Source organism: Brachybacterium fresconis, from assembly GCF_017876515.1.
In the GTDB taxonomy this organism is placed as follows: domain Bacteria; phylum Actinomycetota; class Actinomycetes; order Actinomycetales; family Dermabacteraceae; genus Brachybacterium; species Brachybacterium fresconis.
Genome location: NZ_JAGIOC010000001.1, coordinates 3,192,376 through 3,248,163 on the forward strand (window position 1 = coordinate 3,192,376; position 55,788 = coordinate 3,248,163).

At 72.2% G+C, this 55,788-nt stretch carries 50 protein-coding genes (2 of these 50 cut by a window edge); 18 read left to right on the forward strand and 32 right to left on the reverse strand.

What is annotated here, in order from left to right; translation table 11 throughout:
• Window positions 1-80, forward strand: the 3' portion of a protein-coding gene (locus tag JOF44_RS14210) for a hypothetical protein (RefSeq protein ID WP_209892697.1). 1,036 nt of this gene lie to the left of the window's left edge; 80 of the gene's 1,116 nt are visible here — the last part of the coding sequence; its start codon lies beyond the left edge, outside the window; its stop codon occupies window positions 78-80.
• A gap of 21 nt (window positions 81-101) precedes the next feature.
• Here the strand turns inward: JOF44_RS14210 and JOF44_RS14215 are convergent, their stop codons facing one another.
• From JOF44_RS14215 to JOF44_RS14225, 3 genes are read right to left on the reverse strand one after another with little or no spacing between them, the layout of a single operon-like run.
• Window positions 102-1,286 carry a polysaccharide pyruvyl transferase family protein gene (locus tag JOF44_RS14215; protein ID WP_342591792.1) on the reverse strand — a complete coding sequence of 395 codons (1,185 nt, stop codon included), beginning with the start codon at window positions 1,284-1,286 and terminating at the stop codon, window positions 102-104.
• Window positions 1,283-2,461 (reverse strand): glycosyltransferase family 4 protein, encoded by a 1,179-nt coding sequence (locus JOF44_RS14220; RefSeq protein ID WP_245348955.1) that lies wholly within the window; start codon window positions 2,459-2,461, stop codon window positions 1,283-1,285. Before JOF44_RS14220 ends, JOF44_RS14215 begins: the two co-directional genes overlap by 4 nt.
• Before the next feature lie 8 nt (window positions 2,462-2,469).
• Window positions 2,470-3,666, reverse strand: coding sequence for a DUF1972 domain-containing protein (locus tag JOF44_RS14225; protein WP_245348956.1), 1,197 nt, complete (start codon window positions 3,664-3,666; stop codon window positions 2,470-2,472).
• A 99-nt stretch (window positions 3,667-3,765) separates the two neighbouring features.
• Here JOF44_RS14225 and JOF44_RS14230 point away from each other — a divergent pair, with 99 nt between their 5' ends.
• The 3 genes from JOF44_RS14230 to JOF44_RS14240 all read left to right on the forward strand — a co-directional run bounded on the left by JOF44_RS14230 (window position 3,766) and on the right by JOF44_RS14240 (window position 6,750).
• Window positions 3,766-5,361 (forward strand): sensor histidine kinase, encoded by a 1,596-nt coding sequence (locus JOF44_RS14230; RefSeq protein WP_209892703.1) that lies wholly within the window; start codon window positions 3,766-3,768, stop codon window positions 5,359-5,361.
• A complete protein-coding gene (locus JOF44_RS14235) occupies window positions 5,361-6,068 on the forward strand; it encodes a response regulator transcription factor (RefSeq protein ID WP_209892706.1) in 708 nt (235 codons plus the stop codon). Before JOF44_RS14230 ends, JOF44_RS14235 begins: the two co-directional genes overlap by 1 nt.
• Before the next feature lie 106 nt (window positions 6,069-6,174).
• Window positions 6,175-6,750: a hypothetical protein gene (locus tag JOF44_RS14240; RefSeq protein ID WP_209892709.1), complete on the forward strand. Its 576-nt coding sequence runs from the start codon at window positions 6,175-6,177 to the stop codon at window positions 6,748-6,750.
• 210 nt (window positions 6,751-6,960) lie between these two features.
• Here JOF44_RS14240 and JOF44_RS14245 read toward each other — a convergent pair whose 3' ends face one another.
• The 4 genes from JOF44_RS14245 to JOF44_RS14260 all read right to left on the reverse strand — a co-directional run bounded on the left by JOF44_RS14245 (window position 6,961) and on the right by JOF44_RS14260 (window position 11,866).
• Window positions 6,961-8,682 carry an ABC transporter ATP-binding protein gene (locus JOF44_RS14245; protein WP_209892711.1) on the reverse strand — a complete coding sequence of 574 codons (1,722 nt, stop codon included), beginning with the start codon at window positions 8,680-8,682 and terminating at the stop codon, window positions 6,961-6,963.
• Entirely contained in the window at window positions 8,672-9,844 is a 1,173-nt protein-coding gene (locus JOF44_RS14250; protein ID WP_209892714.1) for a DUF1611 domain-containing protein, read from the reverse strand. Before JOF44_RS14250 ends, JOF44_RS14245 begins: the two co-directional genes overlap by 11 nt.
• 227 nt (window positions 9,845-10,071) lie before the next feature.
• On the reverse strand, window positions 10,072-10,860 hold the full coding sequence (locus JOF44_RS14255) for a ferritin-like domain-containing protein (RefSeq protein WP_209892717.1): 789 nt from the start codon (window positions 10,858-10,860) through the stop codon (window positions 10,072-10,074).
• Between the two features lies 1 nt (window position 10,861).
• Window positions 10,862-11,866, reverse strand: a complete 1,005-nt coding sequence (locus JOF44_RS14260; protein ID WP_342591793.1) for a hypothetical protein — start codon at window positions 11,864-11,866, stop codon at window positions 10,862-10,864.
• Window positions 11,867-12,016: 150 nt separating this feature from the next.
• Here JOF44_RS14260 and JOF44_RS14265 point away from each other — a divergent pair, with 150 nt between their 5' ends.
• The 3 genes from JOF44_RS14265 to JOF44_RS14275 all read left to right on the forward strand — a co-directional run bounded on the left by JOF44_RS14265 (window position 12,017) and on the right by JOF44_RS14275 (window position 14,822).
• Window positions 12,017-13,822 carry a hypothetical protein gene (locus JOF44_RS14265; RefSeq protein WP_209892720.1) on the forward strand — a complete coding sequence of 602 codons (1,806 nt, stop codon included), beginning with the start codon at window positions 12,017-12,019 and terminating at the stop codon, window positions 13,820-13,822.
• A 99-nt stretch (window positions 13,823-13,921) separates the two neighbouring features.
• Window positions 13,922-14,251 carry a GNAT family N-acetyltransferase gene (locus tag JOF44_RS14270; protein WP_209892723.1) on the forward strand — a complete coding sequence of 110 codons (330 nt, stop codon included), beginning with the start codon at window positions 13,922-13,924 and terminating at the stop codon, window positions 14,249-14,251.
• A 55-nt stretch (window positions 14,252-14,306) separates the two neighbouring features.
• Window positions 14,307-14,822, forward strand: a complete 516-nt coding sequence (locus JOF44_RS14275; protein WP_209892726.1) for a mycothiol transferase — start codon at window positions 14,307-14,309, stop codon at window positions 14,820-14,822.
• A 13-nt stretch (window positions 14,823-14,835) separates the two neighbouring features.
• Here the strand turns inward: JOF44_RS14275 and JOF44_RS14280 are convergent, their stop codons facing one another.
• From JOF44_RS14280 to JOF44_RS14290, 3 genes are all read right to left on the reverse strand, one after another.
• Window positions 14,836-15,183, reverse strand: a complete 348-nt coding sequence (locus tag JOF44_RS14280; RefSeq protein ID WP_209892728.1) for a PadR family transcriptional regulator — start codon at window positions 15,181-15,183, stop codon at window positions 14,836-14,838.
• Window positions 15,180-15,680 carry a hypothetical protein gene (locus JOF44_RS14285; protein WP_209892731.1) on the reverse strand — a complete coding sequence of 167 codons (501 nt, stop codon included), beginning with the start codon at window positions 15,678-15,680 and terminating at the stop codon, window positions 15,180-15,182. The genes JOF44_RS14280 and JOF44_RS14285 overlap by 4 nt, the downstream gene beginning before the upstream one ends.
• A 149-nt stretch (window positions 15,681-15,829) precedes the next feature.
• Window positions 15,830-16,225: a VOC family protein gene (locus JOF44_RS14290; protein WP_245348957.1), complete on the reverse strand. Its 396-nt coding sequence runs from the start codon at window positions 16,223-16,225 to the stop codon at window positions 15,830-15,832.
• A gap of 199 nt (window positions 16,226-16,424) precedes the next feature.
• Between JOF44_RS14290 and dnaB the strand changes: the two genes are divergently transcribed.
• Window positions 16,425-17,804 (forward strand): replicative DNA helicase, encoded by a 1,380-nt coding sequence (dnaB, locus tag JOF44_RS14295; RefSeq protein ID WP_209892735.1) that lies wholly within the window; start codon window positions 16,425-16,427, stop codon window positions 17,802-17,804.
• Here dnaB and JOF44_RS14300 read toward each other — a convergent pair.
• The 4 genes from JOF44_RS14300 to JOF44_RS14315 all read right to left on the reverse strand — a co-directional run bounded on the left by JOF44_RS14300 (window position 17,794) and on the right by JOF44_RS14315 (window position 23,481).
• Window positions 17,794-20,406: an excinuclease ABC subunit UvrA gene (locus JOF44_RS14300; protein ID WP_209892738.1), complete on the reverse strand. Its 2,613-nt coding sequence runs from the start codon at window positions 20,404-20,406 to the stop codon at window positions 17,794-17,796. The genes dnaB and JOF44_RS14300 overlap by 11 nt on opposite strands.
• A 122-nt stretch (window positions 20,407-20,528) precedes the next feature.
• Window positions 20,529-22,199, reverse strand: a complete 1,671-nt coding sequence (locus JOF44_RS14305; protein ID WP_209892740.1) for an HNH endonuclease signature motif containing protein — start codon at window positions 22,197-22,199, stop codon at window positions 20,529-20,531.
• A 184-nt stretch (window positions 22,200-22,383) separates the two neighbouring features.
• Window positions 22,384-22,821 carry an OsmC family peroxiredoxin gene (locus tag JOF44_RS14310; protein ID WP_209892743.1) on the reverse strand — a complete coding sequence of 146 codons (438 nt, stop codon included), beginning with the start codon at window positions 22,819-22,821 and terminating at the stop codon, window positions 22,384-22,386.
• An 87-nt stretch (window positions 22,822-22,908) separates the two neighbouring features.
• On the reverse strand, window positions 22,909-23,481 hold the full coding sequence (locus JOF44_RS14315) for an NADPH-dependent FMN reductase (RefSeq protein WP_209892746.1): 573 nt from the start codon (window positions 23,479-23,481) through the stop codon (window positions 22,909-22,911).
• A 335-nt stretch (window positions 23,482-23,816) separates the two neighbouring features.
• Here JOF44_RS14315 and JOF44_RS14320 point away from each other — a divergent pair, with 335 nt between their 5' ends.
• Both JOF44_RS14320 and JOF44_RS14325 read left to right on the forward strand, forming a co-directional pair.
• Window positions 23,817-24,248 carry a DUF485 domain-containing protein gene (locus tag JOF44_RS14320; RefSeq protein ID WP_342591794.1) on the forward strand — a complete coding sequence of 144 codons (432 nt, stop codon included), beginning with the start codon at window positions 23,817-23,819 and terminating at the stop codon, window positions 24,246-24,248.
• Window positions 24,248-25,834, forward strand: coding sequence for a solute symporter family protein (locus JOF44_RS14325; RefSeq protein ID WP_209892752.1), 1,587 nt, complete (start codon window positions 24,248-24,250; stop codon window positions 25,832-25,834). The genes JOF44_RS14320 and JOF44_RS14325 overlap by 1 nt, the downstream gene beginning before the upstream one ends.
• Window positions 25,835-25,910: 76 nt before the next feature.
• Here JOF44_RS14325 and JOF44_RS14330 read toward each other — a convergent pair whose 3' ends face one another.
• Together JOF44_RS14330 and JOF44_RS14335 are read right to left on the reverse strand one after the other, a co-directional pair.
• Window positions 25,911-26,840 carry a hypothetical protein gene (locus tag JOF44_RS14330; RefSeq protein ID WP_209892754.1) on the reverse strand — a complete coding sequence of 310 codons (930 nt, stop codon included), beginning with the start codon at window positions 26,838-26,840 and terminating at the stop codon, window positions 25,911-25,913.
• Window positions 26,841-26,927: 87 nt separating this feature from the next.
• Window positions 26,928-28,172: an AI-2E family transporter gene (locus JOF44_RS14335; RefSeq protein WP_209892757.1), complete on the reverse strand. Its 1,245-nt coding sequence runs from the start codon at window positions 28,170-28,172 to the stop codon at window positions 26,928-26,930.
• 22 nt (window positions 28,173-28,194) lie between these two features.
• Between JOF44_RS14335 and JOF44_RS14340 the strand changes: the two genes are divergently transcribed.
• Entirely contained in the window at window positions 28,195-29,337 is a 1,143-nt protein-coding gene (locus tag JOF44_RS14340; RefSeq protein ID WP_209892759.1) for a diacylglycerol/lipid kinase family protein, read from the forward strand.
• Here JOF44_RS14340 and JOF44_RS14345 read toward each other — a convergent pair.
• Complete coding sequence (locus JOF44_RS14345; protein ID WP_209892762.1) at window positions 29,273-31,204, reverse strand: solute carrier family 23 protein; 1,932 nt, start codon at window positions 31,202-31,204, stop codon at window positions 29,273-29,275. The two genes, JOF44_RS14340 and JOF44_RS14345, sit on opposite strands and share 65 nt — an antisense overlap.
• A 216-nt stretch (window positions 31,205-31,420) precedes the next feature.
• Here JOF44_RS14345 and JOF44_RS14350 point away from each other — a divergent pair, with 216 nt between their 5' ends.
• The 4 genes from JOF44_RS14350 to JOF44_RS14365 are packed head-to-tail and all read left to right on the forward strand — an operon-like array spanning window position 31,421 to window position 35,637.
• Window positions 31,421-32,668: an MFS transporter gene (locus tag JOF44_RS14350; protein WP_209892765.1), complete on the forward strand. Its 1,248-nt coding sequence runs from the start codon at window positions 31,421-31,423 to the stop codon at window positions 32,666-32,668.
• A 54-nt stretch (window positions 32,669-32,722) separates the two neighbouring features.
• Window positions 32,723-33,538 (forward strand): alpha/beta hydrolase, encoded by an 816-nt coding sequence (locus JOF44_RS14355; protein ID WP_209892768.1) that lies wholly within the window; start codon window positions 32,723-32,725, stop codon window positions 33,536-33,538.
• 57 nt (window positions 33,539-33,595) lie between these two features.
• Window positions 33,596-34,990, forward strand: a complete 1,395-nt coding sequence (locus tag JOF44_RS14360; protein ID WP_209892771.1) for an MBL fold metallo-hydrolase — start codon at window positions 33,596-33,598, stop codon at window positions 34,988-34,990.
• 53 nt (window positions 34,991-35,043) lie between these two features.
• On the forward strand, window positions 35,044-35,637 hold the full coding sequence (locus tag JOF44_RS14365; RefSeq protein WP_209892773.1) for a hypothetical protein: 594 nt from the start codon (window positions 35,044-35,046) through the stop codon (window positions 35,635-35,637).
• Here the strand turns inward: JOF44_RS14365 and JOF44_RS14370 are convergent.
• Window positions 35,634-36,494 carry a hypothetical protein gene (locus JOF44_RS14370; RefSeq protein ID WP_209892776.1) on the reverse strand — a complete coding sequence of 287 codons (861 nt, stop codon included), beginning with the start codon at window positions 36,492-36,494 and terminating at the stop codon, window positions 35,634-35,636. The genes JOF44_RS14365 and JOF44_RS14370 overlap by 4 nt on opposite strands.
• A complete protein-coding gene (locus JOF44_RS14375) occupies window positions 36,491-36,742 on the reverse strand; it encodes a hypothetical protein (protein WP_245348959.1) in 252 nt (83 codons plus the stop codon). The genes JOF44_RS14370 and JOF44_RS14375 overlap by 4 nt, the downstream gene beginning before the upstream one ends.
• 128 nt (window positions 36,743-36,870) lie before the next feature.
• Here JOF44_RS14375 and JOF44_RS14380 point away from each other — a divergent pair, with 128 nt between their 5' ends.
• A complete protein-coding gene (locus JOF44_RS14380) occupies window positions 36,871-38,358 on the forward strand; it encodes a serine/threonine protein kinase (RefSeq protein WP_209892795.1) in 1,488 nt (495 codons plus the stop codon).
• A 188-nt stretch (window positions 38,359-38,546) separates the two neighbouring features.
• Here JOF44_RS14380 and JOF44_RS14385 read toward each other — a convergent pair whose 3' ends face one another.
• From JOF44_RS14385 to JOF44_RS14405, 5 genes are all read right to left on the reverse strand, one after another.
• Window positions 38,547-40,091: a serine hydrolase domain-containing protein gene (locus JOF44_RS14385; protein ID WP_209892797.1), complete on the reverse strand. Its 1,545-nt coding sequence runs from the start codon at window positions 40,089-40,091 to the stop codon at window positions 38,547-38,549.
• Between the two features lie 105 nt (window positions 40,092-40,196).
• The gene (locus JOF44_RS14390; RefSeq protein WP_209892800.1) at window positions 40,197-40,334 is read right to left on the reverse strand and encodes a hypothetical protein; all 138 of its coding nucleotides are present in this window, start codon (window positions 40,332-40,334) and stop codon (window positions 40,197-40,199) included.
• Between the two features lie 9 nt (window positions 40,335-40,343).
• A complete protein-coding gene (locus JOF44_RS14395) occupies window positions 40,344-41,105 on the reverse strand; it encodes an SWIM zinc finger family protein (RefSeq protein WP_209892803.1) in 762 nt (253 codons plus the stop codon).
• Between the two features lie 19 nt (window positions 41,106-41,124).
• Window positions 41,125-44,226: a DEAD/DEAH box helicase gene (locus JOF44_RS14400; protein ID WP_209892806.1), complete on the reverse strand. Its 3,102-nt coding sequence runs from the start codon at window positions 44,224-44,226 to the stop codon at window positions 41,125-41,127.
• A gap of 72 nt (window positions 44,227-44,298) precedes the next feature.
• The gene (locus JOF44_RS14405) at window positions 44,299-46,095 is read right to left on the reverse strand and encodes a MinD/ParA family ATP-binding protein (protein ID WP_209892809.1); all 1,797 of its coding nucleotides are present in this window, start codon (window positions 46,093-46,095) and stop codon (window positions 44,299-44,301) included.
• 133 nt (window positions 46,096-46,228) lie between these two features.
• Between JOF44_RS14405 and JOF44_RS14410 the strand changes: the two genes are divergently transcribed.
• Complete coding sequence (locus tag JOF44_RS14410; RefSeq protein WP_209892812.1) at window positions 46,229-46,984, forward strand: protein phosphatase 2C domain-containing protein; 756 nt, start codon at window positions 46,229-46,231, stop codon at window positions 46,982-46,984.
• A 791-nt stretch (window positions 46,985-47,775) separates the two neighbouring features.
• Here JOF44_RS14410 and JOF44_RS14415 read toward each other — a convergent pair.
• The 8 genes from JOF44_RS14415 to upp form a co-directional block, all read right to left on the reverse strand.
• Window positions 47,776-48,540, reverse strand: a complete 765-nt coding sequence (locus tag JOF44_RS14415) for a winged helix-turn-helix domain-containing protein (RefSeq protein WP_209892815.1) — start codon at window positions 48,538-48,540, stop codon at window positions 47,776-47,778.
• 628 nt (window positions 48,541-49,168) lie between these two features.
• Window positions 49,169-49,954, reverse strand: a complete 786-nt coding sequence (gene ureG / locus JOF44_RS14420; protein WP_209892818.1) for an urease accessory protein UreG — start codon at window positions 49,952-49,954, stop codon at window positions 49,169-49,171.
• A 114-nt stretch (window positions 49,955-50,068) separates the two neighbouring features.
• Window positions 50,069-50,992 carry an urease accessory protein UreD gene (locus JOF44_RS14425; RefSeq protein WP_209892821.1) on the reverse strand — a complete coding sequence of 308 codons (924 nt, stop codon included), beginning with the start codon at window positions 50,990-50,992 and terminating at the stop codon, window positions 50,069-50,071.
• Window positions 50,967-51,692: an urease accessory protein UreF gene (locus JOF44_RS14430; RefSeq protein ID WP_245348960.1), complete on the reverse strand. Its 726-nt coding sequence runs from the start codon at window positions 51,690-51,692 to the stop codon at window positions 50,967-50,969. The genes JOF44_RS14425 and JOF44_RS14430 overlap by 26 nt, the downstream gene beginning before the upstream one ends.
• A gap of 2 nt (window positions 51,693-51,694) precedes the next feature.
• Window positions 51,695-53,404: an urease subunit alpha gene (locus tag JOF44_RS14435; RefSeq protein ID WP_209892824.1), complete on the reverse strand. Its 1,710-nt coding sequence runs from the start codon at window positions 53,402-53,404 to the stop codon at window positions 51,695-51,697.
• Window positions 53,397-53,975, reverse strand: a complete 579-nt coding sequence (locus JOF44_RS20805) for an urease subunit beta (RefSeq protein ID WP_245348961.1) — start codon at window positions 53,973-53,975, stop codon at window positions 53,397-53,399. The genes JOF44_RS14435 and JOF44_RS20805 overlap by 8 nt, the downstream gene beginning before the upstream one ends.
• 12 nt (window positions 53,976-53,987) lie before the next feature.
• A complete protein-coding gene (locus tag JOF44_RS14445; RefSeq protein WP_209892827.1) occupies window positions 53,988-54,290 on the reverse strand; it encodes an urease subunit gamma in 303 nt (100 codons plus the stop codon).
• Between the two features lie 376 nt (window positions 54,291-54,666).
• On the reverse strand, window positions 54,667-55,305 hold the full coding sequence (upp, locus tag JOF44_RS14450) for a uracil phosphoribosyltransferase (RefSeq protein ID WP_076809881.1): 639 nt from the start codon (window positions 55,303-55,305) through the stop codon (window positions 54,667-54,669).
• A gap of 76 nt (window positions 55,306-55,381) precedes the next feature.
• On the opposite strand from upp, the gene JOF44_RS14455 reads away from it, so the two are divergent.
• Window positions 55,382-55,788, forward strand: partial view of a helix-turn-helix domain-containing protein gene (locus JOF44_RS14455; protein ID WP_209892830.1) — the 5' end (the start) only. Its footprint extends 532 nt past the window's final position; only the first 407 of its 939 coding nucleotides appear in the window; the start codon lies at window positions 55,382-55,384; the stop codon falls past the right edge of the window.

The following is a 55,788-nucleotide window of genomic DNA, read 5'->3' on the forward strand; positions in this document are numbered from 1 at the left end:
GCCGACGATGGGAAGAGGTTCGAGATGCGTTCGACCGTCTCCCGTCCGGATCCTCGAGTCGAGCGACCCCCGGGCCGTAGAGGGCGAGGTGCGCGCATCCGTCATGACGTGACTCGCGGCGAGCTCCGCAGCAGGTCAAGAACGGCATCGAGACTGGCGCGCCCCTTCGCCGCGGCGGCTTCGGCCTCCGCGGGATCCAGGGCCTCTGTCGCGACCACGACCTTCTGGGGCAGAGTCTCGAGATCATCGGTGCGCAGGTCGAATCCGGTGGTCCACCCCACCGAGTGCAGCAGCGGTGCGAACTTGCGCGAATACGCGAGGGGGACGGCGGGGACGCCGACGGAGAGGGCGTTCAGGCACGCGTGCATCCGCGATCCGATCAGGGCGTTGGCCCCGGCGATCGTTGCGCGAACGGAGTCGAGATCCTCGGGCACGATGACCTCGACGTCCCCCTCGACCTCGTCGGCGAGAGCCCGTATGGCGGGCACGTCGTTGTCCGGGTTGGGGGTGTCAAGCACATGGGCCAGCAGAGAGACCTCACGGCCCTCGGCGCGGAGCAGATCCAGAGTCTCGCGGACGACGCGCCGGTACCCCTCGGCAGATACATGAGGATTCTCGTGCCACAGGAGCCCGCTGACGTTGAGCAGCACGTCCCGACGCGGCGCGGGGGAGGGCTGGTCGATCGCGAACACCAGATCGGCGGTGGTCAGATCCGGTGCGCGGCCGAGACCCGCCGCTGCCTGCGCGCTTTCGGGGTCACGAGCCACGACCAGTTCCGAACGCTTCAGTGTTCGCGACGCCAGGAGACGTCCGCGCCGCGTGGCGAATGGTCCGATGGTCTGAGGGGCCATCACCATCCTCGCCCCTGCTTGGCGAGCCATCTCATGCACGGTGCTCATGGTCAGGTGGCGGCCCAGGCCGTAGATGTCCGTAAAGCTGTCGCCGGAGCGCGTGTCCCAGACGAGGTCGAAGCTCCGAAAGTATCCCTGCATCCCGTAACGAGGCAGAACTCGCTCGCGCAGGAGCGAACGAGGCCGCCCCCACGGCACCTGGGGCGGTCGCGCCCCGTAATTCGCGAAGGTGAAGTCGGCGTCTGGAAAGGCACGCAGCAAAAGGTCGCGGGAGCCCCGAGCGAGGACGGCGACCCCGAGGTTCGGGGACGACTCCTCGGCCCACAGCACTAGAATGCGTGGGGACCCGTTCGCGCTCATGGACAAAGTCGCTTCTCTGCCTTGTCCGGTGTTCATTGTTCGGGGCGTGATGCCCTCTGGCCCTCGATCGCTCATCCGATCGCCAGCATCGGTGCTGTGCGGAGTCGCTCTGTCACCGCTGCCGTCACGTCCCGCCGATACACCTCAGGCGCATGACGCCGCAGCGCCACGACACGATTGCTGTGCACCTCGCGGGCGACCTGCGGCCACATCGTGCTGAGGGACTCCAGCTCGGCCGCGATCGCCGCATAATCATCTGGTATGACCAGGCGAGTGGTGTCGTAGCGACTGGCAGCCTCTCGCAACCCGCTGTAGTCGCTCACGATCACGGGTCGCAGCGAGAGAACCCCCTCGACTGCGGTGTTGCCAAAGGACTCGTCGCCCCGCGACGGGACCACCAGCACGTCGGCTTCCGCAAGGAATGGCCAGATATCGCTGTGGAAGCCAGCGAACGCCACCTCGACTCCGCTGGAAGCGGCCTGCTCACGCAGCTGCTCCTCGTACCACTCGTACCCCTCGAACGCGGTGCCCAGCAGGGTGACCGCCACAGACCGACCAGCGTCCTGCAACCGCGACGCGGCGTCGAGCACCAGGTCCGGGCCCTTGCGTGGCGAGAGCCGCCCGAGATACAGGATCCGCAGCGGGCCCGTGAGCTCTGCCCGCGGCGGCTGCGGGTCCTCGGGTGAGGTGACGCCGTTGTAGATCACCTCGGCACGTCGAGCCAGCGGCACCAGGGCGTCGCGGATCGTCGCCAGGCTGAACTCGCTGTTGACCAGGGTCCTTGTCGACGCCAGGTGGGGCAGGTACAGCGCGGCGTTGACGAACCGATTGCCGGCGGCCTCTGCCTCATGCACGTGACTGATCGAGCGGGTCTTGCGCGCCCGCGCGAGCAGCGGCCACTGGGGGATGATGATCGTGGAGACATACACGGCGTCCGGCCGTACCTGTCCCAGCAGCCGCCAGGCGCTCACCAGACCGGTCAGCGACGAGCGCAGCAGCGTCGGCCATCCTCGGGGTCGCAGCAGGGCTTTGCGCAGTACGAGCATGGGCACGATCGTCACCCGGGCGCCGGCGCGCTGCAGCTCGGGGACCAGGGGACCGTCGGAGGGCAGCGCCACGACGACCGCGCACCCTGCCTCCCGAAACCCGATGACGCTCTCCAGCAGCATCCGGTCGGAGCCGAACAGCTCGGCCCCCGGATGGACGACCAGGATGGTCTTCCCCTCGGGGCTCATCTCGGCAGTGCTCATCGCGGTGCTCATCCGACCCATTCCTCCTCACGGCGCCGCAGTCGCGGCGACTCGTGCCGGATCGACTCGCCACGGGCGAGCCGCCGCGCCAGGTCCTCGTACGCGGTCGCGACGTCGTCCCAGCGGAACGCCGAGGCCGCCCGCACACGGTTCGCGTGTCCCTGGGCGGCGACGGACGCCGGCGCGGATTCCGTGAGATGGAACAGGCCGGCGATGTCATCGGCCCCGGAGAAGAACCAGCCCTCGTCGTCCAGCACCTCCCGATTGAATCCGACGTCATAGGCGATCACCGGGGTCCCCGCACCGATCGCACGCAGCAGCGACGGGTTCGTGCCGCCGACGGAGTGGCCGTGCACGTAGGTCAGGGCGTGGAAGTACAGGGCGTCGAGCAGTCCCTGGTCGTACACGCCGCCCAGCAGGCGGATGCGGGGGTCCCCGTCGGCCGCGCTGCGGATCGCGTGCGTGTACTCGGCGCTGTACGGCGCGGAGCCGACCACCACGAGCGGCAGGCAGGCGGAGCTGCGGCGGTAGCCCTCCACGATCTCCAGCACGTGGTTCTCCGGCTCGAACCGGGCGACGGCGAGGTGGTATCCCTCGGGCTCCAGGCCGAGCTCGCGCACCCCGAGGTCGGGGGCCTGCTCGAGGATCGGGGCGCCGTAGCGGATCAGCTCCGTGCGGACCCCGAACTGGTCGCGGTAGTAATCGGAGATGCCGGGAGCGTCGGCGATCAGCGCGTCCCCGTGGCACACGCCGAACTCCTCCGCCCAGCGGTAGTACGCCTTGCCGCGTCGGCCCCATTTCGAGCGGCGCCACTCCAGGCCGTCCATGTGCAGTGCGGTGGGGATGCCGCGCCCGCGCAGCAGCGGCAGGAACGGCGAGTTGGCCGCGTTGAACACGAATGCCGCATCCGTGCGCCGCCGAGTGATCAGGTGGAGGGCCGAGACTCCGGTGTGGCTGAGGGTCTCGAGCTGCTTCTGCGGGATCGCCGGCAGGGTCACGACGCGCATGCCGAGATGCTCGCGCATGCGCTGACCGGATCTGCGCGTATACACCGAGACGTCGTGACCGCGCTCGACCAGCCGCCGTCCGACCTCCTCGACGGCGGTCTCGAACCCCCCGTAGGCGGCGGGTACACCTCTCGTCCCCACCATGGCGATCGAGAGCCGACCGCCACGGGACCCCTGAATGTCCGAATTGTGTGGCATTGCCCCAATATAGTGCGTGAACCCTCCCCGGTCCAGGCCACTCGCTCCGGCCCCGTCCCTGGATCGGGCTTTCCCCGCCTGTCCGCCTACGATGCCCTCATGAGAGCACGGGAGAGCAGGCGGGAGGCGACGCGCCGGGCGGGACGCAGCTGGACCGTCCGCACGCGCGTGCTGACGACGATGCTCGCCTTCATGGTCGTCGGGCTCGCCGTCACCGGCGTCCTCACCTATGCGGTGCAGTTCCGGGCGCTGGAGGACCGCGTCCACGGTGAGCTGCTGCAGGAGTACCAGGAGCTGAAGCTGATCGCGGAGTCCACGGAGGACGACGGCAGCTTCACGCACACCACGGTCGACGCGGTGCTGAAGGCCGCGACGGAGTCCGCCGCCCCCTCGGACAACGAGTCCGTCATCGCACTGATCGACGGGCGGCCGGCGCACAAGCCCCGTAGCCAGGACTTCGAGCTGGTGCCCGATGACTCCGCCCGGTCCCAGGAGGTCCTGGAGCAGATCATGGCGGTGCACGAGCCGGGCAGGACGGTGACCACCACGATGACCCTCGGCGACCGGGAGCTGCGGGTGCTGGTGGCCTCGGTGCAGGTCGCCGGGGACGATGCCGAGGGCGTCTTCGTGATCGGCAACGACATCGGCGTCGAGAAGCAGGAGCTGTGGCAGTCCGTGGCCACCTTCGCCGGCCTCTCCGTCGTCACCCTGCTGATCGCCGGTTGGGTGGGGTACGTGGTCACCGGGCGGCTGCTCAAGCCGTTGGGGGCGCTGCGCTCGGCCACCGAACAGGTCACCGTCGACGACCTCGCGCACCGCATCCCGGTGCCCGCCGCCAACGACGACATCTCCGCCCTGGCCACCAACTTCAACCGCATGCTGGAGCGGATCCAGATCGGCTTCGCCGAGCAGCGCCGCTTCATGAGCGACGTCGGCCACGAGCTGCGCACCCCGCTGACCATCGTGCGCGGGACCTTGGAGATGACCGACCTCGAGGACCCGGACGACGTGCGTGAGGCGCACGAGATCGCGACCGACGAGCTGGACCGGATGGGGCGCGTCGTCGGCGATCTCTCCGAGCTGGCGGCCTCGGCCCGCCCCGACTACGTCCGGCCGGCGCCGCTGGACATGCAGGAATTCGCCCGCTCCGCCTTCGCCCGGATCGAGCGGATCGCCGAGCGCGAGTGGGCGCTGGTCCGGGCGGCGGACGTGGTCGCGGACGCCGACGAGCAGCGCCTCACCCAGGCCGTGGTGCAGTTGGCCGCCAACGCCGTGCGCTACAGCGACGAGGGCAGCCGCATCCTCTTCTCGGTGGACCAGGTGCTGGGCCCCGTCGGCCCCGAGATCCACGTCGGCATGCGGGACGAGGGCGTCGGCATCGCCGAGGACGACCAGCGCCGCATCTTCGAGCGCTTCACCCGCGTCGACGGCGCCCGCGGCTCGGGGTCCGGGCTCGGACTGCCGATCGTGCGGGCCATCGCTGAAGGGCACGGCGGGCAGGTGCGCCTGCTGTCCGCTCCCGGGCGCGGCTCCACCTTCACGCTCGTGTTTCCGCAGTTCACGCAGAGGACGGGCGTCGAGGGCGACGCGGAGGACGGGCCCGGCGCCCGCGATGCCGCCGGGCCCCGCGGTGATCGCACCGATGATCGCAGGGGGCCTGCCGGCTCCCCGCACACGACGACGAGGAGCAGTTGATGAGAATCCTGATCGCCGAGGACGAGGCGCGGATCGCCCGATTCGTGGAACGGGGACTGAAGGCCAACGGCTATGCCTCGACCGTCGTCGAGGACGGCATCAGCGCCCTCGACCTCGCCTCCAGCGGAGACTTCGACCTGCTGATCCTCGACGTGGGCCTGCCGAGGATGGACGGCTTCCAGGTGCTGAAGGCCCTGCGCGAGATGGACGTGGACATCCCCATCCTCATGGTCACGGCACGCACCGGGGTCGATGACACCGTCCAGGGCCTGGAGAACGGGGCCAACGACTACATCGCCAAGCCGTTCCGCTTCGAGGAGCTGCTGGCCCGGGTGAAGCTGCGCGCCCGCGAGGCGTCCACCGGTGCAGGCGCTGTCAGCGATGACGTGCTCGCCCTCGGCGACCTCTCCCTCGACCTGCGCACCCGGATCGCGACCTTCACCCCGGAGACGGCCCGGGCCGACGAGCGGGGCGAGCGCTCGGTCGAGCTGTCCTCCCGGGAGTACACGATGGCGCGGGTCTTCCTGGAGAACCCGAACCAGGTGCTCACCCGCGACCTGCTGCTGTCGAAGGTGTGGGGGTACGACTACGACGGTGCCTCGAACGTGGTGGACGTGTACGTGGGGTACCTGCGCGGCAAGCTGGGGGCGAAGCGCCTGGTGACCGTCCGGGGTGCCGGCTACAAGCTGGTGGACCCCGCGGCCTGACCACGACTGCTCACGAACAGCGATCCGCCCAGGTCAGCGGTGATCATGAGAGGTCTCTCATGATCGACTCACGGCGGTCTCATCGCACTGACGAAGGATGCCGGGCATGAAGACGCTGCGCACTGCCGGGATCATGATGGCCGTCGCCCTCTCGGCGGCCGCCCTCGCCCTGCTGCCCTCGATCGAGGAGACTCCCGTGGAGCCGCCGGGCATCTCCGTCGGCGAGAGCTCTGCGGCCTCGGACGGCGAGAGCGGTGCGTCCTCGGACGGCGGAGGGGAGACGTCCGCCCTGCCCGGGGACGTGCCCGAACAGGCAGCCTCTGCGGGCGAGTCAGTCGCCCTCCCGCGATCGACCGCCAGCGATCAGAAGGCCGATTCGAGCGCCGGTGATCTCGAGTACGAGCCCTCGAAGGCGCCCGAGCCGACCAGCGCAGCGCGTTCCGGCGGCTCGAGCGGCTCGAGCGGCTCGGGTGGCTCGGAGGGGTCGACCGGCTCCTCCTCGAGCGGCGACAGCTCCGCTGCCCGCGAACCCGCGGCCCCCAAGAAGTCCGCGGCGCCGAAGCAGCCCGCCCCGCCGCCCGCTCCGTCGAGCTCCTGCGAATGGGACGACGGGGAGTGGGACTGCGACGACGACGGCGACGACGATGACGGCGGCGATGACGGGGACGACGATGATGACTGAGGGGGACGACGGCTGAGGATCCTCCGACCCGACCTCTTCGTCGTCGCCCTGCGACACCGCGACCCCTGAGACCTGTGCACGGCACGTCCACGCATGGACGCGCCGTGCACAGGTCGTGCGCGGTCGATGGCCGCGATGCCGTCGGGCCGCGCACGCCGGGTCCTGCCGTCGGGCCGCGCACGCCGGGCCCGTGGCCGCGGCCGCCGCGCCTCAATCGTCCTCGGCCTCCTCCTCGGCGGCGTCGCGGTCCCGACTCCCGACGGTCACGGGTCGACCGCCCCCGTCGAGCCCGGGCAGTCGGTGCTCGCGAGCCCCGAGCCGAGCGGCCAGGCCGTCGGACCCGATCATCACCACCACCCCGCGGAAGTCCGCCAGCACCCGATCGAGCATCGTGCGGCCGGCGTCGTCGAGGTCTCCCTCGAGGCCGTCGATGAGCAGCAGTGCCGGGGCGCCGTACAGCGCGCGGGCCAGGGCCAGGCGGGCCCGATCGGAGCGGTCCAGCGGTTCGCCGCCGCGGCGGAGCGTGGTGCGCGCGCCGCGGGGCAGACTCCCCACGTTCAGGCCGACGAGATCGAGGGTCTCCTGGTCATGGGCGCCGTCGAGGTCCGGCCGGCGGTAATGCAGGGCGCGCGCCACGGACCCGCGCTCGAACACGGCACCGGCGCTCGCGGAGCCCAGCAGCATCCGGGTGCGCCGGGCCGGGACGGCACGCAGATTCTCCCCGCCGGCCCACACCGAGTCGGGCCGCTCCGACTCCGGCCCGGGGGAGAGCTCGAGCAGGCGGCGGAGGAACTCACGGGGCGCGGCGGGGTCCGGGGACACCAGACGGACGAGCTCGCCCGGCCGGCCGCGCAGCGGCCCGTCGTCGGTCAGCCCGGGCAGGTCGAGGTGCACGAGGTCGTCGCCGACGGGGGCGGCGACAGCCGCGGCCGCCCGGCGCCGGGCGCGGGCGCGCTCACGGCGTGCCTCGGCCCCCGCGAGGGCAGGACCCAGCACCATCCGGGCGGAGGAGCAGGTCTGCCGATACTCGACGATCCGGCCGATCTCCAGCACGGGGGTGGCGGCGATCCCGGCGACGGCCATCGCGGCCATCGTCACCCCCGGGGACAGCCCCAGGTAGGTGCCGGCCGCGGCGACCAGCAGGGTGGTCAGCGTCGAGGCGACGATCCCGCCGGCTCGGATGGTGCCGACGGTCTCGGCGCGGTCCACCGCGATCCTGACCAGGCCGTCGGAGGCCTCGCGGAGGTTCCGCAGCTCGCGCGTGGTTCCGCCGGAGGCGAGGATCCCGTCCGAGGCGGTGACGGTGTCGGCGATGCGCGAGGCCAGCTTCCCGCGGGTGCGGCGCATCCGACGGGTCTTGATCAGGGCCGTGCGCGCCCAGAACGCCAGGCAGAGGGCCAGGACCACGAGCGGCGCGGCCATCACCGCGGCCAGGTACGGGTGGAGCACGGCGAGAGTGACGAGGCTGCCGCCGATCAGCGGCACCGCGACCACCAGTGGGGCGATGCCCTGGGAGACCCAGTTGCGCACCGAGGAGAGATCGTTCGTGGTGCGGGCGACGGTCACGCCGAGGGAGGTGGCGTGCCCCGGCGTCAGCGCGTCGCCCAGCAGCGTCAGCCGCAGCTGGTGGACGTAGTCCTGGCCGAGCTTCTCGGCCACCACCCGCTCGTGCACCTTCAGCGCGCCGACGGCGAGAGCGGTCAGCACCAGCAGCACCAGCGCCCGCAGCAGCAGGGCGGAGGAGCCTGCCGGCGCTGCCTGCAGCGTCACCAGCGCCCAGGCCGACAGGGCGGCCAGAGCGGCCTGGCCCAGCCCCAGGGCGACCAGCACGCTGACCCAGCGCCGCCGCGCGCCCCGCAGCAGCGGGGGCAGCGGCGGCGCGTTCTTCAGCAGACCGTTGGCCAGCTGGACCGGTTCACGTTCACGCGGCATCGGCGGTGCGCTCCGCGATCAGATCGGCCACCAGCTGCCCGGCCACGTCGGCGGTGCCCAGGTCGAAGGTCTCCACGACCGGCACCTCGAGCGCACGACGCGCCTCGGCAGTGGCCAGCGGGGAGCTGGTGACGACGCCGGAGACGAAGGCCGGGGTGCGCCCGAGGTCCCGCAGGGCCCCGACGCCGCCGACGGCGCCCAGGGCATCGCCCGCGGCGAAGGCGACGGCGTCGACGACCGCGCCGAACTCCTGCTCGGCCAGCAGTCGGGACGTCTCGCCCTGGTAGACCCCGTCGGCGATCTCCAGCAGCACCACGTCGGGCTGCTCGCCGCCGCCGGCGAGCTCGTCGGCCATGGACAGGAACAGGTCGCGGACCTCGTCGTAGTCGACCTGGAAGGTCGAGGGGTATCCGAAGTCGGTGAAGTCCAGGACGCGGTGCGCACCGGCGTCGAGGAACAGGTTGTAGTCGTTGCCGGCGCCGGTGCCGGTGGTCTTGCCCGCGGCGACGCGCAGTCCGGCGGCGGCCAGCCCGTGCGCGAGCTCGGCCAGCACGGTGGACTTGCCGGAATTCATGGAGGTGCCGAGCACGGCGATGACGGGCACGTGGTGGGCGGGACGGTCCGCCCGGGCGGCGACGTCCGGGACCACGTGGTGCGCGGCGGCGCGGGCGAGGGTGACGGGGCCGTGGGCGTCGCGCAGCACGCCGATCGGCTCGATCGCGGTCGCCTCGCCGACGCGTGCGTGCTGCTCGATGACGCGGGAGGCGAGCCCGCCGGCCGCGGCGAGGTGGGCGGGGCCGAGGTCGTCGGGGACCGTGGACAGGAACTGGTCGGCGGCGTAGCGGCTGCCGTAGGCCACCACGATCTCGTCCCCGGGGAACAGCACCTGCCGCCGGGAGACGGGGCTCTCGAGCCGCTTGTGGTGCCCGACCGAGGTCACCCGGGCCAGCACGACTTCGCCGGCCTGCGGGGTGTGGCCCTCGGTGATGAGGTCGATCTCCTCGGCGCGGCGCAGGAAGGCGCCGACATCCCGGGTCGAGAAGGCGTGCTTCGCGCGCTCGACCCGGGTGCGGAGGTCCTCGGGGACGACGTCGGGGACGGGGGCGGGCGTGGCGACGGGGACGGTCGCGGTGTCGGTGACGCCGGCATTGATGATCGTCATCGGGGGCTCCTCATGTCGTCTCGGGGCGGACGATCCAGGGGTGGACCGTGCCTGACGAGAGTCAGTGAACCGGTCACCGATGAGCCGGCGATGAGCCGGCGATGAGAGGAGTCTCAGAGAGAACAGTGCTGGTCAGCAGTGTTCTGGACGGAGATTTCACCGTCCGTTCGTCGCTGCGTCGCCCGCCGTTCCCCGGCGGTGCGGCGGACCTCGGCGGCCGGCCGCCCTCAGGCGGCGATGCCGAGGCGGGCGAAGGCGTTGCGGAAGATGGTCAGGCCGTCCAGGCCCGGCAGCTTCTGGACCCGCGTGTCGAGCTTGTCGAGCTCCTCGGACTTCCCGGCGAACAGGTGGCCCATCACGTGGCGCACCTCGGACTCGTCCATCATGCCGCTGCCCACGGGCTTCCACACCCGGCTCATCACCAGGCGCACGATCTTCTGCGCGGTCTCGGAGGCCTGGAGCCGCTCGCGGCCCTGGGTGGTGTAGAAGGCGACGTGCCGCGTCTCCTGCTGGGCGATGCGCTTCAGCAGCGGGGACAGCACGGGATGGTCGGTCAGGGCCGAGAGCCGCCGGTAGGCCGCCACGGCCGAGAGTTCGTTGGCGGCGCCCCACACCATGTGCACGGCCACGAAGTCGGTGCCGGCCAGGTTCGTGAGCACGGACTGCTTCAGCGGGCCCAGCGCCCCGGTCCAGCCGAGCTTGACGCGCTTGGCCTTGATCTCGTCGTAGTCGACGATGATGTCGTGCTTGGCCAGCACCTTCGCCAGAGCCTCGCCGTGCCAGAACTCCTCGCGGTTCCACATGGTCATGAAGCCGCCGGCCTCCTCCTCCCGATGGGAGGGGGTCACCAGCAGGTCCCGCAGGAAGCACGAGGTGTGGTACTCGACGTCGCACATGTAGCGCAGCGACCGCAGCGTCTGCGCATCCAGGGGCTGGTCGTCGAAGAGGTCGAAGTCGAGGTCCTCGTACTTCACGGGGACGGAGGTCTCGGCGAACTGGTCGAGATCGAAGGCCATCTCACACTCCGATTCGGGGCAGGGCGGTCAGGACAGGGTCCGGGAGATCGGGCCCCGGCAGCAGCCGGGTGATCTCGTACCGGGCGCGGCGCAGCGCGGCACGGTCACGAGCCTCGGCGCCGAGCACCGCGAGCGCGGCGGGGAGGTCCGCATCGGGGATGTTCCCGCCCTCGAGCGGCGACCCCAGGGTGAGCACGAGGCGCGCGGTGGCCGCCTCGGCCCGGGACCGGTCGATGCGGGCGATCGCCTCGGTGGTGAAGAAGTCGGTCGCGGCCTGGTGCCGTGCGGCCACCAGGTCGACCACGCGTCGCGCCTCGCCGTCGAGACGGGGCGAGAGCGCGTGCAGGGCGGCCTGCAGGGAGGCCTCCTGGATCGCCATGCGCGCCATGTGTCCGGCGGCGACGGCCTCCCCTGCGATCGCGGTCCACAGCGGGGACAGCAGGGGCTGGACCCGGCCCACGTGGACGCGGCGCAGGGTGCGCAGCGGATGGAGCCTGCCCTGGACCTGCGGGCGCTCGACGGGATGATCCCCGGTGAGCAGATCGCGCAGCGCCCGGGACTGCCAGTACCGGTCCACCAGCCAGGTCCCCAGGAAGGCGGTGATCCGCGCTTCGTTCCCGGTGGCGGTGGCGAGCATGGTCCGGGACTCGGACAGCGCCGAGGACTCCAGACGCTGCAGCACGCCGAGGGCGGTGCGCACGTCGGCCGCCAGAGGTTCTTCGGCCGCGAGGAGGCCGGTGTCCACGGGCAGTCGGCTCGTGCCGCGGCGGGTGTACGCGGCGACGTCGAAGTCCGTCACCAGCACCGGGGCGATGGTCTCGTCCAGATGCAGGTGCCCGGCGAAGGGCTCGGCCGACGGGCTCCGTGTCGTCGGGTCCGCAGTCGTCGGGTTCGCACTGGTCGGGCGCGCCGTCGTCGAGCTCGCCGCGAGAGGGCGATCATCGAGGCGACGGCGGCCGGAGCGAGCGGCCGCCTGTGGCGAGCTCGCTGCAGTACCGATGACCACACTCCACCTCTTCTCCCCATGACCAGGGCGGTTGCGAGATGCATCCGTCGGCGGGGCCGTGAACATTGTAGGGAGTCGCGCTGGGTAGTGCATGGGCGATTCGTCCGTGACCCTGTGCCCACCCAAGTGCCGCTTGGTAGGTTCCCCAGTGTGATCGATAGCGGCGCGTCCTCTCTCCCGGACTCCGGGCAGCGCCGTGACCAGGCAGGACTGCCGAATCTCGAGGCGCTGCGGGTGGCTCTGCGCCCCCCGGGTGTGCCGCTTCCCACCCCGCGGGACGTCCTCGAGGCCGCCCATCGCGTGAGTGATCTGGTGCACGCCGAACGATACCGCGAGGCCCGCGCCCTTGCGGCCGCCTTCCGGGGGACCCCCGCGCCGTCGGCCGATCGTCTCGCCCTCCTGCGCGCCGTCCGGCACGGCGCCGTCCTCACCGACGACGCCGAGCAGCTCGAGCGCACGGCGACGGACATCGTCTCCGTGCTCCACCGCGGCGGGCACCGCGAACAGGCCGCGGCGACCGTGACCGTGCTGCTGGAGCGGGGGGCCTGGCACGGCCGCCCCGCATCGTGGACCCGCGACGACTCGGCCACCAGCGCCGCCTCCGGCGGTGACCGCGCCCTCGGCCCCCGTCGTGGCCGGCGGCGCGGTGAGCAGGTCACCGCGTCGCCGGAGCTGCTGGTCGTCGTGCGCGCCCTGGAGCAGACCACGCTCCCCGGTGCGGACGGGGCCCGGGGCGGCACGGTGGATCCGCGCCGCGCCGTGGCCCGTCTGCGCTCCGCACTCTCCGCGCTGCCCGCCGTCCGTCAGCAGATCCTCGGGGACCCGGAGACGGCGCTGCGCCTGCACCTGGCCCAGGCTCTCGAGGCGACCGGGGACCCCGAGGGTGCCACCACGCAGGCCCTCGACGTCCTCGACACCATCGCTCAGCAGGAGGCGGACACCCCGCAGCTCCGGCGCGACCCGCAGCGCACCGCCACCGCCGCCCATGCGGTGCTGGCCCGCACCCTCGCACTGACCCATCCCCTCGAGGCCGCCCACCACGCTCTCGAGGCCCTCGGCGCGCTCGCCGAGGTCGACGACCCGCCCCTGCGCGTCGGCCTGATCACCCAGCTGCTGCAGGCCCTGATGGCCGCCGGCGCGACCGAGCAGGCCTCCTTCACCTCCGGCCGTCTCGCCTCCCTCCAGCGCACGCTGCAGCGCGAGACCCTGCGCATCGGCCCGCTGCTGGCAGTCGCCGCCCAACGGATGCACGCCGAGCGCTACGAGGCGGCCTGGGCCCCCCTCGAGCGCGCCCGACGGATCGCCCGCGAGCACCGCGATCACCGCTCGGCGCTCGAGGCCTCCCGCCTCGCCGCGAGCATCCACGAGCGCACCGCGGACCACCCGGCGGCCCTGACCGAGCTGCGCCGGCTGGCCCACGAGGCCCGCTGGCTGGCCGATGACCTGGCCACCCCGGCACCCGAGCGGGCCGAGATGGTCGCGACCCAGCTCAGCGCCCATGCGCTGGCGCTACGCCGGGCCCTCGACCTGGGGCGGACCGCGAACGTGCGCGAGGCCGCGGCCGCGATCGAGCGTCGTGCCCGCCCCGAGGGCGGCCGCCCGCTGCTGCCCGCCGAGCAGCTCTGGGACCACCGGGTCGATGCGCGGGTGGGGCTGTTCATCGCGATCGGCGAGGCGCTCCGGCGCGAGGAGGAAGGGGTGGACGCGGCCGCGTACGAGCAGCACCGCCGCGAGGCGATGCAGCTGATCGGGCAGGTCCCGGCCGGGCACGATGAGCGCGCCCTGTCCTGGGCCGCCTACGTCGACGACCGCCACGCCCAGATGCTCGCCGATCGCGGCGAGACCCGATCGGCCCGGCGCGCCGCGCGCCGTGCCCGCGACGGGTGGGCGCGCCTGGGCCGGGACGAGGACGTCGAGCGTGCGGAGGCGCTGCTGTCCCGGCTCGGCGCCGACTGAGCGCCGGCCGGACCGGATCGAATCGGGCCGGATCCGCCCTGGTCGCGGAGTCCCGCCTGCCGTACGGTGGAATGACCGCCCGGAAGGAACCCCCTTGTCATGACGATCGATCCCGACGAGCACACCCACGGGCCCGAGGAGACCATCGCCGTGCGCGACAACGCCGCGGCGGGCCGCTTCGAGGCCGTGCGCAACGGGGACGTCGTCGGCATCATGATCTACGAGCGCTCCCGGGGCGGCATCGAGCTGGTGCACACGGTCACCGACCCCGCCCATCGCGGCGAAGGGGTGGCCTCCGTCCTGGTGCGCACCACCCTCGCCGAGGCCCGGGCGGCGAACCTCCAGGTCACCGTGATCTGCCCCTTCGTCGAGAGCTGGGTGCAGCGCCATCCCGAGCAGGCGGAGGGCGTCGTCCTCGACGAGCGGTGACCTGCCTGTCGGACGGCCCTTCTCGGTGCCGGGTGGTCCCAGGTAGCGTCAGGGCATGGACGCCCTCGACATCCTCCGCGATCTCACCTCCCGCCCCCGCCACGCCGCCGCGCAGCTGCGCGTGCAGCTCAACCCCGTCTCCCTCAACGCTCGCCCCGGCGGTCACGACAACTCCGTCGCCTGGCTGCTGTGGCACTCCGGCCGCGAGATCGACGCCCAGCTCGCCTCGCTCACCGGCGATGACCAGGTGTGGACCGCCCAGGGGTTCGCCGAGCGCTTCGACCTCGGCGCCGTCGGCGACACCGTCGGCTACGGCCACAGCCCCGAGGAGGCCCGCCGGGTCCTCGTCAGCGACGGCGATCTGCTGCTGGCCTACCTCGATGCGACTCTCGACGCGTTCGAGCTCTACCTGGAAGGGGTCACCGCCTCCGACCTCGACGACGTCATCGACGCGCAGTGGGACCCGCCGGTCACCCGCGGTGCCCGCCTGGTGAGCATCCTCGACGACGCCATCCAGCATCTCGCCCAGGCGGCCTACGTCCTGGGCATGCCGCTGCCGCGCGGGGACTGACCGCCGCGTCGGGTCAGACCAGCTCGCGCTCGATGCGGTCCAGATACGCGCGGCCGACGGGGGTGAGGGCGAAGTCCTGGCGTTTGGCGCCGGTGCGGGCGACGTCCACCTTCTCCAGGCCGAGCACCCCGGAATCGGCCAGTCGCCGCAGGGTGCGATAGAGACCGCGATCGGTGAGCGACCACCCGGTCGTCTCCGCGAAGCGGGGCGCGATGGCGGCCGCCGAGATCGGACCGTCGGTGCGGACGATCCGCAGCAGCGCGAGCGTGGTCGCCGACTTCTTGTAGACCTCGACCCAGGAGCGGGCCAGCTCCTCGGCCCACTCGGCGTCCTCGGGGGACGGGGCGTCCTGCATGCTCATGGGCGCGAGGCCTCGAAGCCGCGCTCCCGCAGGGCGGCCAGACCGTGGCAGATCAGGCCGATCCCCCAGAACCCGGCCATTCCGAGGCTGGCGCCGAACCAGCCGGCGTCCAGGGCGAGATGGTCGTCGCCCTGGATGGCCGGGGAGGCCGACGCGACCAGGATGTAGGCGTGCAGCAGGTAGCCGGTGTTGACCATCGCGTAGGTGAGGGCGTGGGCCACCAGGCGCCCGTACCGCACCCGGCCCAGCGCGCGGCCGAAGACGATCAGGTAGACCGCGTAGCCGATCGCGACCACGACCAGGGGGAGCGTGGTCAGCACGGTGATGTGGTTGCCTGCGAGCACGATGATCAGGTGGACGATCACGGTGGCCGCGAGGATCGACAGGGCGTAGGGGAACAGGCTGGCGTGGGCGCGGACGGTCCGGGAGGCGGCCCCGGGAGGCGGCGACGAGGACGGTCCTGACAGGGCCGATCCTGACTCGGGTGGGGTGGTCATGATGTCCCTCCTCGGCACCCGACGGCTGTGTACCAGAGGTGCAGTGACTAATGGAACTGTACCTCTGGTTCACTGCGCGGAGCAAGGGGGCGCGAGGCCGGGGTGCGGCCGCATGGAACGGGCGAGGTCACCTTCGGCCGCGAGGGACCTCAGTCGGGCCGCACGGCGCTGAGACAGAAGGGATGGCCGACGGGATCGAGCATCACCCGCCAGGCCGCGGGCCGGGGCTGGACGTCCGCTTCGCGCGCACCGATCCCGAGGGCGGCGGCGACGGTCGCCTCGAGGTCCTCGGCCGCCAGGTCCAGGTGCATCTGGGCCCGCTGCGGTCCGTGCGGCCACCGCGGCGGAGTGAACTCCTCGGCGCGCATCAGGGTGATCATCGGACCGGCGCCGCCCAGGCTGATCACGCTGCGGTCGGGAGACGCGAAGGCCTCCTCGAGGCCGAGCAGGGCGCAGTAGAAGGGGGCCAGGTCATCGGGGCGGGGGCAGTCGAGCGAGACGGAGGCGAGCGGGGCGATGGCGTGTGGGGCGGTGGCGTTCGGCATGGAGCCACGGTAGGAGTGCGGTGCGTCATTCCAGCGCGACGGTCTGTCGATCCGTCAGCCCGTCAGCCCGTCAGCCCGTCAGCCCGTCATTCCGTCAGCCCGGCCCGACGCCCCGGAACGTTCCTCCCCAGGGGTATCTCATCCACCGTCGACCGCCGATTGGACCCCGGCGCCCAGGCGATGTTCCTACACTGGCTCGGTGACATCTACGGAGGCCTTCGAAGCAGGACCGGACCGCAGCCTGGAGCGCACCCCGCCCCAGGACCTCCCGGCCGAACGCGGCGTGCTGGGCGGCATGATGCTGTCCAAGGACGCCATCGCCGATGTCGTGGAGACGTTGCAGGGCAATGACTTCTATCGCCCGGCGCACGAGATGATCTTCGAGGCGATCATCGATCTGTACGGACGAGGCGAGCCTGCTGACCTCGTCACCGTCTCCGACGAGCTCTCCAAGCGCGGCGAGCTCGCACGCGTCGGCGGCGGCGCCTATCTCGCGGACCTCATCGATATGGTCCCCACCGCGGCCAACGCCGGGTTCTACGCCGAGATCGTGGTCGAGCGCGCCCAGCTGCGGCGCCTGGTCGAGGCCGGCACCCGCATCGTGCAGCTCGGCTACGCGGCCGACGGCGGCGAGGTCGACGAGGTCATCAACGAGGCACAGGCCCAGGTGTACGCGGTCACCGAGCGCGGCGCATCGGAGGACTTCCTCCCGCTCGGCGAGGTGATCGACGAGACGCTCAACACGATCGAGGCCACCCAGAACCGGGGCGGCCAGGTCACCGGCATCCCCACCGGCTTCGCCGAGATGGATGACCTCACCCAGGGCCTGCACCCCGGCCAGATGATCATCTTCGCCGGCCGTCCCGCCATGGGCAAGACGACCCTCGGCATGGACGTGCTGCGCTCGGCCTCGATCCACAACGGCAAGGCCAGCGTCATCTTCTCCCTGGAGATGGACAAGACCGAGATCACGATGCGTCTGCTCAGCGCCGAGGCGCAGGTGCCCATGAACCGGATGCGCGACGGGTCGATGGACGACCGCGACTGGCAGGCGATGGCCCGTGCCATGAGTCGCATCGCCGACGCCCCGCTGTTCATGGACGACTCGGCGAACATGTCGCTGATGGAGATCCGCGCGAAGTGCCGGCGCCTGAAGCAGAAGCACGACCTCGGTCTCGTGGTCATCGACTACCTGCAGCTGATGAGCTCGGGCAAGAAGGTCGAGTCCCGCCAGCAGGAGGTCTCGGAGTTCTCCCGCGCCCTGAAGCTGCTGGCGAAGGAGATCGAGGTGCCGGTCATCGCGATCTCGCAGCTGAACCGTGGCAGCGAGCAGCGCACCGACAAGACCCCGATGATGAGCGACCTGCGTGAATCCGGCTCGATCGAGCAGGACGCGGACCTGATCCTGCTGATCCACCGCGAGGACTACTACGAGAAGGAGTCCGCTCGCGCCGGCGAGGCCGATCTCATCATCGCCAAGCACCGCAACGGCGCCACCAAGACCATCCCGGTGGCGTTCGAGGGGCACTACTCCCGGTTCAAGGACATGGCGCACGCCGGGGGCGGCTTCAGCGGCTGAGGCGAGCCCGCCCCGCTCGCGAGCCCGAGCCGTGAGCCGACCGGTCCAGCTCGGCTCCGGTCACGCTCTCCGCCGTCGCGGCGATCGTGGCCGGGGCGCCCTGGGCGATGATCCGCCCGCCCTTGTCGCCCGCCCCGGGGCCCAGGTCGATCACGTGGTCGCTGTGGGCGATCACCCGCTGATCGTGCTCGACCACGACCACCGTCTGCCCGGCGTCCACGAGTCGGTTCAGCTCTGTCACCAGCAGGTCCACGTCCGCAGGATGCAGTCCGGAGGTCGGCTCGTCCAGCAGGTACACGCTGTGGCCGCGCACCGTGCGCTGCAGCTCGGCGGCCAACTTGATCCGCTGCGCCTCACCGCCGGAGAGCTCTGTGGCGGGTTGACCGAGCGTCAGGTAGCCGAGCCCGATCGCGGCGAGGGCGTCCAGCGCTCGGGAGATGCGGGGGTCCTCGGCGAAGACGGCCCGGGCCTGGGCGACGGACAGCTCCAGCACCTCGGCGATCGTGAAGCCGTCCCAGCGCACCTCGAGCGTCTCGTCGTTGTAGCGCCTGCCGTGGCAGCGGGGGCAGATCGCGTACGAGCCGGGCAGGAACACCAGCTCCACCTCGATGTGGCCGGTGCCGCTGCACTCGGGGCAGCGCCCGGCGGCGACGTTGTAGGAGAAGCGCCCCACGCCCCAGCCGCGCCGACGCGCCTGCGGGGTGTCCGCGAACAGACGCCGCACCCGGTCGAAGAACCCCGTGTAGGTCGCCAGGCAGGAGCGCGGGGTGCGGCCGATGGGCTTCTGCGTGATGTGCACGAGCCGGTCGATGCCCTCGGCGCCGCGGACCTCCCCGTGGCGCACCTGCTCCGCCTCGTCGTCCGGGCCCGGGCCGGTGCCGGCGTCGAGGGCGTTCGCAGCGGGATCCCCGTCGGCCGACGGATCGGGCTCATCGGCCACCGTGGTCCGCACCCGCTGCCCCAGGATCGTGCCCAGGCAGTGCGTGACCAGCGTGGACTTCCCGGCCCCGGAGACGCCCGTGACCGCCGTGAACGCGCCGAGCGGGAGGCGCAGGTCGACATCTCGCAGGGTCCGTGCACGCAGGCCGTCGATCTCGAGCCATCCGTGCGCCGCCCGCGCTTCGTCGGCCCCCTGGAGAACGAGCGGTCCGGGGGACAGGTAGCGGGCTGTCACCGATTCGTCCGCCTCGCCGAGACCCTCGACGACGCCCGAGTACAGCACCTCGCCGCCCTCGGTGCCCGCCCCGGGGCCGACGTCGAGCACCCAGTCCGCGTCGGCGACCATCGACATGTCGTGCTCGACCAGCAGCACCGAGTTCCCCTCGGCGAGGAACGAATCCAGCAGGTGCCGCAGCACGCCCGTCTCGCTCGGGTGCAGCCCGGCCGAGGGCTCGTCGAGCACGTAGGCGACGCCGAACAGTCCCGAGCGCAGCTGCGCGGCGAGCCTTAGTCGCTGCAGCTCGCCGGTGGAGAGGGTGCGGGAGGGACGGTCCAGGGCGAGGTGGCCGAGCCCGAGGCCCACGATGGTGCGCAGCACCGGCAGCACGGTGGGCAGGAGGATCCGCTCCGCCTCCTCCTCGGGGGAGCCCTCGCCCTCGGGCAGCGCCGCGAGGCGCCCGCTCAGGCTGGTCAGGAGGTCATCCAGCGGCAGCTGCGTGAGCCGCCAGATCGGCAGGCCGACGTAGGTGACGCGCAGGGCGTCGGGCCCCAGTCGATGCCCCTCGCACAGCGGGCAGGTGGCGGTGGCGAAGTGCGCCAGGGCACGGCGCCGCGACACTTCCGCCTTGGAGCTGGACACGGTGTCGCGCAGGTACCTCTCGACGCTGCGCCACTGGCCGCGGTAGGTGCCATGGGTCTGGCCGGGCTCGCGCTCCGGATGGACGGTCACCACCGGCTGCTCCTCGGTGTGCAGGATCCAGTCGCGGGTCTCCTTCGGCAGTTCGCGCCAGGGGCGGTGGATGTCGATGCCGAGGGTGGCCAGGATGTCGCGGAAGTTCTTGCCGAGCCAGGCGCCCGGCCAGGCGGCGATCGCACCGCTCGCGATGGACAGCGACGGGTCCGGGACCATCGAGGATTCCGTCGGTTCCCGCAGCACGCCGACGCCGTGGCAGCGCGGGCACGCACCGTCCGGGGTGTTCGGCGAGAAGAAGTCCGAGGTCAGACGCCCGCTGTGGAGGGCGGAGCCGTGCTCCAGCACATCGGCGGGGTGGTCACCGGCTCGTGAGTACAGCAGGCGGATCGCGTTCGAGAGGTTCGTGGTGGTGCCCACGGTGGAGCGGGAGCCGCCACCGGTGGTGCGCTGCTCGAGGGCGACCGTGGGAGGCATGCCCGTCACCGAGTCGACCCGGGGGTCGACGGCGCTGCCGATCAGTCGGCGCGCGAACGGCGCGACCGATTCGAGGTAGCGGCGCTGGGACTCGCCGTGGATGGTTCCGAAGGCGAGCGAGGACTTCCCGGATCCGGAGACCCCGGTGAACGCGACCAGCCGGCCGCGCGGCAGATCCACGTCGACCTCCCGCAGATTGTGCAATCGGGCTCCACGCACATGCACGAAGCCGTCGTCGGTGCCGGTCAGGGCGACGTCGGAGGCGGAAGGTTCCATCCCGCCAACGTATCTCCCAGCGGCAGGGAGTGACGACCGGGCGGGGCCACCAGGCGAGGTCATGGGACGGGGCGGGCCATCGGGCGGGGCCACGCAGAGCTGCAGCCCTGTCACCCTCATCGTCAGGCGGCGAGCTCCACCACGTTCTGGCAGAGGGCGTCCACACAGTCCGCGAGCCGGAAACCTGCGCCACCGGTGGTGGAGGCGATCCGTTCGGGGTCCGCCGGGGCATCAGGGTGCCGGGCACCCGGGTGCTGTTCGCTCGCCTGCTCGGCGCGCGCCGGGCCCATCGGGTCGGTGGCCCCGTCCTCGCTGGTGTCGGGTCGCAGGGCGAGGTGCTCGAGCATGGCGGGCCAGCGCGCCTGGACGAGGTGCCCGTCGGCGTCGAGCACCTGGAAGCGTCGGTGATGCGGAGCCGCGGAGCCGGTATCGAGCGCCAGGTGCAGACCGCCCTCATGGACCATCACGTGGTGTCGGCGGCACAGCAGAGCGAGCCCTTCGATGTCGGTGGGGCCGCCTTCGGACCAGGGAACGATGTGGTGGGCGTCGAGGTGCCGGCTCTGGTGGCAGCCGGGGAAGGAGCAGACGGTGTCGCGCAGGCGCAGGGCACGGCGCTGGCCCCGGGTGGCCAGTCGTCGTGACCTGCCCAGATGGAGGATCTCGCCGCCGGCATCGGTGATCGTGACGGCCACCTTCCCGGTGCACGCGAGGCGTTCGGCGGTGCGGGCCTCCAGCGGGCCCATCCCGAGCACTCCGCAGCGCTGGGACGTTCCCGCGGGAACGTCCGGGGAGGTCGGGGCGGCCATCGACTGCGGAGGCGTTCCCGCGGGAACGTCTCGGGGGAGAGTTTCCGCGCTGACCTCGACGACCACCAGATGGCGATCCTCGCCGGAACGATCGTCGGGCTCAGCGTCGAGGAACGTGCGGGCGAGGGAGAGGAGAGCGTCGGCCCTGCGCTGCTCGAGGCTGGGCATGGTGGTGATCTCGGCGGCGCGGACGGTGGCGGGGTCCGTCTCGGCGGGCTCGGTGGCGTCGTCCTCGTGCGACGCGCCTCCGGTCGTATCTGTTTCGTCGGTCGCGGCCGCCCTGCCCCCATCGGCGGTCCCGTTCGGACGGTCCGGAGCGGTCTCGGGCTCGACGGCCGCGGGGGCGTTCCCGTCGCGGGTGAGAGCCAGATCCAGCGCCGTGACCAGCTCGGCGCCCATCTCCGCCGGCAGCACCGCGCGGATCTCGACCATCCCGTCGTCCCGGACCTGCCAGCGGGCCTGACGCACAGCGTCCTGGCCGAGCCGGCTGCCGTCGACCGCGCGGAAGGAGGAGATGGTGAGGGCGAGCTGCGACGCGGTCATGGACCGGGCGAAGTCGACGAGCACGGCCTCGTCGACGCGGTCGGCGACCCGGGTGATCTCGCGGACCTTCGAGTAGGACAGGCGCCCTGCGCGGAACTCGGCCACCGTCTGCGGCATCGATCGCAGCGCCCGCGCCACCCGGACGTGCTCCCGGGCGGCGCCGGGGGACATGGAGCATGCCCAGGAGAGCCAGTGCGCGGTCGATTTGAGGCCGACGAACCAGCCCACGCCGTCGCGCGCTTCGAAGTCGCTGATCATCAGCAGGAACTCACAGGTGGCGGCGGCGATGGCCGCGGCCTGCTGCTGGATGCTCTGCCCGAGGGACTCGGCCTCCGGGCGCGTGAGCGGGGCAGGCGGATCGGGCGGGCCCGGCGGGTCCGGCGGGTCGGGCTCGGCAGGTCCGGGGGTGTTCGCGGCGTTCGGGGTGATCGGGGTGAGAGTCATCGTCGTCTCCAACCGGCTGGTGATCGGGATTGTGGTCCCAGTGCACCAGGTGGGTCCGACAGACGACGGCCCGCACGGCACCAGGACGTCCGGGTCCGGTGGTGCCGCACGGGCCGTGCGCCGGGAAGCTCAGGCTCGATCCGTGGCCTGATCTCCCGTCGTCCGCCGGCTCACAGCGCGTCGATCAGGCCAGGGTGGCGTTCAGGGTGATGTCCACGCCCTTCAGCGCCTGGGAGACCGGGCAGTTCTGCTTCGCGTCCTCGGCGAGGCGCTGGAAGTCCGCCTCGTCGAGGTCCTCGACGACCGCCTTCACGGTCAGCTCGATGCCGGTGATGCCGCCTTCGCCGATGTTGAAGGAGACCTTCGCGGAGCTGTCGACCGAGGTCGGCGGCGTGCCGTTCTCCGCCAGGCCGTTCGAGAACGCCATCGCGTAGCAGGTGGCGTGGGCGGCGCCGAGGAGCTCTTCGGGCGAGGTCGTGCCCTTCTCGCCCTCCTCGGCGCGGGCCTTCCAGTTGACCGGGAAGGAGCCCAGCTGGGACGTCCCGAGAGTGGTGGTGCCGTTTCCGGAGGGCAGGTCTCCCTGCCAGGTCGTGCTCGCAGTGCTGATGACGGTGCGGGGCATATCTCCTCCTCGGATGGGGAGCCGACCACGACCGTGGCCGCGCTCCTGGCCACGGTAACGCGGTTCCGTCGGCGGCGGCAGGGACCTTCAGCGGGTCGTGACCAGACGGCCGGTGATGCTGATCAGGTCGCCGACCAGAGCCCGGGCCCGATCGGCGTGGGAGTCCGTCGGCGCGACGGAGCCCTGCTCGTCGACGTCCTCGAAGACCGAGAAGGCCAGCTGGGTGCGCACGTCGACCATGTGGAAGTTCGAGACGATGGCCCGCCAGTGCTCGACCGACCTGATCCCCTTCTCCGCGCCGTAGGAGACGAAGGCGACCGGCTTCTCGGCCCACTCCGAGCCGAGGGAGTCGAAGGCGTTCTTGAAGCCGCCGGGCACCCCGTGGTTGTACTCCGGGGTGATGAACACGAAGCCGTCGCAGGCGTCGATCGCCGCGCTCCAGCGCTGGACCCTCTCGTCGACGTACTGCTTGTTCGCCGCTCCCGGGACGGTCGCGGAGGTCAGCACGGGCAGGTCGAAGTCCTTCAGGTCGATGACCTCGATGCTGACCTCGTCCCCGGCCGCGGCCGCACTCTCCTGCGCGAGGGGGATGAACCACTGCGCGACGCCCTCGCCGAAGCGACCGTCGCGGACCGAACCGATGATGATGCCGAGCCTCATGAATTCTCCTTCGTGGTCGGGGCGCGCCGCAGGGCGCCGTCGTCCTGAGCATGGCACGACCGCCGTGCCCCTGGTGCGTCCGGATCGTCGCGACATGCCCGGGACACGCCGGGAACCGTCGAGAGCCCGGAGGGTCGAAAATCTCGCGAGCAGGCGCGGGACGACCTGCACGCCTCGCCCGAAAGTCCCGTCTGCCGGGTCGCGGGTGCCCGGAAGGACGGCGATGTCGACCGCACGAACGCGAGGTGTGGGCCCCATCACCACTGCTACGGTCGCCCCACGCCCCGGGTTTCCCCATCATGCCGGGGCCGAGCAGAACGAAGGAGTTGTGCCCTGTGACCACCCCCTCCCCGGGACCGGATGGTCCCGCGCCGGACCGGGTCGATCCCGATCAGGCCCAGCCCGATCAGGCCCAGCCCGATCAGATCCCGCCCGATCAGATCCCGTCCGACGAGATCAGTCCTGAAACGTTCCGCACCGTGCAGAGCTCGGAGGAGTTCACCCAGCTGCGCCGCAGCTTCCGCGGCTTCGCGATCCCGATGACCATCGCCTTCCTGGTCTGGTACCTGGCCTACGTGCTGCTGTCCACCTACGCCGAGGGCTTCATGTCCCTCCAGGTGATCGGCAACCTCAACCTCGGGATCATCCTGGGGCTCAGCCAGTTCCTCATGACCTTCCTGATCACCTGGCTGTACATCCGCCACGCGAACCGCTCGCTGGATCCGATCTCCACCCGGATCCGCGACGAGCTGGAAGGGGCGAACTGATGGAGTTCGGCAACCCGGTCCTGAACATCGCGATCTTCCTCGTCTTCGTCGTCGTCACCCTGATCGTCGTCATCCGCGTCTCGCGGACGACCACGAAGGCCAGCGACTTCTACCACGGCGGCCGCGCCTTCTCCGGCCGGCAGAACGGCATCGCCATCGCCGGCGACTACCTCTCTGCCGCCTCGTTCCTCGGCATCGTCGGCGCCGTCGCCCTCTACGGCTACGACGGACTGCTGTACTCCGTCGGCTTCCTGGTGGCGTGGCTGGTCGCGCTGCTGCTGGTCGCCGAACCGCTGCGCAACACCGGCAAGTACACGATGGCCGACGTCCTCAGCTTCCGGATGCGGCAGCGTCCCGTGCGCACCGCCGCCGCGACCTCGACCCTCGCCGTCACCTTCTTCTACCTGCTGGCCCAGATGGCCGGCGCCGGCGCCCTGGTGTCCCTGCTGATCGGCATCGAGGGTCGCGTGGGGCAGTCGATCGTGATCGCCGTGGTGGGCGTGGTGATGATCCTCTACGTGCTGATCGGCGGCATGAAGGGCACCACCTGGGTCCAGATCATCAAGGCCGTCCTGCTGATCACCGCCGTCGCCGTCACCACCGTGTGGATCCTCGCCCTGAACGGCTTCGACCTCTCCGCCGTGCTGGGCCGGGCCGTGGATTCCCATCCCGACGGCACCGCCATCCTCGAGCCGATGCTCAAGTACGGCGGCTCGGGGTCCTCCAAGCTGGGCTTCGTCTCCCTCGCGATCGCGCTGGTGTTCGGCGCCGCCGGGCTGCCGCACGTGCTGATGCGCTTCTACACCGTTCCCACGGCGAAGGAGGCCCGACGCTCGGTGGTCTGGGCGATCGCCCTGATCGGCTTCTTCTACCTGTGCACCCTGGTGCTCGGGTTCGGCGCCGCCTACATGGTCGGGGTCGACGTCATCGGGGGCCTGCCCGGCGGGTCGAACTCCGCCGCGCCGGCGCTCGCCTACGCGGTCGGCGGCACCGTGCTGATGGCCATCATCTCCGCGGTGGCGTTCGCGACGATCCTGGCCGTCGTGGCCGGGCTGACGATCACCGCCTCGGCGTCCTTCGCGCACGACATCTACAACGGCGTCATCAAGCACGGCGAGGCGGATCCGAAGACGGAGATCAAGGTCGCCCGGCGCACCGCGCTGGTGATCGGGGCGATCTCGATCGTCGGCGGCATCCTCGCCGCCGAGCAGAACGTCGCCTTCCTGGTCTCCCTCGCCTTCGCGATCGCCGCCAGCGCGAACCTGCCCTCGATCCTGTACTCCCTGTACTGGAAGCGGTTCAACACCCGCGGGTCCCTGTGGAGCATCTACGGCGGCCTGTTCAGCGCCCTGTTCCTGATCGCCTTCTCCCCGGTGGTCTCCGGGGCCGAGGACGCGATGATCCCGGGGCTGGACTTCGCCTGGTTCCCGCTGACGAACCCGGCGCTCATCTCGGTGCCGCTGGGCTTCTTCCTCGGCTGGCTGGGCTCGGTGACCTCCTCGGAGAGCAACGAGCTCAAGCAGGCCGAGATGGAGGTCCGCTCCATGACCGGGGCCGGCTCCGAGAAGGCGACCGTCGACCACTGAGCCCCGGCGCGGTGCGGCCCGGCGAGCCCCGATGCGGGGTGACCCGGGCGGTGCGGCCCGAGGCGGTGCGACAGGATCAGGCCAGACGCAGGCCCGACTCCGGTCGCACCGCCCGGTCGTGCAGGTCGATGATCTGTTGCTCGAGCGCGGTCGGCGCAGGGCCGGTGGCCCCGAGCAGGCGGCAGACGGCGACATCGGCGGAGGCGGCCCGGTAGTGCTCCACCCACTGGCGGTGGATGTCGTCGGCCGCGGTGCGGGAGCCGAGATCGCGGAAGGGCTCGACGTGGATCCGCCACGGCTTCGGGGTCAGCCGCGCCCGGAAGGTGTCGTGGACCCGGCACAGCAGCATGTACAGCTCATCGCTGCGCACCTCGCCCATCAGCTCGCGGGCGCGGTCGCTGCCCGGGGCGGCGCCGCTTCCCGTGATCAGCAGGCGGAAGCCGTTGCGGGTGCGGTAGGTGCGCACCCCGAGCTCGGGATGGCGCCGGATGAAGTCATCGATCTGGGCCACGGTGCGTCCGTGGTGCTCCCCGCGCGGGCCGGGACCCTGCAGGCCGAAGGAGTCCGGGTCGCGCTCGTCATCGGGGGCGGACTCCGAACCGCTTCCGAACAGGCGCGAGAGCAGGCCGACGCGTGCGCTCGGCGGGCGGTCGCGTCCCGTCTCCTCGACCAGGTCGACGTCGCTGACCAGCACCGCATCGGTGTTCAGTACGGCGGCCCCGTAGCGATTGCGGGTGATCGCGCCGATCAGCTCGCCCTCGGGGGAGCGGACCTCCTGCAGCAGCTCCTCCGGCAGGCGTCGATCAGGGTAGTACTCCTGGTCGTGGTGGCCGACGGGACGAGGGCCACCCGCGGCCACGAGTCGTTCCAGGCGCTCGCGGGCGTCGCGCTGGGCGTCCTCGGGCGAATCGTCCGAGGAGCCGTGGACGGTGAGGTCGAGCTCGCGGCCATCCGGGAGGGATCTGACCTCACGGACGGCGGCCCAATGACGCGGGATCGGTTCCATGCCCTGACGTTACTCTGGGGTCTGGGCGAAGACCACCGGTGCCGGACGGGAGCGACCGTGCCGCCGGGACCGACGTCCGTCCTCCGGTCATCCCTCCCGCGGTTCGGATCCGTGCTCCGGCTCCTCATCGGCGTCGACGGGAGCCGCCTCGCCGGCCTTCGCGGTGCTTCGGCGCATCCGCTGATACTTCCAGCGCTCCGTGATGCTGGCCTTCGACGACGCACGGTTGCGCGCGGAGAGCGGATCCTGTCCGAGCACGGGGTCGTCCCCGACCTGGTAGGTGTCGGTCCATACCTGGATCACCGACCAGGCCACGGCGGTCAGGGGCACGGCGAGGATGGCTCCGAAGAAGCCGCTCACGATCGTGCCGACGGCCAGGGCCAGCAGCACCACGAGGGAGTGGAGGCTCAGGGCGCGTCCCATGACGAGGGGCTGGAGCAGGTTGCTCTCGAGCTGATTGACCGCGACGACGACGGCGATCACGACGAGGGCGATGAGGGGCCCGCTCGTCACCAGCGCCACCAGGGCGGCCAGGGTGCCCGCGACGGAGGCGCCGACGATCGGGACGAAGGCGCCGACGAAGACGATCACCGCCAGGGGCAGCGCGAGCGGCACGCCGAGGATCGCCAGCGGCACTCCGATGAACACGGCGTCGACCGCCGCGACAGCGGCGGTGCCGCGCACGTACCCGCCGAGGAGCTGGACGGCCCGGTCACCGGACTCGGCCAGCTTGGCGCGGGTCGTGCCGTGGAACCACCGCAGCGTGAAGTTCCACAGCAGCGGGCCGTCCTTGAGGAAGAAGAACAGCACGACGATCATGAGGACGGCGCCGGTGACGAACCCGGTGGCGACGCCGAGTCCGCTCAACGCGCCGCCGAGGAACGTCCCGCTGGTCACGAAGCCGGTGACTTTCTGCAGCGCGGAGTCGACGGACGCGGTGTCGACGGGGATCGGTCCGGTCTTCAGGAAGCGCTGGAGCTCGTCCCAGCCGCCGACGGCCGAGGCGGACAACTCATCCCACTCGCTGCGGACGGCGAAGACGATCCCGGTGACCACCCCGCCCAGCAGGATCAGGGTGCTCAGGAACGCGGCGAGGGTGGCCAGCAGTCGGGACCAGCGCCGGCGGACCAGCCAGCCCACCAACGGGTAGACCGCGGAGGCGAGGATGAGCGCCACGAGCGTGGCCACCACCACGATCCCGACACGCATCAGGATCCACAGCAGACCGCCGACGACGGCGGCGACGAGCAGGAACTGGGCGCAGCGGATGCTGGCCCGGCCCAGGGAGTCGGCCCAGAGGCCCGGTGGGTCGGGGCGCGATGGAGTGGACATGGCCAGAGATTACGCTTCACGCATGTCGCCCGAGAGGCCTCGCCCCGATCACGCCGCCGTCATCTACAACCCGGTCACCGTCCCGCTGGACCGGGTGCGCAGCGCCGTCGAGGAGCACGAGCGCCTGCACGCCTGGGCCGCGACCGAGTGGTTCGCGACTGCTCGGGACGACTCGGGGCGCAGCGCGGCGGAGCGAGCGCTCGCGGGGAACCCGTCGGTCCTCCTCGTCGCGGGCGGGGACGGGACGACCCGCGCCGTCGCCGGTGTCGTTCTCGGGAGCGGGACACCGCTCGCCCTTCTGCCCTTCGGCACCGGCAACCTCCTGGCCCGCAACCTCGGTCTGCCCCTGGGGGACGTCACCGCGGCCGTCGAGGTGGCCTTCAGCGGGGGGACACGACCCGTCGACGTCGGGGTCGTCGAGTTCGAGGACGAGGAGGGGACGCGGAGCACGGAGATCTTCCTGGTCATGGCGGGCATCGGCCTGGACGCGGAGATGGCGCGGACCACGAGCTCCCGCTCGAAGCGCTTCCTCGGCTGGCTGGCGTACGTGCCGCCGATCGCCCGGTCGGTGCTCGCGAACCGGCCATTGGACCTGAGGTACCGGGTCGACGGCGGACCCCTCAGGACGGCGCGTGCCCACACCGTGATCATCGGGAACTGCGGCACGCTCACCGGAGGCATGCTCCTGCTGCCCGCCGCCGCTCTCGACGACGGCCTCCTCGACGTGGTCATGCTGCGGCCCGCCCGCCGGATCGGGTGGGCGCGGATCGGGACGCGCCTGACGGTCCAGGGGGTCGCCCACCGGTCCCGGTTAGGCCGGGGGATGATGCGTCTCGCGCCCGGCCTGCGCGCCCTGGCCTATGCCCAGGGGCGACGGTTCGAGGTCCGCTTCGCGATCCCCTACGGCGTGCAGCTCGACGGCGACAGCGTGGGCCTCGCGCGCACGGCCCGGATCAGCCTCCATCACCATGCCCTGCGGGTGTGCATCGATGCCGGGCGGGAGGAGGACGACGACCGGGAGGGGGACGATCCCGGTCAGGTGCCCCCGCCGGACCTCATCGCGCCGGACCTCATTGCGCCGGACCTCATTGCGCGGGACCTCACTGCAGGGACTCGAACTTCCGCGCCCAGGCGGAGCCGACGGGATTCGCGTCGGCCACCATGATCCCGAAGCGGTCCCCGGCGATCTCGGCGACCTCGGTCAGCGCCACCCGGCGCTCGTGCTCCACGGAGTGGTCCAGGCGGCGCACGCCGTCGGCGATGATCTTCGCGAAGGTGTCGGTGCGGCCCAGGTAGGCGACGAAAGGCATCGAGAACCTCTCGGCGTAGCGGGCCGAGAGGTCCCGCACCGCCTCGACGTCCTCGTCGGTGAGGTTCTCCAGGGCGAAGGAGCCCACGTCCTGGCTGATGGCGCCGGCCTGCTCCTCGTCGGCCGTCACCAGCGTGGCCATGTCCGGGTAGCTGGCCACCAGCGCATCCTGCTCGGAGCGGTCCGCGGACAGCACCGCGTCCTCGATCGCGGTGCGCAGGGCCGGGGCGTCCTCGAACGGCCGCGACTCCCAGGCGCGCTCGAGCGGCCAGGTGGCGCCGTTGAACAGGGAGCCGAAGGTGGTCACGAAGGTCTCGCGGTCCATCTCGCCCACCTCGGTGATGCCGATGCGCTCGCCGGCGGCGGTGGTGGTGACCATCGAGCCGCGCTGCGACCCCAGGTGGAAGAACACCAGGTTCAGCACGATCGCGCTGATCGCGCCGACGGTCACGCCGGAGGAGACGAACACCTGCGCCCACGCCGGGAACACCCCGGCGATGTCCGGCTTGAAGCTGACCAGCATCGCCAGGCCCAGCGAGGTGCCGACGACGACAGAGTTGCGGTTGTCGGTGAGGTCGACCTTCGACAGGGTCTGGATGCCCACCAGCGCCACCGAGGCGAACAGCGCCAGCGAGGCGCCGCCGAGCACGGGGGAGGGGATCGCGGCGACCACGGCCCCGGCCTTGGGCAGCACACCGAGCACGATCATGATCACGCCGGCCCCGGCCACCACCCAGCGGGACTTCACGCGGGTCAGGCGCACCAGGCCGATGTTCTGCGCGAAGCAGGTGTACGGGAAGGAGTTCAGCACGCCGCCCAGCAGGGTCGAGAGGCCGTCGGCCCGGATCGCCCGGGAGATGTTCGTCGGGCGGATCCGTTTGCCGACGATCTCCCCGGCGGCGAAGACGTCCCCGGTGGTCTCGACCATCGTGATCAGCATGACGATGATCATCGAGACGATCGCGGTGACGGAGAAGGTGGGCATGCCGAAGTAGAAGGGCGTGGTGACCCCGACGGCGGAGGCCTCGGTGACCCCGCTGAAGGAGGTGTCGCCCAGGATCAGCGCCACGGCCGTGCCGATCACCAGGCCCAGCAGCACGGCGATGGTGCCCAGGAATCCGCGGAAGAACCGCTGCACCAGCACGATGATCCCCAAGGTGCCCAGCGCGTAGAGGATGTCGCGGGTGGCCGGGACGCCCTCGGCGTAGCCCGTGATGTCCCCGGCGGAGACGCCCAGCAGCGTGATGCCCATGGTGGTCAGCACGGTGCCGATCACCACCGGCGGGAAGAAGTGCAGGATCCTCGCGAAGTACGGGGCGACCAGGAAGGTGAACAGGCCCGCGACGATGATCGAGCCGTAGATCATCGGCAGACCCTCGGCGCCGCCCTCGCCGCCGGTCGCGGCCAGACCGATCGCGATGATCGGGCTGACCGCCGTGGTGGTCACACCCTGGATGATCGGCAGGCGCACGCCCACCTTCCAGAAGCCCACCGACTGGATCAGCGTCGCGATGCCGCAGGTGAACAGGTCCGCGTTGATCAGGTGGATCGTCTGCTGGGCCGTCAGCCCGAGCCCCGAGGCGATCAGCAGCGGCACGATCACCGCCCCCGCGTAGAAGGCCAGCACGTGCTGGATCGACAGCACGGTGAGCCGGCCGGGAGGGGGCACCTGGTCCACAGGATGCGGACGGGGCGTCTCGAGAGCGGGGGAGGCGGTGGTCATGGGGATCCTTGGGAGCCGGGCGGATCACGCAGCGGGGTCTGCGCGGAGGAGGCCGCGCACCACAGTAGATGCCGCGCGGCCGACGGAGATGTCCAGGACCGCGGATCGGCCCCGGACCGTCCCCGAACGAGAGGCAGACCACCTCGATCATGGCCGGACCCGTGACACACGGGGCACGGGATGGCCCTTCCGTCAGGAGGGGTGTAGAAGGGACCGGTGAGCACCAGGTCGAGCCCGAGCACCCCGCCGCCCGCGAAGGGGTCCGCGCCCTCGCGCGCCGTCGCCGTCGGCGGCCTGCTCGGGATCCTCGCCGTCGGCCTCGTCGCGCTGAACCTGCGTCCCGGGGCCACCAGCGTCGGACCGCTGATGGAGGACATCGTCGGCGCGTACGGCCAGGGCGCGATCGCCTCCGGGCTGCTGACCGCGCTGCCGCCCCTGGCCTTCGGGATCCTCGGCTTCTTCGCCGTGCCGATCTCGCGCCGGGTGGGGCTGACCGGCACCGTCGTCGCCTCCTTCGTGCTGGTCGCCGTCGGACTGCTGCTGCGGCCCGCCGCCGGGGGCTTCGGGGCGTTCGTGGCCCTGTCGCTGCTGGTCCTGGTCGGACCCGCGCTCGGCAACGTCGTGGTGCCGGCCTGGATCAAGCAGCACGGCGGCTCCCGCACCGTCGGCTGGATGACCCTGTACAGCGTGGTGCTGGCGGTCGGCGGCTCCGCCGGGGCGGCGCTGGCCGTGCCGCTGGCCGGGTCCGCGACCGACGGCTGGCGCGACTCGCTGCAGTTCTGGGGGCTGCTCGCCGTGCTGCCCGTCGTCGTCTGGGCCGTCGTGCTCACCCGCACCGGGCACGACTTCCCGCCCGCCCCGCCCAGCGGCGACCTGCCCGGCTCCCTGCTGCGCTCGCGCACGGCGATCGCGCTGACGATCATGTTCGGCCTGCAGTCCACGAACGCGTACACCCAGTTCGGGATGCTCCCGCAGATCCTCACCTCCTCCGGCCTGACGCCCTCGCGTGCGGGGATCACCGTGGCCGTGGTCTCGGGCTGGGGCATCGTCGGCGGACTGGTCATGCCCACCGTCATCGCGCGGTTCCGTCATCTGCCCTGGCTGGTGGGCGGCTTCGGGCTGCTCACCACCGCCGGCTACCTCGGCTTCTGGCTGGCTCCAGGGGTGAGCCCGCTGCTGTGGGCGTGCGTCCTGGGGATCGGCGGCTTCGCCTTCCCCACCGCGATCGCCCTGATCCCCGCCCGCAGCCGGTCGCCGCGGGTCACCGCCCGGTTGTCCGGCATGGCCCAGCCGTTCGGCTACGTGCTGGCCGCGATCGGACCGCTCGCCGCCGGTGCGCTGCTGGATACGACCGGATCGATCCCGGCGGTGCTCGGATTCATGGCGCTGACCGGGCTGGCCCTGGCCGTCTTCGGCTACCGCGCGGCGCTGCCGCGGACGGTCGATGACGAGCTCACCGCCTGAGGTGCTGCGGAACAGCGCCATGGCCTGCACAGCGAATCGTGCGAAGATGCTCTCATGAGCATCGTCCGCACGCTGCGCATCCTGGCATCCCAGCGCCCCTCCGCCCCGTCGCGCTCCGTCGCGGCCCCGACCCGCGTGACCCGAGCCCGACCCGGTCGCGTGCCCGTGACCTGGATCGACCAGGACCTGGCGGCGACCGGCACGATCGTGCACCTGCACGGCGGCGCGTACGTGTCCGGGGAGCAGAAGGCCCACTGGTCCTGGCTCGAGGAGGTGGGCCGACGCGCCGGCGCCGCCACCGCGATGATCCACTACCGGCTGGCCCCGAAGCATCCCTTCCCCACCGCGGTCGAGGACGTGCTGGCCGCCCTGGACGGCATGGGCGAGGCGTCCCTGCTGCGCCCCGGTCGCTGGGTGCTCTCCGGCGACAGCGCCGGCGGCGGCCTCGCGCTCGCCGTCGCCCAGTCCCTGGCGCAGGGCCACGCCGACAGCCCCGCGCTGCTGATGCTCGAATCACCCTGGACGGACCTGCCCGCCCGCCGCGACGGCGAGGACGAGCTGCGCCGTGCCGCCGCCCGCCTCTACGCCGGGGGCGTGCCCTCGCAGGACCCGCGCCTCAGCCCGATCCACGGCGACCTGGCCACCCTGCCGCCCGTGCACCTGGTCGCCGGCGTAGAGGACGAGCTCCTGTCGGATTCCCGCCGCCTGCACGCGGGCCTGCTCGAGGCCGGCACCGACGTGGAGTACGTCGAGATCCCCGGCCAGGGCCACACCGTCGCGGTCACCGGCGAGGGCCCGGATGCCCAGGCCGCCCGCCGCACCCAGATCGAGGCCGCCCGGCGCGTCCTCACCCTCCGCGCGAACGCCTGATCCCGCGCCGGACCTCCACGCTCTGCCCCATCCCACCACCATCCCGAGGAGGACGCCGTGCTGCTCGAACGTCTCTACGACACGGACCTGGCCCAGGCCAGCTACCTGATCGCCTCGACCGACGCCCAGCGCGCCGTCGTCGTCGACCCCCGCCGTGATGTGCAGGTCTACCTCGACCTCGCCGCGAAGCACGGCCTGGAGATCACCGACGTGACCGAGACGCACATCCACGCCGACTACCTCTCCGGCACCCGGGAGCTGGCCGCGGCCACCGGCGCCACCATCCACGTCTCCGGCCACGGCGGCGCCGACTGGTCCTACGGCTACGACGCCCACCTGCTGCATGACGGCGACGAGATCGTCGTCGGCGAGGTGCGCCTGCGCGCCCTGTTCACCCCCGGGCACACTCCGGAGCACCTGAGCTACCTGGTCACGGACGGCGGCGTGGCCGACGAGCCGGGCTTCCTGCTCTCGGGCGATTTCATCTTCGCCGGGGACCTGGGCCGCCCCGACCTGCTCGACGAGGTCGCCGGCGGGGAGGACACCCGCGAGGACTCCGCCCGCACCATGTTCGCCTCCCTGCGCGACCGCTTCGTGACCCTGCCGGACCATGTGCTGGTCTTCCCCGGCCACGGCGCGGGCTCGGCCTGCGGGAAGTCGCTCGGCGCCGTCCCCTCCACCACCGTCGGCTACGAGAAGCGCTTCGCCTGGTGGGCACCGCTGGTGGCGGCCGGCGACGAGGACGCCTTCGTGGACCGTCTGCTGCACGGTCAGCCCGAGGCGCACGCCTACTTCGCGCGGATGAAGCGCCAGAACCGCGACGGGCCCGCCCTGCGCGGCCCGGTCCAGCCGCTGGCCGAGCTCGCCCCCGACGACGCCGCGAGCCGGCTGACCGACGGGCGGGCCGTGCTGCTGGACACCCGCAGCCTCGACGAGGTCCACCGCGGGGCCGTGGTCGGCGCGCTGACCGTGCCCGCCGCCACCAGCCGCTCCACCTACGCCGCCTGGAGCTACGACCCCGAGCACGAGAGGACCCCGCTGATCCTGCTGGCCCGCGACGCGGAGCAGGCCGAGGAACTGCGCGACAACCTGCTGCGGGTCGGGATCGACACCGTCGCCGGCTACATCACCTCGGTGGCGGATCTGCCCTCCTTCGTGCCCGAGACCGTCGCCCCCGCCGACCTCTCCGCGCACCAGCACGACCTGCTGCTGGACGTGCGCGGCCGCGACGAGCACGCCGACGGCGCCGTGCCGGGATCAGCGCAGCTGCACGGCGGGCGCGCCCTGTGGGAGCTCGAGACGCTCCCCACCGGCGGCCGGATCGTCGTGTACTGCCAGTCGGGTCTGCGCGCCGGGGTGGTCTCGGCCGCGCTGCGCCGTGCCGGGTACGACATCACCGAGCTCCAGGGCAGCTACGCCGGCTGGTCGCAGTGGGCGCAGGCCGGCCGGTGACCGGGGAGATCACCGCGCCATGACCCCGACCGCGTCATGACCCCGCTCGCGCCATGACCTCCCTGGAGCCGCCGGGCGGCGAGCACGTGCGCTGGGATGGGAGCCCGGAGGTCCTCACCCGGATCCGGGACCTGCTGATCTCCCACAGCTCCCGGGGCACATTGCGGATCATCCTCCAGCAGCTCACGCTGCACGAGGGCGGGCAGGAGGCCGGGGTCCACGAGGTGATCGACGCGGTGCTGGACGTCGGCGGCAACCTGGTGGCGACGCCGCTGGGCCCGTCCGTGCGCGAGGACCCGCGGACGGCGGCCCGTCTGGACGCGGCGCTCGCTCGGCTGCGTGCCGAGGTCGTCGGTCAGATGGGGGCGCAGCCCGAGGCGCTCGAGGTGGTCATCGACGGGGACGGGCACCGGGAAGCGCGGATCGCCTTCGCCCTGGAGGTCTCCGCCCAGGACCTCACCGATCACCGCCCCCACCCGGCGCTGCGCGACGGGGCACGACACATCCTGCACGAGGCGCCCGCCCTGGACGAGCTGCGCGATCGGCTGTCCGCGCCGCCGCCGAGCCTGCTGCGCCGCGGCTGGGACGCCCTGCGCGGCATCGGCCGACGGGGTCGGGCGGGACGGGACGGGGCCGGTCGGGGCTAGGTGCAGATCACGTTCGTGGCGTCGTCGCCGCTCAGCGCCGCGGACGCGGGGTCCAGGAGGTCCTCGCGTCGGATTCGCGGCGCGGCGATCACGGTGTCCATCGTGGCCTGCTGTGCCGCGCGGTGCTCGGCGTCGTCCCCGAGCGCGGGCACGACGAGGCCGCCCTGCTCGCGCAGGCCGCAGCCGTCCAGGCCGTGGATGGTGACCCGGATGGTCGCGGTCGAGGCCAGGCCGTCGGGGCGGAGATCGGCGACGACGCCCAGCCGGTAGGCGATCACGCCGACGGCATGGGTGTCCGTGTCCAGCACCGACCAGGCCAGGGTGCCGCCCAGCAGGAGCAGCGCCGTGCCGTCCCGCTGCCCGCGGAACCAGTCCATCGCCAGGGCTGGCCGGCCGATGGTCGCGAAGCTCTCGGCGAGGGTGAAGGCGTACAGGTGCCGTTCCCCGCCGTCCCACGCCTGGCGCAGGACGTCCTGCCAGTAGCTGGGGGTTGCCGCGGTGATCTGCGCCCGGGCCGCGGCATCGTCCAGGCCCTGCAGGGCGTCGGGGGAGAGGTAGGCGCCCGCCAGGAAGTCCGTCAGCGCGTGCCGGACCGGGTCGACGGCGCCGTCGTCGGGTCCGAGGTCCGCCCAGGCCTCGAGATCGGCGGCGGCGCCGGTGATCGGCAGGGTGAGCACGTCGGCGAGGGTGCGACCGTCCCACCGGACCTCGTCCAGGGAGGCGAGGGGATCACGGGGCACTTCATCGGAGGTGGGGACCTGGCTCCTGCCGCAGCCCGCCGCGAGCGCGGCGGTTCCGGAGGCGGCGAGGAGTCCGGCGAGATCGCGTCGTCGCACCAGGGGGCGACGAGGCGTCATCGGAGTTCGGGCTCGGAGACGTCGGCCCGCCCGGAGTCGGCGTCGAGGCGACGGCCGACGGTGCGCGCGCGGTCGCGGTCGTGCTCGGTGGCCTTGTCGACGAGATCGGTGGTGTCGTGATCGGGCTCGTCCGGCTGCAGCACCAACCACAGGACGAAGCCGATCGTCAGCACGAGGGCGATGGCCAGGAAGATGCCCAGAAGGGGCCAGGAGAAGGCGACCGGGTCCCAGAAGGGATCACCCTGCATCGGTGCTCCGACGACCATGGCAACCCCCCCCATCCGGTCACGGCACGAGGAACCGGGGGCGCTCCCGGGTCCACAGAGTTCCTCGCCAGCATAACTCCTCGCCGACGGGCCGTTATGCTGAGCCGGATATGGCTGATGTGATCGTCGGGCGCTTCGCCCTCATAGACCTGATCGCCAAGGGCGGCTCCGGGTCCGTGTGGCGCGCCTGGGACTCGAAGACCGAGATGCTGTGCGCCGCCAAGGTGCTGCGCCAGCGCGACTCGGCCGACCTCATGCGCTTCGTGCGCGAGAAGGGCGTCAGCTTCGACCACCCCCACCTGCTCACCCCGCACGGCTGGGGCGCGGAGGACGAGCACGTCGTGATCGCGATGCCGCTGGTCTCCGGCGGCACGCTCGAATCGGTCGTGAAGAAGAAGGGCAAGCTCGCCGAGCCGGCGGTGGTGGTCATCCTCGACCAGCTGCTCGACGGCCTCGCCCACGTGCACGCCGAGGGGTGGATCCACCGCGACGTGAAGCCCGCCAACATCATGTTCGAGCCGCGCGGGCGGGCGGTCCCCGTCTCCCGCCTGGCGGACTTCGGCATCGCCGTGCACGAGACCGACGTGCGCTTCACCCACGTCGGCATGGTCAACGGCACGCCCGGATACATGGCGCCGGAGCTGTTCTCGATGGCGGAGCCGGCCCCCTCCCACGATCTCTACGCCGCGGGCGTGGTGGCCCTGGTCGCCCTGAACGGGAAGATCGCGCTGCACGACGGGGCCTTCCGGCCCGATGAGCTCTCCCAGCACCTGCGCGGAGTCACCCCGAAGCTGTCCGCGGTGATCCGCAAGCTGGTCGCCGCCCAGCCCGACCAGCGGTACCAGGACGCCGACACGGTACGGCGGGATCTGCCCCGCGTGCCGCAGGGCTACCCGCTGACCCACGCCGACGGCGCCCCGCTCGAGTTCCAGGACACCTTGGACCCGCTGCCGGAGAACGCGCCCGGTGCCATACGACCCGAGCGGCCCGCGCCCCAGGTCGCCTCGTCCTCGATGGAGGCGATCCGCGCGGGACAGGTCCAGCAGGGCTTCTCCTCGGGCTCGCCCTCGCCGCAGACCGGGCCGCAATGGGTCCAGGGGGCGCCCGGTGCGCCGCAGGGAATGGCGCAGCAGGGGGCACCACCGGGGATCGGGCAGCAGGGTGCGCCACCGGGGATCGGGCAGCAGGGTGCGCCGATGCAGGGCTCGCCGCATCCCGGGCCGGGGTCGCCGCAACCTGCTCCGTCGCAGCAGGGCGCCGCGCAGAACTACACCGCCACCCAGGCCTCGACCAGCACCGTCACCGGTCAGGGTGGGACGCGCAATCGGAGCACCCTGCTCGCCGTGGGCCTCGGCGTCGGCGCGGCGGTGGTCCTCGGCGTCATCGTCGCGATCACGCTGCTGGCGCTCTTCCCGCGGGCATCGGCCGCTTCCATCGGGGACGGCGCCGCGGTCAGCAGCATCGATGCCGCCTTCGCCGAGGTCACCCCCGGCCAGGAGTGCGCTGCACGGGACGAGGGCATCATCGCCCTCACGACCGAGGGTGACTACGTCTCCTGCTCCCGCGCCGACGACGGCAGCGGCTACGCCTTCGCCTGACACCGTCCGCAGGTGCGCCGACCGCCGCTTCCCGCTGGTTACTCAGTGGTACCCAGTCATCTGTGCCGCTGAGCGGGTGCCAGAGCGACACACATGACGGGGTCGAACGCGCCCCGGCCTGGGTGCTGTCGCGCCACGCTGCCTGGGTGCTGCCGCGCCCCTGCCCCAGGCGCAGTCCCACGCGCCGCTCAGCGCGGGGCGACCGCGGTGGTGTCCAGGGACTGGACGAGGGCCTCGCGCCGCGGGTCCATCAGCAGGTCGATCCGCAGCGACGGAGTGCTCTCACCGCGTCCCGGGACGCGCCAGCGCAGCTGCGCCGGGCTGATCACCGTCGCAGCCTGGGGACGCAGGTAGTCCAGTGCTGCGCGGTCCAGGCCGGCGGCGCGCAGGGCGGTGTCCAGGCGCCTCTGGCGTTCCTCCCGCGAGGTGTCGAGGTCCATGTTGTGGGCGAACCAGGCATCGGCCACCGTGTCATCGTCCGTGCGCAACCAGGTCAGCGCGGCCGTCGCCGCCTCGAGGGTGCGCGGCGCGGGCTGCTTCTCGGGTCGCTCGAGCAGCCCGGGGACCTCGCGCTGCAGGATCCGCAGCGTCTGCATCGACAGGGGAGTGGCCGGGGCGTACTTCGAGTTCGCCAGCGCCACCACGCCGACGCCGCTGTCGCGGTGCCACACCATGAACGAGCCGTAGCCGGGGTAGCCGCCGGAATGGGAGACGACCTCCCCGAGATCCGGGAAGTGCTCGATGACCAGGCCGTAGCCGTAGCCGCGGATGCGGTCGAAGCCGGGGGAGGTGCCGTCCTCAGCGGCCGGCAGCGCGGGCAGCGGGTGGTGGCGGCGCAGCTGCTGCATCTCCCGGCGCGAGGTGGTCGACAGCAGCGCCTGGTCCCGCGCGGCGGAGTCCGGAGCGTCGGCCGCGGCGAGGAAGCGCATCCAGGTGGCGACGTCGTCGACCGTGGAGAACAGCCCGGCCATCGCGCCGTACACGCCGGGACGGTCCAGCGGCACCGGCTCGAAACGGGTCGCGTCGCTGCGGTCGCCGATCCGGTGCCCGGTGGCCAGCCGCGAGTGGTCCAGCGCCTCGATGTCGAAGGCGGTGTCGGCCATGCCCAGCGGTTCGAGGAAACGGGAGCGGATCTGCGCGGTGTAGTCCGAGCCCGTGACGTCGTCGATGGCCCGGCCCAGCAGCGCGTACCCAGTGTTGGAGTACTCGAAGCCGGTGTCCGGACGGTGGACGTGGCCGAGCCCACCGTCGAGCAGGGACGCGAACTGCTCGCGGGTCATGGACTCCTGGCGGTCGCCCCAGGGGTTGTCCGTGACCAGACCGGCGCTCATGGTCAGCAGTTCCCGCAGGGTGATCTCGGGGTCGTCGGCCGCGGTCTCGAAGGAGCCGGCGGCCTCGGGGACGTAGCGGGCGATGGGGTCGTCCAGCTGCAGCTTCCCCTCGTCGCGCAGGGCCAGCAGCGTCGCGGCGGTGAAGGACTTCGTCATCGAGGCGATGCGGGAGATCGTGGCCCGGTCCATGGGGGCGCTGCCGGGGGCGGGCGCACCGTCGACGAGCTCTCGATGGCCGGCCGCACCGTGGGCCAGAACGGCCGGATCGTGGTCGTGACCGCCGACGACGGCCCAGGTCACGCCCGCGGTGCGGTGACCGGTGACGGCGTCGGCGAACAGCCTGGTGATCTGGTCGCGGACGGACTCGGGCAGGGCGTCGGGAGCGGCAGGAGTGCTGGGCATGGAGGCCACTCTAGAACCTCGCACGCCGGTGGTTCACCGCGCTCGATGAGGGCGGGTGGCTCAGGCGTCGAGCAGCCCGACCCCCAGGAATCCCGCGCGCACACCCTACAGCCCGACGTAGAAGGCGAAGAACGTCAGCAGCAGGAGGGCGAGGGCGAGCAGCACCCGTGGGACCTTCTTGAACGTTCCCTCCCGCCAGGCGAACAGCCAGTAGAAGGCGTTCACGCCGGCGGCGGTGCTCACGAGCGCCTGCTACTCCGGATCGGGCGGCTCGCCGTCCACGGCGGCGGACCCGTAGAACCTCGCGATGATCCGGGCCGGCTCCGCGCCGATCGCCTCGCTCAGCAGTTCCGGGCTGGTGCGGGTGGGATCGTAGGGGGCAGGTGCCGGGCTCCTCGGTGCGTCCTCGCCCGGACCGTCGGCCGTGCCTGCGCCGTCGCCGTCCGCGTCCTCGCCGGGCTCTGCGCGCTGCGGAGCGGCCGTCTCGATCGGGGCGACCAGGTCCTCGAGGGTGAGCCCCCGCAGGGTCAGCAGCTGGACGGGCTTGTCGTCGACCGCCTCGACCAGCACATACACCAGGGCGGCGACGTGACGGCAGGGTCCCGGCCAGTCCAGGCAGGAGCAGTCGTGGGACAGCTCCGAGGCACCGCGGGGCAGCAGGGACAGATCGGACGCGGCCAGCTCCCGCTCGAACTCCTCGGGGTACTCGCCGCCGGCCAGCCGCGCGGGCAGCTCGGGACGGGCGCGAGCCAGGCGCAGGAACTCGCCGCGATCGTCCAGGGAGAAGGCAGGCAGGTCCACCCGCGCCCGGTGCAGCTCGCCGTCGGCGCCCTGCACGTCGCCACGGGCGATCCCCGCGGTCACGTCGAGCCATTGGACGCGGCCGGCCCGGGCGTCGGCCTTCCCGCCGCCGGCGCGCCCCACCCCGAGCAGCCGCTCGGCGGCATCCCGCAGCGCGGCCGCGTGCCAGCTCTTCCCGATCGCGCCGCGGCGCGAGCGCAGCGAGATGCTCATGGCGTGCTCACCGTCCTCCTCATCCGTCGTCCTCCTCTTCAAGGCTCAGCAGATTCAGCAGATGGTCGTCGTCCAGCTGCGAGAGCCAGTCCTCCCCGGGGCTGATCGTGAGATCCGCGAGGGCCTGCTTGTCCTCGAGCAGGGTGTCGATCTTCTCCTCGACGGTGCCGGCGCTGACCAGCTTGTGCACGGTCACGTCACGGCGCTGACCGATGCGGAAGGCACGGTCCGTGGCCTGGTTCTCCACCGCCGGGTTCCACCAGCGGTCCAGGTGGACGACGTGGTTGGCGGCCGTCAGCGTCAATCCGGTGCCGCCGGCGCGCAGGCTCAGCAGCATCAGCCCGGGCCGGTCGCGCTGGGACTGGAACTCGGCGACCATCTGATCGCGGTCCCGCTTGGAGACGCCGCCGTGCAGGAACGAGACGTCCAGGCCGAGGTGCGCGAAGCGCTCCTGCCAGTAAGGGACCAGCAGGTGCCCGAAGGTCGTGAACTGCGTGAACGCGATCGCCTTCTCCCCCTCGGCGAAGGCCGTCTCCAGCACGTCGTCGACCAGCTCGAGCTTCCCGGAGCGGTGCTGACCCTCGCGCACCAGCGGCGAGCCGTCCCCGAGGTAGTGGGCGGGATGATTGCACACCTGCTTCAGCCGGGTGATGGTCGAGACCACCAGGGTCCGCCGGGATTTCTGGTCGGCACCGTCGAGCTGGACCATCAGCTCGTCGACCAGCGCCTGGTAGAGCCCGGCCTGCTCGGGGGTCAGGTTCACCACCCGCGACAGCTCGATCTTCTCCGGCAGGTCCTTGATGATCGAGCGGTCCGTCTTGACCCGGCGCAGGATGAACGGAGAGGTCACGAGCTTGAGACGGGTCAGGGCCGCGCTGTCGCCCTCCTCCTCGATCGGGGTCGCGATCCGGTCGCGGAAGCTGCCGGCGCTGCCCAGCAGGCCCGGGTTGGCGACCTCCATGAGGGAGTGCAGGTCGCCGAGCTTGTTCTCCACCGGGGTGCCGGTCAGGACGAGCCGGTGCGGGGCCTGCAGCGCCCGGGCGGCGCGGGTGACCTGGGTGTCCGGCGTCTTCACGTGCTGCGCCTCGTCCAGCACGATCCGGTGCCAGGCCACGGCCGAGAGCACCGGCAGATCCCGGGCCAGCAGCGAGTAGGTGGTGATGACCAGGTCGAGATCCGCCGCTCCGGCCACGAAGGACTCATCGCGCAACCGGGTGCCGCCGTGGTGGACGTGCACGGCCAGCTCCGGGGCGAAGGTCGCGGCCTCCCGCTGCCAGGCGCCGACGACGGACATGGGGCACACCAGCAGCGTCGGCCCCAGGGAGCCGGGTGGCGGGGCGGGCGCGACGTCGGGCACCTCGAGCTGGGACTGCTCGTGCCCGAAGGAGTCGGTGCCCTCCCGCTCCCGGGCCAGCAGGGCGAGGACCTGCATCGTCTTTCCGAGCCCCATGTCGTCGGCGAGGATCCCGCCCAGCCCCATCCGGTCCAGGGCCCACAGCCAGTTCAGGCCGTCGAGCTGGTAGGGGCGCAGGGTCGCCTGCAGGGAGCGGGGCTGGGGATGGGGGAAGGCCCCCTCGGCGCCGGGCAGCAGCCGGGCCAGCCCGTGGCGACCGCCGGAGGCCAGGGCGGAGAACCCGAAGTCCACGTCACGGGCGTCCGGGGACAGGGCCAGGGAGAAGATCTCCAGCCAGGGTGCCTGCCCGGAGACCTCGACGGGGGCGGGCGGCAGCTCCGGGGCGGCACCGTCGGCCGGTCGCGGACCCGGGGCGGGTCGGGTGGATCCGTCCGGGTCGGTGCGCATCCGCCGGCCGCGCGTGCGGGCGGTGAAGGCGTCGAGGAACCGCTCGGCGGCGCGCAGGGTGGTGGCGTCCAGGCGCACCCACTGGCCGCGCAGCAGCACCAGCTCGCTCTGGGCCTGACGGATCTGCTCCATCTCCTCCTCGGTGAGCTCGGTGTCTCCGACGGCCACCCGCCAGCGGAAGGAGGCCATCGCTCCGAGGCCGACGCCGGAGGCCTTCTTCTCGCGGTCCTCCGGGTCACGCTCCTGCTCTGCCTCCTGCGGACGCAGGGTGGTGCGCTGCTTGGTCCAGTCGCGCGGCAGCAGCACCGTGACCCCGGCGTCCTCGAGGGCGGGGGTGTCGCGGGAGAGGAATTCACCGGCCTCCGCCGTGGTCAGCAGCCAGTCCACGCCGGTCTCGTCGACCGCGGCGCTGCGCACCGTCGGGGCCAGTCGCATCACGGCGGCGGAGGCCTCGGCGGCTCCCGCGGTGGTGAGGTCGCCGACCGCCCGCAGGTCGGCGACGGGATGGACGGTGCCGTCCTTCTCCCGCAGGCAGGTCTGCAGCGGCCAGGCGGTGCCGACGGGCGGCTGGAACAGGCGCACCACCAGCTCGCTGTCGGTGGAGGCGAGCTGCACCCCGGGACGGCCGGAGTCGACGAAGGCGTCGAAGGCGGCGGTGATCCGGCGCTGGGCGGGCAGGTCCGCACGCAGCTCCCCGTCGTCCGCGAGCGCCCACAGCACGCCGAAGCGGTCCGCCTCCGGGGTCTCGGCGGCCCGCAGGTGCGCGGCGAAGGCGGTGCGGGCGCGGCCGTCGACCAGGGCGTGCAGCATCCGGGGCGCGTCCCGCTCCGGGGCCCGCCATTCGAGGACGGCGCGTCCGTACCGCTCGCGCGCCTGCACGCGCATCGCGCGGCCGTCGACGACGTCCTGGGCGCGCAGGTCGAGCACCACCGCGGCGATCAGGTCCGGCATCGCGACCAGATCGCCGTCCAGGCGGGCGGCGGCCCCATCGCTCAGCAGTGCGGAGAGCTGCTCGGCGAGATCCGCGCCGAAGCGGTCCTCGAGCAGGGTGCAGGCGGCACCGACCAGGGCGGTCAGGGAGGGGCCGGACAGCGGCAGGGCGGGCACGCGGCGATCCCCGTCGCGGCCGGGGACGCGGATCCGGTGGCGCAGCTGGTCCGGTGCGTCGGCCAGGGCGTCGGCGATCCCGGCCGGGGCCTCGCGCCGCAGCTCGGCGAGGGTCTCGAGGGCCTTGGAGCGCCCGGGCCCGGTCTGCTCGCGCACCCACAGCGCAGGTCCCAGATCGTCGTCGACGACGAGGCTCAGGCGGTGGATGGGCATGGGCTCCAGCCTAGGCCTCGGGGCCGACGATCGCGCGGGCGGCCGACGGGTTGTGGACGACGCCTCAGAGACTCAGAGGCCGTCGATGATCAGCGAGGTCGCGTCGAGCCAGGACTCCTTGGTGGCCGGCGCGATCCGCGACCACTCCATATGGGAGCCGTCGACGAACTGCTGCTCGTAGGGCACCTCGGTGACCGCCCGGGTGTGGGCGCCGAAGTGGGCCAGCAGGCGGCTGCGCAGGGTCGGGTCGACCTTCCCCTTCGAGGAGTGCGACAGGATCGTCACCGCATGGTCGACCTGCTCGGCGAGGCCCGTCGCGCGCAGCTCGTCGATCATCCAGGCGGCCGCGTTGAAGGTGTCCTCCCGCACGGTGGAGACGATGACCAGCTGATCGGCGTTCTTCACCGCGGCCAGCCAGTTCGAGGCGCGCACGTTGTTGCCGGTGTCGATGACCTTGATCCGGTAGAACCGCGAGAGGGCGTCGTTGAGCTCCCCGAAGGCCTGGTCGTCGATCGAGGCGGCCGAGCCCGGGTCCTCGTCGGAGGCGAGGATGTCGAAGCGCATCTCGCCCTGGGGACGCACGTACGGGTCGAGGTCCGCGTTGCTCGCCTGCGGTGCTCGCAGTCGGTCGATGTCTCCGAGCAGATCGACCGCGGTGCGGTGATGGTCCGTCGGCACGCCGCGCCAACCCAGGGTCCCGCGGGTCTCGTTGTTGTCCCAGGCCAGCACGTTGCCGCCGCGGGTCACGCCGAGGGTCGCGGCGATCATCAGGGAGGCGGTGGTCTTGTGGGCGCCGCCCTTGAGGTTCACGACCGCGATGTTGCGCGGCCCCTCGAGCGGCCGACGGATGCGCTCGAGCCGTTCGGTCTCGCGGCGCTCTCGCGCGTTCGGCCGGGGTGAGATCGCCCCGCGGGTCAGTCGCGTGATGAATCCGGGGAACCCTCGGGTGGCCTTCACCGTCTCGGGCTTGGCGGTCGAGCTCTGCAGGTCCTGCAGGGTGGGCCGAGAATCGGCGGGGGCGGCGGTGCGCGGGGCCAGCGGGCGCTTCTGGGTCGCGGTCGCGGGGGAGGGCACGGGTGTGGTGGGCGCCGAGGACGCGGAGGAGGCCGACGACGCGGAGGAGGCGGACGACGCGGAGGCGACGGATGGCACCGATGCGGCGACGTCGGCGGACGGCGCTGACGCGGCGGTCGGCGCCGATGAGGCGGAGTGCGCGGGCTCGGCGGACGAGGCCGAGTGCGTGATATCGGGCGACGGCGCCGACGGCGCCGACGACACGGACTGCGCGGACGCGCCCGACAGCGCAGAGACAGGCGAGGGGGCGGATGACCCGGTGCCCCCGGGAGCGCTCGACGGGGGCATCGCGGCGGCGCGGCGGCGACCGGCCCGATGGGACGGCACCGACGGCAGCTCCCCGGTGGTGCCGTCGACGATCGCGGCGTGCTCCCCGGTGGTCGCGCCCGGGACGGCGGCGTGCTCTCCGGTGGTCGGCCCCGAGCCGGGCGCTGCCAGGGCGTCGGGATCGATCGAGCTGAGATCGGCGGTGTCGTCGGTGGGCAGGTCCTCGCCGTGCGGCCCGGCGCCCGGCGGGGCGATGAGCGGGTCGTCGAGCGCCGGGCCGAACAGCGGTCGTTCGTCGGCCTCGCGACCGGCGATCCGTCCGGTGGGCTCGACGCGCAGGTGATGTCGCACATCGGGTTCGACGATCACCACGTCCACGGCGTCCTGACCGCTGCGGGCCGCCGTGATGAAGACCTGCTTGACCCGGTCCCTGATCTCCGGCAGATCGTCGCCGGTGACCTCGACGGTCTCGTCGGCGAGGTGCACGGTGGCAGTGGTGTCGGAGGTGATCCGCGCCTGCGCGATCATCGATGGTTCCCTTCCGGATCCTGGGCCCCGCCCGCGCCCCGGGAGGTCGGACGGCATGGTTCGTGTCCACTGTACGGGCGCGGGGCCCGTGGGTTCATCGACCGTGCCTGCTGCCCGGGCCTACAGTGGCGCTGTGCACACCCTCCTGCTGTCCGACCCCGCCGGGACCGCGCCGAACGAGGACGCGGCCGGGGTGCTGGGCGATGTGGCCGTGATGCTCGACGGGGCCGGGCTCCCGCAGCGCTTCCGCGCCGGCTGTCACCACAGCGTCGCCTGGTTCTCCCACACCCTGGCCGCCCGCCTGCTCTCCCGCGCCCAGGACCCCTCCGCCACGCTGCGGGATGCGCTGGCCGGAGCGATCGCCGACGTCCGCGGTCTCCACGAGAGGGAATGCGACCTGACCGCCGGCAGCCCCTCGGCCACCGTCGTCGCCGTACGACGTCGCGAGGAGCACCTCGAGCACCTGGTGCTGAGCGACTCCGCCCTGCTGCTCCACCACCGCGACGGTCGTGTCCACCGGATCACCGACCTGCGGATCGACGAGGTGGTCCGCGCCGAGCCGAGCGCCGAGGCGGTCGAGGCCCGACGCAACGCCCCGGGGGGATTCTGGGTGGCCCGGCACGAGGAGCAGGCGGCCGAGCAGGCACTCGCCGGAAGCACCCCGCTGGCTTCGCTGGCGTCCGCGCATCTGGTCTCCGACGGCGTCACGCGGGCCGTCGACCTGCTCGGACTGCACGACGACAGCTCGTTGGCAGGGGCGCTGGAGGCCGACCCGGATGGCGTGGTGCGTGCGCTGCGCCACGGTGAGCAGGCGCTCGCCGCCGACCGTCGGCCGCGCAAGATGCATGATGATGCGACGGTCCTCACATTTTTCCTGGATCGCGGGTGAATGCTGGCTCCGATCCTGGGTTCCCGCTGATTGCCATGGGTGTCGCGCCGGGCCCCGGGTCGACCGGGGGAGCGCCGGCAGATCTGCCCGTCGCCATCGGTTTTTGCCGTTCCATGACGGAGGGTCCGGACCGGGGGCCCGTCCGCGGGTCATCGTCTTTCCTGCATGTCACCTGCGAAAACATGGAGACTCTGCGCGTTTACATGTGGGCGGAGAAGGCCTAGACTCCGAAGCAACGCGTCGTCGCGACGGGTGGCTGTCGGTCTTCCGGGCCGGGATCTCCCCGACGCAGGGATGATGTGCAACGATCGGGGGCGCCGTCCTCGGATCGGGCTGGTAGAGTCCCGGCTGAACGACGAGTTCGATGAAAACTTAAGAGATGTGTCGCTTCCCAAGACCCCCCTCATGGGGAGCGGCCGGACGGGCAACACGCCAGGTTCCCCCACTTTGGCAGCCCGTCCAGCCTGTTCGCCCGCACCCACCCCTGACGGACGACAGGCCTGACGAGCGGTCCGTGAGCCCCCGACGTTGTCGGTTGAGAGCTCCGGGCCGCTCGTCCTTTTCCGGGCCGGGTTCGTGTCCGGGCCCGGTCCGCGACGCCCGGCCCGCGACGATGACGCGATGGACGTCACCCTGACCCCTCGCCCCGAGCTGCTGGCCGCGGCCGCACCACCCTCGGGCCGGACCGACCCTTCCTGCTCATCGCGGGGCGGGACGTCGCCCGGGACGGCGGGGGCATCCTGCTGGATCGGCAGGACGCGCCGTAGGCGGGGTCGGCCCGCGAGCTCCCTTCAGCTCTCGATGATCGCGACGTCGCTGCCGGGGTCCAGGCGGTATCCGGCACCCCGGACGGTGGAGATCAGGCGACGGTACCGGGCCAGCTTGGTGCGCACACGGCGCACGTGGACGTCGACCGTGCGCTCACCGGTGTCCTCCGGGGCCTCGGCCCACACCGAGGTCATGAGCTGATCGCGGGAGATGGTCCGGCGCGCGTTGCGGGCCAGCTCCGCGAGCAGCTCGAACTCCTTGTAGGTCAGGTCCACGTCCTGCCCGTCGATCCGCACGCGGCGGCCGAACAGATCGATGACCAGACTGTCCTCGGTGGCGACCGCGGGGCTGGAGGGACTGACAGCGGTGGCCCGCAGCGCCCGACGTCGGGCGGTCTCGGCATCCTTGCGGGCCGGGGAGTTCGGGGAGACGACCCCGGCACCGCGGGGACGCAGCGGGCTGACCGCCGCCGAGCCCTGGCCGCGCGGCGGCAGCGTGCGGGCGGTGGAGCGGGTGGAGCGGGCGGCGGCGAAGGCGGAGGGGTGGGAGACCCCGACGGTGGTGCGGCCGTCGCGCGTCGCCGTCAGGCGCTGCGCATGGGTGCGCAGGTCGTCGGCGATCAGGGCGGCCTCGACGTCACCGGTGCCGGAGGGGAGGGTGACGGACACCGTGATGGTCACGCCCTCCTCCGCGGCCTGGGGGCGAGCGGCGGTGCCGCCGGCACGGTGCAGGCTGCGGGTCGGGGCGGTGTGCTGGGCAGAGGTGGGGCGATCCAGGGCGATGGTCATGATGATGTTCTCCGAGGGGCGGCGCGAGCTGCGCGGCGGCTGGTGGACCCGGGATCCCTGGGATCGACGCCTGCTGGCGGATCGTGATCAGGGGTGTGCTCCCGGTAGCACCTGGAGCCCGCGCCTACTGGCCGGCTCCTGTCAGCCGACCCCGGAGGTGTCTGGAGCGCTCAGAGGCTCGGCTGACGATGCATCATCGGCATCATCATCATGGACATCATCGCGCGCATCGCGGAGCGGACCACCCGGCGGGTGGTCTGGCAGCGCGTGGCGATCGAAGTCATGTCCCAGAGCATGCCCGTTCTCGCGCGGAGCGGCAAGAGCGTGTTCACATTCCGATACGGCGCAGGTCAGCGGAGCCGGCGCAGAACCAGCAGGGAGTCCTCGAGGTGCCCCTGCTCCCCGGCGGGGTCCGTGGCCTCCCGGTGGAGCTTCTCCGCCGTGACCAGGTCATAGGGCCGCCCTTCCGGATCCCGGCCGCCGAGGTCGCGGGCCGTGAAGTGCGCGGAGCCCTCGAGCCTGCGGGAGCGGGCGGCCGCTCGCGCCCGCGCGATCGCGGTTGGGGGAGAGGTCGATCCCCTGGGCCTGCCATCCCTGCTCCGCGGGGGGCTGCTCGCTCATGGCCGGGTCAGTGGCGGTGGCCCGCGACGGCGCCGGCTGTCGACCCGTCGGCGGTGGCGGCGTCACCGTCGCCATGAGTGTGGACGTACCCGCCCTCCTCGCTGTCGTCGGCGTGGAAGTGGGGGGCCATGGGGCCGGGGTCCTGCGGGGTATGTCCGCCGCCGAGGAAGGCGGCATGCATCTCGCGCACCCACCGGGCGAGGGTCTCGACGGTCTCGGGCTGCTTGCGCGAGACCCCCACCACCGCTCGTCCCTCCCGGGCCTGCGAGGCGTCGGCGAGCATCTGCTCGACGTCCACGTCCACGTAGGGCGCCAGGTCGATCTTGTTGATGACCAGCAGGTCTGCCCGGCCGATGCCGGGGCCGCCCTTGCGGGCGACGTCTCCGCCGCCGGCCACGTCCAGCACGAACAGCTGGGCGTCGACCAGGGAGGGGGCGAAGGTCGCGGTGAGGTTGTCGCCGCCGGATTCGACCAGCACGATGTCCAGCGGATCGAAGTCCCGCTCGAGATCCTCGACGGCCAGCAGGTTCATGGTGACGTCGTCACGGATCGCGGTGTGCGGGCAGGCCCCGGTCTCGACCGCACGGATCCGCTCGCCGGGCAGCACCCCCTCGGAGCGCAGGAAGCGGGCGTCCTCGTCGGTGTAGATGTCATTGGTGATCACGCCGATCCGGAACTCCTCGGCCAGGGCCCGGCAGAGGTTCGCGATGGTCGAGCTCTTCCCGGTGCCGACGGGTCCGGCGACCCCCAGGCGCAGGGCGCGACGGGGCTGCGAGGTGGTCTGTGCGGTCATGATTCCTCCTGGTGGAACGGGTGCGAGGTGGAACGGGGTGGCGTGGATGCGAGATGGGGCGGGGTCGAGGCGGGGCGGATGCGGGTCGGGGCCCGGGGAGGCGGACGAGGCAGGTCATCGGGGGACGGCGGACCACTCCCGGGGACCGGCGGCGGCCCAGGGTTCGCCGAACAGGCTCATCGCGGCGTCGAGCCGGCCGCGCAGCGCCGGGGCGTCCTCGCCGACGGCGCTGACCTGCACGGTCGACGGGTCCTGGCGCATCACGGCGCTGGCGGCGTCCGGTGCGGCGGCCTCGGGTCCCGGGGCCCCGTCGGGGTCGACCACGACGATGTTGCCGAGCGCCCGATGAGGGCCGAACACGCTGGCGGCCCCGGCGCCGCGGGCGTCCGGGCCGAGGTCGAGCTGCTGGACGAGGGTCGGGTCCCCCTCGCGCCGCACGGCGAGATGGGCGGACAGCGAACCGGGGGCCTCCCGATGGCGTCCCAGCACGAGCTCCTCCCGGTACAGCAGCCGGGCCCGTGGGGCGAGCTGGGCGTCGATCACATGGTGGTGGTGGCAGTTCGCGGCGGCGATCACCGGTTCGGGCAGCCAGATGCAGGTGGCGCCGTCCTCGACCCGCACCCGCGTGACCCACCGCGACTGCTCACCGTGCGGGCCGGGCAGCACCAGGGTCGCGCCGACATCGCGGAGCACCAGCGTGGATCCTTCGCGGACGTGGATGTCCAGCAGGTAGGTGTCTCCGCCGACGGGCCCGGCCGCGCTCGCCGACATCCGGATGCGGGCGGCGTCGCCCCCGCGGACGAAGGGCTCCTCACCGCTGGCGATCGTGGGGCGGGGCGACAGCGGGGTGTCGGCACGCAGCCGGGAGATGGCCGTGCGCCCGCGGCGCAGCTCGGTGGAGATCACCGCGTGGCACAGGAACGCGCCGCGCCGGGTGCGCCGCCGCTGCCGGGAGGGCTCGGTCTGCGCGAAATCGGGAAGCTCCGGCGACTCCGGCGGACCCGCCAGCGCGTCAGGAGGCGAAGAGACGCTGGTCATGGTGCACATGCAGCTCGGCGGCGATATCGGACAGGGGCGCGGTGAGCGCGGGTAGCTCGTGGGGGCTGCGGGCCGCGAAGGTCGTGGCGGTCGCGGCCAGCTCGTCGAGCTCCTCGGCCAGCTCCGCCAGGCAGCGGTGGGTGGCGAACGGGTCGATGCTCATCAGCTTCACGGCGGCGACCGCGGGGGTGGCCGCGGCCTCGTACAGCACGAGCCCGGCGGCGTCGCGGGCGTCGAGCCCGAGGGAGGCGGCCACGACGCCGTAGGCGATCGGCTGTTGGAGCACGGGACCGGCGGCCTCGAGCACGGGGCCCTGCGCGGGCGTGATCGAGCGCATCGCCCGCAGCAGCATCCGGCCCAGGTCCCGGGCGATCCGGCGCAGGGCGGGCGAGGGGGTGCGTGCGACCAGCTCGCGGTCCAGCTCCGCCAGCGCGGGGCCGAGGGCAGCGAGGTCCTCGTCGTCCATCGCCGTGCGGGTGCGGTGCTGGGCCGCCGCGGCGAAGGCGGCGCTGACCAGGCCGGTGGTGTGGATGCGGCCGCGCAGGTAGGCGGCGAGATCCTCCGCGGAGCGGACCCAGCCGCGGGCGATCGCCTGCTCGAGCCCCGCGGAGTGCGCGTAGCCGCCGGCGGGCAGGCGGCCGTCGCCGAGCAGCAGCAGGGCCGCGGAGCGGGTGATGTCGGAGGGCGGGGGCGCGAGCATCGTCAGAACAGGAAGTACCGCTGCGCCATGGGCACGAACTCAGCCGGTTCGTGCTCGATCAGCTCCCCGTTGATCCGCACCGCGTAGGTGTCGGGGTCCACCTCGATCTTCGGCCGGGCGGTGTTCAGCGGAAGATCGTCCTTGGTGACCTTCCGGGTCGAGGTGATCGGCACGATCTCGTGGTCCACGCCCATCCGCTCGACGACGCCGCTGTCCATCGCCAGTTCGGAGACGAAGGCGAGGCTCGTGGCCCCGGCCGCCTTGGTGTGGGCGTTGAAGCCGAGCCGCCCGTGCACGGGCTGCGGGGTGGGGATCGAGGCGTTCGGGTCGCCGATCGCGGCGACCGCCGCCATCCCGCCCTTGAACACGGCCGAAGGGCGCACGCCGAACAGCGAGGGCTGCCACAGCACGAAGTCGGCCAGCTTGCCCACCTCGATCGAGCCGACGTGCCGGTCGATCCCGTGCGCGACCGCCGGAGCGATCGTGTACTTGGCGACGTAGCGGCGCGCGCGGTGGTTGTCGGCTGCGGAGTCGCCGTCGGCCAGTCCGCGCACCCGCTTCATCTGGTGGGCCGTCTGCCAGGTGCGCATGATCGTCTCGCCGATGCGGCCCATCGCGAGCGAGTCCGAGCTCATGATCGACAGCGCCCCCATGTCCTGCAGCACGTCCTCCGCGGCGATCGTGCCGGCGCGCACCCGGGACTGGGCGAAGGAGAGGTCGTTGGGGATCTGGGGGTTGAGGTGATGGGCGACCATCACCATGTCCAGGTGCTCGTCGACGGTGTTGACCGTGTACGGACGCGTGGGGTTGGTCGAGGCCGGCAGCACGTTGCGCTCGGAGGCGACCTTGATGATGTCCGGGGCGTGGCCGCCGCCGGCGCCCTCGGTGTGGAAGGCGTGGAAGGTCCGCCCGTCGACCGCCTTCAGCATGTCCTCGACGAAGCCGGCCTCGTTGAGGGTGTCGGAGTGGATGGCGACCTGCACGCCGGTGGCGTCGGCGATCTGCAGCGTCTTGTCGATCACGGCGGGGGTCGCGCCCCAGTCCTCGTGGATCTTGAAGCCGCCCATCCCGGCGCGGACCTGCTCCAGCAGCGCCTCGTCGTTCATGGCGTTGCCGCGGCCCAGGAACATGAAGTTCACCGGCCAGGGGTCCAGCCCCTGGAACATCTTCTCCAGCCACCAGGCGCCCGGGGTGGCCAGGGCCGCCTTGGACCCCTCGGCCGGGCCGGTGCCGCCGCCGATCACGGTGGTGACGCCGGCGTTCAGGCCCACCTTCAGCTGGTCGGGGGTGACGTAGTGGACGTGGGTGTCGATCGCCCCGGCGGTCATGATCATGCCGTTGCCGGCCATCACCTCGGTGGAGGGACCGATCACGAGGGACTCGTCGACCCCGTCCATCACATCGGGGTTGCCGGCCTTGCCGATCCCGCAGAACCTCCCATCCCGGATGCCGACGTCGGCCTTGACGATCCCCCAGTGATCGAGGATGACCACCCCGGTGATCACCAGGTCCGGGGTGCCCTCGGCGCGGGTGCGGGCGGACTGCAGCATCGACTCGCGGATCGATTTGCCGCCCCCGAAGACGGCTTCGTCGCCGCCGATGTACTGGTCCTCCTCCACCTGGATGACGAGGTCGGTGTCCGCCAGGCGGATGCGGTCTCCGGTCGTCGGGCCGTAGCTGGCGACGTACTCGGCACGAGGGATCTCAGGCATCGAGCGGTCCTCCGCTTTCCCCGCGGAAGCCCCGCGCGATGCGGGCTCCGCGATAGTCGATCAGCTCCACGTCCTCGTCGGCCCCGGGCTCGAAGCGCACGGAGCCGCCGGAGACGATGTTCAGGCGCTTGCCCCAGGCGGCGGAGCGGTCGACGTCCAGCGCGGGATTGACCTCGGCGAAGTGGAAGTGGGAGCCGACCTGGATCGGTCGGTCGGCGGTGTTGACGACCCGCAGGGAGATCGCGGTGGCGCCCTCGTTGATCCGGACCGGGCCGTCGGCCAGCAGGACCTCGCCGGGGATCACCGGGGCCCGCTGATCCACGATGTCGTCGGTGGTGCGTCGAGGGGCCTGGCGGGCGCTGGTCCCCGCGCGGCGCGGCTCGCTGGGGGCACCGACGCCGGAGGCACCCGGGGTGGGGGTCTGCTCGTACTCGCGCCCGGGATCATCCGAGGTGTGGGCCGCGGTGCTCGCCGTGTCCGGGTCGTCCGGCGTCAGCTGCGGGTTGTCGAAGGGGTTGGCCTCCATCTCGGGGGCGGCGGCCGGATCCTGCGGGGGCTTCTCGTTGCTCATGGCTCTCCTGCCTCACTGCACCGGGTCGGTGACCGTGACGAGCTTCGTCCCATCGGGGAAGGTCGCTTCGACCTGCACCTGGGCGAGCATCTCGGGGACGCCTTCCATGACGTCGTCACGGCCCAGCACGTAGCGGCCGCCCTCCATCAGGTCTGCGACCGACTGGCCGTCCCGGGCGCCCTCGAGCAGGTAGGACGTGATCAGGGCCGTGGCCTCGGGGAGGTTGAGCGTGAGGCCGCGCTCCTTGCGCTCGAGCGCCAGCTTGCCGGCCATGTGGACCATGAGCCGTTCCTGCTCGTGCATGCTCAGAAACATCCGACCCTCCACCCTCGCGGCGACAAGGACCTCATAGTCTCCCGTCGCCGCGACGGGGTCAATCCGAGGTGCATCGGCGAGCCGGGGTCGGGCAGGTGTGCCGGTGATGAGGGGTGGGGCGGGGGTGCCTGGTCGGGTACGGGCGATATAGCGGGCGCCCTGCCCATATAGGCACCGTGTCCGCCATGCTGCCAGTACTCGACGATGCCCGCTGCAGCCGGGCGACGTCGTGGACGGCGATCGCGGGAGCGGAAGGGCGCAGGAGCTCCAGGCGCCGGCCTCGGCCTGGTCTCTGCCGCTCGCGAGCTCGCAGCACGTCGATCAGGCTCTGCTTGCTGACTGATCTCCTGCCGCTCGCGAGCTCGCAGCACGTCGATCAGTCGACGACGCCGAACAGCCGGTCGCCGGCGTCGCCGAGGCCGGGCACGATGTAGCCGTTCTCGTCGAGCTTCTCGTCGATGGAGGCGGTGACGACGGTCAGGTCGACCGCCGGATCCAACTGCTCGTCCAGGGCCTTCAGTCCCTCCGGGGCGGCCAGCAGGGTCACGCAGGTGATGTCGCGGGCGCCGCGCTCATGGAGGTACTCGCAGGAGGCGATGAGGGTGTGCCCGGTGGCGAGCATCGGGTCGAGCACGAAGCACTGGCGGCCGGAGAGGTCGTCCGGCAGACGGTTCGCGTAGGTGGTGACCTCGAGGGTCTCGTCGTTGCGGACCATGCCCAGGAAGCCGACCTCCGCGGTCGGCAGCAGCCGGGTGAGGCCGTCGAGCATGCCGAGGCCGGCGCGCAGGATCGGCACCACCATCGGCTTGGGGTTGGTCAGCCGGGTGCCGGTCATCGTGGTCACCGGGGTCTCGATCTGCACCGGAGCGACGGCGACGTTGCGGGTCGCCTCGTAGGCCAGCAGGGTCACGAGCTCATCGGCGAGCTGGCGGAACACCGAGGAATGGGTGGCGCGATTGCGCAGCACCGACAGCTTGTGGGCAACGAGGGGGTGGTCGATCTCCAGGACGCGCATAGGGGTGAATCTACCGGATACGAAGTGCGCAAGATCGGTCGGGCAGGGACCTCGCCGCTGTGCGGATACTTGCACCATGCGCGACACCGATCCTCTGCGCCGTCTCCTCGATGCCGTCCTCGAGGAGGGCGACGGCTCGCTCGAGGCCATGGCCTCCGGCGCTCACCTCTCCCCTTTCTACTTCCAGCGCACCGTCCGGGCGGGCGCCGGGGAGTCCCCGTCGATGATCCGCCGACGGGTGCTGCTCGAGCAGGCCGCCTGGCGCCTCCAGCGCGGCACCGCCGTGACCGACGCCGCCCTCGAGGCCGGCTACGACTCGGTCGATGGCTTCTCCCGTGCCTTCCATCGCGCCTTCGGCTGCGCACCCTCGCGGCTCCCGCCCGCGGTGGAGCGAGGGCACTGGCTGCCGGCCCCCAACGGCCTGCACTTCCACTCGCCGACGGTGCTGTACCTCGCGGCCGACGGGACGAGCGAGGTCTCCTC

Excerpts from the sequence above, each read along its gene's own strand:
- JOF44_RS14405 (WP_209892809.1), bottom strand. The coding sequence starts at position 46,095 with ATGATCGCGCAGGCGCGGATCACCTCCGACACCACTGCCACCGTGCAC.
- JOF44_RS14215 (WP_342591792.1), bottom strand. The coding sequence starts at position 1,286 with ATGAGCGATCGAGGGCCAGAGGGCATCACGCCCCGAACAATGAACACC.
- JOF44_RS14355 (WP_209892768.1), top strand. The coding sequence starts at position 32,723 with ATGAGCATCGTCCGCACGCTGCGCATCCTGGCATCCCAGCGCCCCTCC.
- JOF44_RS14330 (WP_209892754.1), bottom strand. The coding sequence starts at position 26,840 with ATGGAACCGATCCCGCGTCATTGGGCCGCCGTCCGTGAGGTCAGATCC.
- JOF44_RS14290 (WP_245348957.1), bottom strand. The coding sequence starts at position 16,225 with ATGCCGAACGCCACCGCCCCACACGCCATCGCCCCGCTCGCCTCCGTC.
- ureG (WP_209892818.1), bottom strand. The coding sequence starts at position 49,954 with ATGACCGCACAGACCACCTCGCAGCCCCGTCGCGCCCTGCGCCTGGGG.
- JOF44_RS20805 (WP_245348961.1), bottom strand. The coding sequence starts at position 53,975 with ATGAGCAACGAGAAGCCCCCGCAGGATCCGGCCGCCGCCCCCGAGATG.
- JOF44_RS14285 (WP_209892731.1), bottom strand. The coding sequence starts at position 15,680 with ATGACCACCCCACCCGAGTCAGGATCGGCCCTGTCAGGACCGTCCTCG.
- JOF44_RS14335 (WP_209892757.1), bottom strand. The coding sequence starts at position 28,172 with ATGTCCACTCCATCGCGCCCCGACCCACCGGGCCTCTGGGCCGACTCC.
- JOF44_RS14310 (WP_209892743.1), bottom strand. The coding sequence starts at position 22,821 with ATGCCCCGCACCGTCATCAGCACTGCGAGCACGACCTGGCAGGGAGAC.
- JOF44_RS14240 (WP_209892709.1), top strand. The coding sequence starts at position 6,175 with ATGAAGACGCTGCGCACTGCCGGGATCATGATGGCCGTCGCCCTCTCG.
- JOF44_RS14435 (WP_209892824.1), bottom strand. The coding sequence starts at position 53,404 with ATGCCTGAGATCCCTCGTGCCGAGTACGTCGCCAGCTACGGCCCGACG.
- JOF44_RS14250 (WP_209892714.1), bottom strand. The coding sequence starts at position 9,844 with ATGACGATCATCAATGCCGGCGTCACCGACACCGCGACCGTCCCCGTC.
- JOF44_RS14415 (WP_209892815.1), bottom strand. The coding sequence starts at position 48,540 with ATGACCATCGCCCTGGATCGCCCCACCTCTGCCCAGCACACCGCCCCG.
- upp (WP_076809881.1), bottom strand. The coding sequence starts at position 55,305 with ATGCGCGTCCTGGAGATCGACCACCCCCTCGTTGCCCACAAGCTGTCG.
- JOF44_RS14300 (WP_209892738.1), bottom strand. The coding sequence starts at position 20,406 with ATGGAACCTTCCGCCTCCGACGTCGCCCTGACCGGCACCGACGACGGC.
- JOF44_RS14230 (WP_209892703.1), top strand. The coding sequence starts at position 3,766 with ATGAGAGCACGGGAGAGCAGGCGGGAGGCGACGCGCCGGGCGGGACGC.
- JOF44_RS14370 (WP_209892776.1), bottom strand. The coding sequence starts at position 36,494 with ATGACGCCTCGTCGCCCCCTGGTGCGACGACGCGATCTCGCCGGACTC.
- JOF44_RS14255 (WP_209892717.1), bottom strand. The coding sequence starts at position 10,860 with ATGGCCTTCGATCTCGACCAGTTCGCCGAGACCTCCGTCCCCGTGAAG.
- JOF44_RS14385 (WP_209892797.1), bottom strand. The coding sequence starts at position 40,091 with ATGCCCAGCACTCCTGCCGCTCCCGACGCCCTGCCCGAGTCCGTCCGC.
- JOF44_RS14380 (WP_209892795.1), top strand. The coding sequence starts at position 36,871 with ATGGCTGATGTGATCGTCGGGCGCTTCGCCCTCATAGACCTGATCGCC.
- JOF44_RS14270 (WP_209892723.1), top strand. The coding sequence starts at position 13,922 with ATGACGATCGATCCCGACGAGCACACCCACGGGCCCGAGGAGACCATC.
- JOF44_RS14245 (WP_209892711.1), bottom strand. The coding sequence starts at position 8,682 with ATGCCGCGTGAACGTGAACCGGTCCAGCTGGCCAACGGTCTGCTGAAG.
- JOF44_RS14430 (WP_245348960.1), bottom strand. The coding sequence starts at position 51,692 with ATGCTCGCGCCCCCGCCCTCCGACATCACCCGCTCCGCGGCCCTGCTG.
- JOF44_RS14400 (WP_209892806.1), bottom strand. The coding sequence starts at position 44,226 with ATGCCCATCCACCGCCTGAGCCTCGTCGTCGACGACGATCTGGGACCT.
- JOF44_RS14275 (WP_209892726.1), top strand. The coding sequence starts at position 14,307 with ATGGACGCCCTCGACATCCTCCGCGATCTCACCTCCCGCCCCCGCCAC.
- JOF44_RS14305 (WP_209892740.1), bottom strand. The coding sequence starts at position 22,199 with ATGACTCTCACCCCGATCACCCCGAACGCCGCGAACACCCCCGGACCT.
- JOF44_RS14225 (WP_245348956.1), bottom strand. The coding sequence starts at position 3,666 with ATGCCACACAATTCGGACATTCAGGGGTCCCGTGGCGGTCGGCTCTCG.
- JOF44_RS14365 (WP_209892773.1), top strand. The coding sequence starts at position 35,044 with ATGACCTCCCTGGAGCCGCCGGGCGGCGAGCACGTGCGCTGGGATGGG.
- JOF44_RS14315 (WP_209892746.1), bottom strand. The coding sequence starts at position 23,481 with ATGAGGCTCGGCATCATCATCGGTTCGGTCCGCGACGGTCGCTTCGGC.
- JOF44_RS14345 (WP_209892762.1), bottom strand. The coding sequence starts at position 31,204 with ATGACCACCGCCTCCCCCGCTCTCGAGACGCCCCGTCCGCATCCTGTG.
- JOF44_RS14425 (WP_209892821.1), bottom strand. The coding sequence starts at position 50,992 with ATGACCAGCGTCTCTTCGCCTCCTGACGCGCTGGCGGGTCCGCCGGAG.
- JOF44_RS14325 (WP_209892752.1), top strand. The coding sequence starts at position 24,248 with ATGGAGTTCGGCAACCCGGTCCTGAACATCGCGATCTTCCTCGTCTTC.
- JOF44_RS14280 (WP_209892728.1), bottom strand. The coding sequence starts at position 15,183 with ATGAGCATGCAGGACGCCCCGTCCCCCGAGGACGCCGAGTGGGCCGAG.
- JOF44_RS14445 (WP_209892827.1), bottom strand. The coding sequence starts at position 54,290 with ATGTTTCTGAGCATGCACGAGCAGGAACGGCTCATGGTCCACATGGCC.
- JOF44_RS14220 (WP_245348955.1), bottom strand. The coding sequence starts at position 2,461 with ATGAGCACTGCCGAGATGAGCCCCGAGGGGAAGACCATCCTGGTCGTC.
- JOF44_RS14375 (WP_245348959.1), bottom strand. The coding sequence starts at position 36,742 with ATGCAGGGTGATCCCTTCTGGGACCCGGTCGCCTTCTCCTGGCCCCTT.
- JOF44_RS14235 (WP_209892706.1), top strand. The coding sequence starts at position 5,361 with ATGAGAATCCTGATCGCCGAGGACGAGGCGCGGATCGCCCGATTCGTG.
- JOF44_RS14395 (WP_209892803.1), bottom strand. The coding sequence starts at position 41,105 with ATGAGCATCTCGCTGCGCTCGCGCCGCGGCGCGATCGGGAAGAGCTGG.
- JOF44_RS14340 (WP_209892759.1), top strand. The coding sequence starts at position 28,195 with ATGTCGCCCGAGAGGCCTCGCCCCGATCACGCCGCCGTCATCTACAAC.